This is a genomic window from Marilutibacter maris, assembly GCF_003233695.1.
GTDB classification, from domain to species: Bacteria; Pseudomonadota; Gammaproteobacteria; order Xanthomonadales; family Xanthomonadaceae; genus Marilutibacter; species Marilutibacter maris.
This window is the reverse complement of sequence record NZ_CP029843.1, coordinates 3,966,245-4,018,049: the sequence shown is the minus strand read 5'-3', so window position 1 is coordinate 4,018,049 and position 51,805 is coordinate 3,966,245. Positions and strand designations below refer to the sequence as shown.

General features: G+C 68.6%; 43 protein-coding genes and 2 pseudogenes (1 of these 45 only partly in view). 31 read left to right on the top strand and 14 right to left on the bottom strand.

Annotated features, from left to right (window positions below; all coding sequences use genetic code 11):
* Window positions 1-406 precede the first annotated feature (406 nt).
* The 3 genes from rpmH (at window position 407) to yidC (ending at window position 2,933) form a co-directional block, all read left to right on the top strand.
* Window positions 407-547, top strand: a complete 141-nt coding sequence (gene rpmH, locus C9I47_RS17330; protein ID WP_111267864.1) for a 50S ribosomal protein L34 — start codon at window positions 407-409, stop codon at window positions 545-547.
* 70 nt (window positions 548-617) lie between these two features.
* Window positions 618-1,085 carry a ribonuclease P protein component gene (gene rnpA / locus C9I47_RS17325; RefSeq protein WP_111267863.1) on the top strand — a complete coding sequence of 156 codons (468 nt, stop codon included), beginning with the start codon at window positions 618-620 and terminating at the stop codon, window positions 1,083-1,085.
* A 165-nt stretch (window positions 1,086-1,250) separates the two neighbouring features.
* Window positions 1,251-2,933 (top strand): membrane protein insertase YidC, encoded by a 1,683-nt coding sequence (yidC, locus tag C9I47_RS17320; protein ID WP_111267862.1) that lies wholly within the window; start codon window positions 1,251-1,253, stop codon window positions 2,931-2,933.
* Between the two features lie 105 nt (window positions 2,934-3,038).
* On the opposite strand, the gene C9I47_RS17315 is transcribed toward yidC, so the two are convergent.
* Complete coding sequence (locus C9I47_RS17315; RefSeq protein ID WP_111267861.1) at window positions 3,039-4,097, bottom strand: LysR family transcriptional regulator; 1,059 nt, start codon at window positions 4,095-4,097, stop codon at window positions 3,039-3,041.
* A gap of 154 nt (window positions 4,098-4,251) precedes the next feature.
* Here C9I47_RS17315 and C9I47_RS17310 point away from each other — a divergent pair, with 154 nt between their 5' ends.
* The 7 genes and pseudogenes from C9I47_RS17310 (at window position 4,252) to folE (ending at window position 14,408) form a co-directional block, all read left to right on the top strand.
* Window positions 4,252-4,482 (top strand): hypothetical protein, encoded by a 231-nt coding sequence (locus C9I47_RS17310; RefSeq protein ID WP_145985561.1) that lies wholly within the window; start codon window positions 4,252-4,254, stop codon window positions 4,480-4,482.
* Window positions 4,479-5,453, top strand: coding sequence for an SDR family NAD(P)-dependent oxidoreductase (locus C9I47_RS17305; protein WP_111267859.1), 975 nt, complete (start codon window positions 4,479-4,481; stop codon window positions 5,451-5,453). The genes C9I47_RS17310 and C9I47_RS17305 overlap by 4 nt, the downstream gene beginning before the upstream one ends.
* A gap of 38 nt (window positions 5,454-5,491) precedes the next feature.
* Window positions 5,492-6,640: pseudogene (locus C9I47_RS17300) on the top strand (efflux RND transporter periplasmic adaptor subunit); the annotation flags it as partial.
* Between the two features lie 344 nt (window positions 6,641-6,984).
* Window positions 6,985-10,167: an efflux RND transporter permease subunit gene (locus C9I47_RS17295; RefSeq protein ID WP_111267857.1), complete on the top strand. Its 3,183-nt coding sequence runs from the start codon at window positions 6,985-6,987 to the stop codon at window positions 10,165-10,167.
* The gene (locus C9I47_RS17290) at window positions 10,160-11,641 is read left to right on the top strand and encodes an efflux transporter outer membrane subunit (protein WP_111267856.1); all 1,482 of its coding nucleotides are present in this window, start codon (window positions 10,160-10,162) and stop codon (window positions 11,639-11,641) included. Before C9I47_RS17295 ends, C9I47_RS17290 begins: the two co-directional genes overlap by 8 nt.
* A 141-nt stretch (window positions 11,642-11,782) precedes the next feature.
* Complete coding sequence (locus C9I47_RS17285; protein ID WP_111267855.1) at window positions 11,783-13,495, top strand: sensor domain-containing diguanylate cyclase; 1,713 nt, start codon at window positions 11,783-11,785, stop codon at window positions 13,493-13,495.
* A 322-nt stretch (window positions 13,496-13,817) separates the two neighbouring features.
* Window positions 13,818-14,408: a GTP cyclohydrolase I FolE gene (gene folE, locus C9I47_RS17280; RefSeq protein WP_111267854.1), complete on the top strand. Its 591-nt coding sequence runs from the start codon at window positions 13,818-13,820 to the stop codon at window positions 14,406-14,408.
* Between the two features lie 369 nt (window positions 14,409-14,777).
* Here the strand turns inward: folE and C9I47_RS17275 are convergent, their stop codons facing one another.
* Window positions 14,778-15,947 (bottom strand): aminotransferase class V-fold PLP-dependent enzyme, encoded by a 1,170-nt coding sequence (locus C9I47_RS17275; RefSeq protein ID WP_111267853.1) that lies wholly within the window; start codon window positions 15,945-15,947, stop codon window positions 14,778-14,780.
* A gap of 119 nt (window positions 15,948-16,066) precedes the next feature.
* On the opposite strand from C9I47_RS17275, the gene egtB reads away from it, so the two are divergent.
* From egtB to C9I47_RS17260, 3 genes are read left to right on the top strand one after another with little or no spacing between them, the layout of a single operon-like run.
* Window positions 16,067-17,440 carry an ergothioneine biosynthesis protein EgtB gene (gene egtB, locus C9I47_RS17270; RefSeq protein WP_111267852.1) on the top strand — a complete coding sequence of 458 codons (1,374 nt, stop codon included), beginning with the start codon at window positions 16,067-16,069 and terminating at the stop codon, window positions 17,438-17,440.
* A gap of 14 nt (window positions 17,441-17,454) precedes the next feature.
* Complete coding sequence (gene egtD / locus C9I47_RS17265; RefSeq protein ID WP_407067489.1) at window positions 17,455-18,408, top strand: L-histidine N(alpha)-methyltransferase; 954 nt, start codon at window positions 17,455-17,457, stop codon at window positions 18,406-18,408.
* Window positions 18,409-18,439: 31 nt separating this feature from the next.
* Window positions 18,440-19,162: a flavodoxin family protein gene (locus C9I47_RS17260; protein WP_111267850.1), complete on the top strand. Its 723-nt coding sequence runs from the start codon at window positions 18,440-18,442 to the stop codon at window positions 19,160-19,162.
* Window positions 19,163-19,193: 31 nt separating this feature from the next.
* Here the strand turns inward: C9I47_RS17260 and C9I47_RS17255 are convergent, their stop codons facing one another.
* Both C9I47_RS17255 and gltB read right to left on the bottom strand, forming a co-directional pair.
* Window positions 19,194-20,702, bottom strand: coding sequence for an FAD-dependent oxidoreductase (locus C9I47_RS17255; RefSeq protein WP_111267849.1), 1,509 nt, complete (start codon window positions 20,700-20,702; stop codon window positions 19,194-19,196).
* On the bottom strand, window positions 20,702-25,201 hold the full coding sequence (gene gltB / locus C9I47_RS17250; RefSeq protein ID WP_223250206.1) for a glutamate synthase large subunit: 4,500 nt from the start codon (window positions 25,199-25,201) through the stop codon (window positions 20,702-20,704). The genes C9I47_RS17255 and gltB overlap by 1 nt, the downstream gene beginning before the upstream one ends.
* Before the next feature lie 713 nt (window positions 25,202-25,914).
* Here gltB and C9I47_RS17245 point away from each other — a divergent pair.
* Window positions 25,915-27,171, top strand: a pseudogene (locus tag C9I47_RS17245) (TCR/Tet family MFS transporter); the annotation flags it as partial.
* A 118-nt stretch (window positions 27,172-27,289) separates the two neighbouring features.
* On the opposite strand, the gene C9I47_RS18055 reads toward C9I47_RS17245, so the two are convergent.
* Entirely contained in the window at window positions 27,290-29,215 is a 1,926-nt protein-coding gene (locus tag C9I47_RS18055) for an N-acetylmuramoyl-L-alanine amidase (protein ID WP_223250205.1), read from the bottom strand.
* Window positions 29,216-29,490: 275 nt separating this feature from the next.
* On the opposite strand from C9I47_RS18055, the gene C9I47_RS17235 reads away from it, so the two are divergent.
* Window positions 29,491-29,745, top strand: coding sequence for a hypothetical protein (locus C9I47_RS17235; protein WP_141482752.1), 255 nt, complete (start codon window positions 29,491-29,493; stop codon window positions 29,743-29,745).
* A 12-nt stretch (window positions 29,746-29,757) separates the two neighbouring features.
* Here the strand turns inward: C9I47_RS17235 and C9I47_RS17230 are convergent, their stop codons facing one another.
* The 4 genes from C9I47_RS17230 to C9I47_RS17215 all read right to left on the bottom strand — a co-directional run bounded on the left by C9I47_RS17230 (window position 29,758) and on the right by C9I47_RS17215 (window position 34,274).
* Entirely contained in the window at window positions 29,758-30,180 is a 423-nt protein-coding gene (locus tag C9I47_RS17230) for an I78 family peptidase inhibitor (RefSeq protein WP_111267845.1), read from the bottom strand.
* On the bottom strand, window positions 30,177-30,467 hold the full coding sequence (locus C9I47_RS17225; RefSeq protein ID WP_111267844.1) for an I78 family peptidase inhibitor: 291 nt from the start codon (window positions 30,465-30,467) through the stop codon (window positions 30,177-30,179). Before C9I47_RS17225 ends, C9I47_RS17230 begins: the two co-directional genes overlap by 4 nt.
* A 33-nt stretch (window positions 30,468-30,500) precedes the next feature.
* Complete coding sequence (locus C9I47_RS17220) at window positions 30,501-31,403, bottom strand: ribonuclease H-like domain-containing protein (RefSeq protein WP_111267843.1); 903 nt, start codon at window positions 31,401-31,403, stop codon at window positions 30,501-30,503.
* 363 nt (window positions 31,404-31,766) lie between these two features.
* A complete protein-coding gene (locus tag C9I47_RS17215; protein ID WP_111267842.1) occupies window positions 31,767-34,274 on the bottom strand; it encodes a DEAD/DEAH box helicase in 2,508 nt (835 codons plus the stop codon).
* Window positions 34,275-34,430: 156 nt separating this feature from the next.
* Between C9I47_RS17215 and C9I47_RS17210 the strand changes: the two genes are divergently transcribed.
* Both C9I47_RS17210 and C9I47_RS17205 read left to right on the top strand, forming a co-directional pair.
* Window positions 34,431-35,105, top strand: a complete 675-nt coding sequence (locus C9I47_RS17210; protein ID WP_111267841.1) for a hypothetical protein — start codon at window positions 34,431-34,433, stop codon at window positions 35,103-35,105.
* 54 nt (window positions 35,106-35,159) lie between these two features.
* On the top strand, window positions 35,160-35,786 hold the full coding sequence (locus C9I47_RS17205) for a DUF938 domain-containing protein (protein ID WP_111267840.1): 627 nt from the start codon (window positions 35,160-35,162) through the stop codon (window positions 35,784-35,786).
* Between the two features lie 1,007 nt (window positions 35,787-36,793).
* On the opposite strand, the gene C9I47_RS17200 is transcribed toward C9I47_RS17205, so the two are convergent.
* On the bottom strand, window positions 36,794-40,516 hold the full coding sequence (locus C9I47_RS17200) for an indolepyruvate ferredoxin oxidoreductase family protein (RefSeq protein WP_111267839.1): 3,723 nt from the start codon (window positions 40,514-40,516) through the stop codon (window positions 36,794-36,796).
* Between the two features lie 318 nt (window positions 40,517-40,834).
* Between C9I47_RS17200 and C9I47_RS17195 the strand changes: the two genes are divergently transcribed.
* Together C9I47_RS17195 and C9I47_RS17190 are read left to right on the top strand one after the other, a co-directional pair.
* Window positions 40,835-42,004, top strand: coding sequence for a DUF262 domain-containing protein (locus tag C9I47_RS17195; RefSeq protein WP_223250204.1), 1,170 nt, complete (start codon window positions 40,835-40,837; stop codon window positions 42,002-42,004).
* Window positions 42,005-42,006: 2 nt separating this feature from the next.
* Window positions 42,007-42,633, top strand: coding sequence for an MAE_28990/MAE_18760 family HEPN-like nuclease (locus C9I47_RS17190; RefSeq protein ID WP_111267837.1), 627 nt, complete (start codon window positions 42,007-42,009; stop codon window positions 42,631-42,633).
* A gap of 285 nt (window positions 42,634-42,918) precedes the next feature.
* Here C9I47_RS17190 and C9I47_RS17185 read toward each other — a convergent pair whose 3' ends face one another.
* Together C9I47_RS17185 and C9I47_RS17180 are read right to left on the bottom strand one after the other, a co-directional pair.
* A complete protein-coding gene (locus tag C9I47_RS17185; RefSeq protein WP_262982925.1) occupies window positions 42,919-43,779 on the bottom strand; it encodes an IS3 family transposase in 861 nt (286 codons plus the stop codon).
* Window positions 43,761-44,081 (bottom strand): transposase, encoded by a 321-nt coding sequence (locus C9I47_RS17180; RefSeq protein WP_111264920.1) that lies wholly within the window; start codon window positions 44,079-44,081, stop codon window positions 43,761-43,763. The genes C9I47_RS17185 and C9I47_RS17180 overlap by 19 nt, the downstream gene beginning before the upstream one ends.
* Before the next feature lie 72 nt (window positions 44,082-44,153).
* On the opposite strand from C9I47_RS17180, the gene C9I47_RS17175 reads away from it, so the two are divergent.
* The 10 genes from C9I47_RS17175 (at window position 44,154) to C9I47_RS17130 (ending at window position 50,000) form a co-directional block, all read left to right on the top strand.
* Window positions 44,154-44,444, top strand: coding sequence for a hypothetical protein (locus tag C9I47_RS17175; RefSeq protein WP_111267836.1), 291 nt, complete (start codon window positions 44,154-44,156; stop codon window positions 44,442-44,444).
* A 58-nt stretch (window positions 44,445-44,502) separates the two neighbouring features.
* Window positions 44,503-44,841, top strand: coding sequence for a DUF6984 family protein (locus C9I47_RS17170; RefSeq protein WP_111267835.1), 339 nt, complete (start codon window positions 44,503-44,505; stop codon window positions 44,839-44,841).
* Complete coding sequence (locus C9I47_RS17165; protein ID WP_111267834.1) at window positions 44,838-45,140, top strand: hypothetical protein; 303 nt, start codon at window positions 44,838-44,840, stop codon at window positions 45,138-45,140. Before C9I47_RS17170 ends, C9I47_RS17165 begins: the two co-directional genes overlap by 4 nt.
* Window positions 45,141-45,546: 406 nt before the next feature.
* Window positions 45,547-46,682, top strand: a protein-coding gene (locus tag C9I47_RS17160; RefSeq protein ID WP_111265113.1) for an IS3 family transposase whose coding sequence is annotated in 2 segments (ribosomal slippage) — window positions 45,547-45,802 and window positions 45,802-46,682 — 1,137 coding nt in all. Because the reading frame shifts where the segments join, the coding sequence is not laid out codon by codon here.
* Between the two features lie 32 nt (window positions 46,683-46,714).
* Complete coding sequence (locus C9I47_RS17155; protein ID WP_145985560.1) at window positions 46,715-47,032, top strand: hypothetical protein; 318 nt, start codon at window positions 46,715-46,717, stop codon at window positions 47,030-47,032.
* Between the two features lie 105 nt (window positions 47,033-47,137).
* Window positions 47,138-47,530 (top strand): hypothetical protein, encoded by a 393-nt coding sequence (locus C9I47_RS17150; RefSeq protein ID WP_111267832.1) that lies wholly within the window; start codon window positions 47,138-47,140, stop codon window positions 47,528-47,530.
* Window positions 47,531-47,716: 186 nt separating this feature from the next.
* Complete coding sequence (locus C9I47_RS17145; protein WP_111267831.1) at window positions 47,717-48,070, top strand: hypothetical protein; 354 nt, start codon at window positions 47,717-47,719, stop codon at window positions 48,068-48,070.
* 186 nt (window positions 48,071-48,256) lie between these two features.
* On the top strand, window positions 48,257-48,961 hold the full coding sequence (locus C9I47_RS17140) for a tetratricopeptide repeat protein (RefSeq protein WP_190238551.1): 705 nt from the start codon (window positions 48,257-48,259) through the stop codon (window positions 48,959-48,961).
* A gap of 94 nt (window positions 48,962-49,055) precedes the next feature.
* On the top strand, window positions 49,056-49,478 hold the full coding sequence (locus C9I47_RS17135) for a hypothetical protein (protein ID WP_111267829.1): 423 nt from the start codon (window positions 49,056-49,058) through the stop codon (window positions 49,476-49,478).
* A gap of 60 nt (window positions 49,479-49,538) precedes the next feature.
* On the top strand, window positions 49,539-50,000 hold the full coding sequence (locus tag C9I47_RS17130; RefSeq protein ID WP_145985559.1) for a hypothetical protein: 462 nt from the start codon (window positions 49,539-49,541) through the stop codon (window positions 49,998-50,000).
* A gap of 134 nt (window positions 50,001-50,134) precedes the next feature.
* Here the strand turns inward: C9I47_RS17130 and C9I47_RS17125 are convergent, their stop codons facing one another.
* Window positions 50,135-50,701, bottom strand: coding sequence for a hypothetical protein (locus tag C9I47_RS17125; RefSeq protein ID WP_145985558.1), 567 nt, complete (start codon window positions 50,699-50,701; stop codon window positions 50,135-50,137).
* Window positions 50,702-50,916: 215 nt separating this feature from the next.
* Here C9I47_RS17125 and C9I47_RS17120 point away from each other — a divergent pair, with 215 nt between their 5' ends.
* Window positions 50,917-51,252 (top strand): hypothetical protein, encoded by a 336-nt coding sequence (locus C9I47_RS17120; protein WP_145985557.1) that lies wholly within the window; start codon window positions 50,917-50,919, stop codon window positions 51,250-51,252.
* A complete protein-coding gene (locus tag C9I47_RS17115; RefSeq protein WP_111267825.1) occupies window positions 51,239-51,769 on the top strand; it encodes a DUF1294 domain-containing protein in 531 nt (176 codons plus the stop codon). The genes C9I47_RS17120 and C9I47_RS17115 overlap by 14 nt, the downstream gene beginning before the upstream one ends.
* Here the strand turns inward: C9I47_RS17115 and C9I47_RS17110 are convergent.
* Window positions 51,700-51,805, bottom strand: partial view of a hypothetical protein gene (locus tag C9I47_RS17110; protein ID WP_111267824.1) — the 3' end only. It continues 170 nt past the right edge of the window; 106 of the gene's 276 nt are visible here — the last part of the coding sequence; the start codon falls outside the window, past its right edge — the gene reads right to left on this strand; it ends in the stop codon at window positions 51,700-51,702. The two genes, C9I47_RS17115 and C9I47_RS17110, sit on opposite strands and share 70 nt — an antisense overlap.

Here is a 51,805-nt window from a genome sequence, read left to right as displayed (position 1 = left end):
AGCGTCGATGGGTGTGTTCCGTTGTTGCGAAAAGCACCGGCACGCGAAGCCTGCGGCGTCGCGCGCACGGGGCGGTGGGGGTCGGCCAGACTATCACGTGGCGGGTGGCCGGCGGACGCGGGAAGCGCGTCCCGGACGGCAATCGCCGACGGGCGCGGGACGTAGGGCGCGGTGGCGAAGGCATGGCCGCAAACCGGTTCCGGAGCGGGTGTTCCCAGGCGGGTGCTTGTCGACGGATGCGTCCGGCGGAGCTGTGGCGAGCGCCGGCGCCGGGCGCTACCGGCGTCGCTTAGGCGCGGCCCCCGCGGTGGCGCCCGGGTGGCGCGTCCGGGTCTTACCTTGACCTGGCCCGGGACCCCGGCTAGACTTCGCGGTTCTCTATTTCCCGCATTCGCAGAGCCGACCCATGGCCACCAAGCGCACTTTCCAGCCCAGCAACCTCAAGCGCAAGCGCGACCACGGTTTCCGTGCGCGCATGGCGACCGCCGACGGCCGCAAGATTCTCGCCCGCCGCCGCGCCAAGGGCCGCAAGCGCCTCTGCGCCTGAGTCGGGACGTGGTTGCCGGGCCGGGATCCGCTGCTCGGATCAGCGCCCGTCCGGTACGCCGCGGCTTGCAATGACGTCCTACCGCTTCCCGCGCACCGCGCGGGTTCGCGCGCGTAAAGACTTCGATCGCACCTTCAAGCACGGCCGGCGCGTGGCGCTGCCCGTGCTTGCCCTGCATTATCGCCTCGACGATGCCGTCGGGCCGGCGCTGCCGGACGATCCGGGCGAGCCGCGCCTGGGCCTGGCGGTCTCGCGCAAGGTCGACCCGCGTGCGGTCGGACGCAACCGCATCAAGCGCGCGTTGCGCGAAACCTTCCGATCGCACCGCGAACGGCTGCCCGCCGGCGACTACGTCCTGGTCGCCCGCGTTGGCGCCGCGCGCCTGCCCGCCGAGGCCCTGCGCCAGGCCTTCGAACAGCTGCTGCAGCGCGCCGGTGCGTTGCCCCGCCCGCAGGCGGCCGGCACAATGCGCGCCAAGCCGTCCGGCGAAGCACCCTCATCTCCTCCCGGCAGCACTTCCGGTCATCCTGGCCGGTGAGCATGCCCGGGTGAGCTTGCCTGCGCCGATCCGGACCCAATACCTGTGGGGTTGGCCGCATGACGCTTCCCGCTCCATCGCCGGGCCCGATTGCCGGCGGCCGCTGCCAGCGCCGCCTTCCGGTTGCCCGTCTCCCATTGCCAAGTTTCCTGTGAGTCCGATCGCATGAACCAAACCCGCGTCTTCCTGATCCTCGCCTGGCTGATGACGGCGACCTTGTTGTGGATGGAGTGGAACAAGGAGCAGACGCCCGCGACACCCGCGGCGGCGACGGCGGTGCCGGCCGCCGATCCGGCGGTGCCCGGCAACACCGGTCCGGCATCGGCCGACGGCATTCCCAGCGCGACCAGCCAGGCGCCGGCCAACCCGGCCGTGGCGGCCAGCGCGACCGGTACCGACCCGGCGGTCAGCGTCACCACCGACCTGTTCCGGATCCAGCTCAGCGGCGGCGAACTGCGCCAGGTCGACCTGATCGGCTACGGCCAGACCGCCGAGGACGACAGCCCGCCGGTGCGGCTGTTCACCCAGGACCCGGTCCAGTACTTCGTCGCCCGCAGCGGCTGGAGCAGCGCCCAGGGCGCGCCCGGTCACGACGGCGGCTTCCGGCTCGAGGGCGCGGTCCGCGACTTCACCCTCGGCGAGGGCCAGGACCAGGTCGTCGTGCCCTATCTGTGGACCGGCGCCAACGGCGTGACCATCCGCCGCAGCTATGTGTTCAAGCGCGGCGACTACGCGATCGGCGTGCGCGACGAGGTGATCAACAACGGCAGCCAGCCGTGGCAGGGCTACATCTACCGCGAGCTCGACCGGGTGCCGGCGGTGGTCCACAAGACCGGACCGATGAGCGCGGAGAGCTACAGCTTCCAGGGCGCGGTCTGGTACGACGAGGCCGACGGCTACAACCGTCGCAAGTACGACGACTTCGTCGACGACGGTCCGCTCAATCGCACCGTCACCGGCGGCTGGGTGGCGATGCTGCAGCACCACTTCTTCGCCGCCTGGATCCCGCAGCAGGACCAGGCCTCGCTGTTCGTGCTCGAACAAGGCAACGGCCGTTACGGGATCGAATCGCGCGGGCCTTCGTTCAACGTCGCCGCCGGCGGCACCGCCGCCACCGACGCGCGCCTGTGGGTCGGCCCCAAGCTGGTCGAGGGCATCAAGGCGCAGGACGTGAAGGGCCTGGACCGCGCGGTCGACTACAGCCGCTTCGACGTCTTCGCCGCCCTGGCCAACGCGCTGTTCTGGCTGCTGGAGAAGATCCACAATCTGCTCGGCAACTGGGGCTGGTCGATCATCGGCCTGGTGGTGATCATCAAGGCGGTCATGTACCCGCTGTCGAAGGCGCAGTACAAGTCGATGGCGAAGATGCGCAAGTTCCAGCCGCGCATCGCCGCGCTGAAGGAGCGCTACGGCGACGACCGCCAGAAGTTCCAGCAGGCGATGATGGAGCTGTACAAGAAGGAGAAGATCAACCCGGTCGGCGGCTGTCTGCCGATGCTGGTGCAGATGCCGGTGTTCCTGGCGCTGTACTGGGTGCTGCTGGAGTCGGTCGAGCTGCGCCACGCGCCGTGGATGCTGTGGATCCAGGACCTGACCGCGCGCGATCCGTTCTTCGTCCTGCCGGTGATCAACATGGCGGTGATGTGGGCGACCCAGAAGCTGACCCCGATGAGCGGCATGGACCCGATGCAGCAGAAGATGATGCAGTTCATGCCGCTGGTGTTCGGCGTGATGTTCGCCTTCTTCCCGGCCGGCCTGGTCCTGTACTGGGTCACCAACGGCACCCTGGGCCTGCTGCAGCAGTGGTGGATGACCAAGAAGTACGCCGAGGCGCCGGTCAAGCCCTGACCCGGCCGTTTCCGGCGCTGGATGACGCGACGGCGGACCCGAGAGGGTCCGCCGTCCGCTTTTGTGCAAGGCCGCCGCGTGCGGCGGCGACGGGGAATCGGGCGATCAGACCGTCGTGGCCTCGTCCTCGGCCTCGTCTTCGCTGGTGCCAGTCGGCTTGCCCGCCGTGACCTTGGCCAGCTCGGCCTTGACCGCCGCGGCCTGCGCCTCCTTGCCGAGCTGGCAGCTGCGGCGCATGTCCGGACACATGTGCTGCATGTAGTCGACGTCGAGATTGACCCGCTCGACCAGGAAATCGACGAAGGCGCGCACCTTCGGCGACTGCACGTGACCGCGCGGGAACACCGCGTTGAAGTCGTATTCCGGACCGGTCCAGCCGGCCAGCACGCGCTTGAGATAGCCCTGCTCGACGTGGGTGCGGACCATCACGTCGGCGGCCATCATCATTGCCTCGCCGCACAACAGCGCACCGCGCAGCGCGGCCGGGTCGTTGGCGACCATGATCGGATCGACGGTGAAGTCCTGCAGCCCGTTGCCGTCGTCCAGCGCCCAGGCGTACTGACCGCCGCTGCGCCGCGACTTCGGGAAGGCGAGGGTGCGATGGTGCTGCAGGTCGCCGGGGTGCAGCGGTTCGCCGTGACGCTCGATGTAGTGCGGGCTGGCATAGACCTGGCTGCGCAGCACCGCCAGCCGGCGCGCGACCAGGTTGGAGTCGGGCAGGGTGCCGATGCGCAGGGCGACATCGATCTCCCGGCCGACCAGGTCGAGGGTGTCGTTGCTGAGCAGCATCTCGATCCGGACTTCCGGATGGCGGGCGTGGAACTCGCCCAGCAAGGGCGCGATCCGGTCGATGCCCATCGAGTAGGGCACGGTCACCCGCAGCCAGCCGCGCGGGCCGGCCTGCAGCTGGCCGACCGCGCTCTCGGCCTCGTCCAGCTCGCGGGCGATCCGCTGGCAGTGCTCGAAGTAGACGTTGCCGGCCTCGGTCAGGCCGAGCTTGCGGGTGGTCCGGTGCAGCAGCTGCGCGCCGAGGCGGGTTTCCAGCTCCTGCACCTTGCGGCTGACGGTGGTCTTGGGCAGGCGCAGGGTGCGGGCGGCGGCGATGAAGCTGCCGGCTTCCACCACCTTGACGAAGATCAGGGTGTCGTTGAGGTCGCGGGCCATGAGGGGGTTCCAGGTGGAGAGGGGAGGGATTGGACCGGTTACGGAACAATTATTCCCTCATTTGCCGGCTAATCAAGTGCCGGTCATCGGCGTAGTCTGGCCACCATTCCCTCCGAGCCCCGCCGCCATGTTGGCCCCCCGTACCCTCCGCCGCGTGTACCTGCCGCTGATGCTGATTGCCATGTCCGTACTGGCCTGGCCGGCATTCATCGTGCTTGGGGAAGGGCTGTCGGACGGTCCCGGCGAGGCCTGGATGGTGCTGTGGACCCTGGCCTTCGTGCTGCTGCTGCCGATCGCGCTGCTGCTGCTGCCGGCCCTGGCGGCCCTGGTCGACTTGGCCCGCCAGCGGGATAATGTCCCACTGACGGGAGTGAAAATCCCATGAACGGGATGGTGCTCCCGTCACCGCCCTCGTCGCTGCCGGTGGTCGTGCTCGGCGCCAGCGGCGGCATCGGCCGCGGCGTGGTCCGCGCCGCGCTGGACCGCGGTCGCCCGGTGATCGCGGTTGCCCGCGACGCCGACGCGCTCGAAAGCCTGCGGCCGCTGGCGCCGAAGTCGCTGCTGACGCTGCTGCCGGGCTCGGTCGCCGACGACGCCGGCGGCGAGCAGCTGGCCGAACGCCTGCGTCGGCTCGACCGCCCGCTGGCCGGGGTGATCGCCTGCGTCTGCGGGCACTCCCAGGCCGGGCGCCTGCTCGGCCAGCCGGCCGAACAACTTCGTCGACGGCTGGACGAGGATCTGCTGCCGCACCTGGCCGCGGCCCGCTACCTGCTGCCATTGCTGGCCGAGCGCGGCCGCAACAGCACCTATGTGCTGATCGGCGGCCCCGGCGGCGAGCATCCCTGGGCCGGCTACGGCCATCGTTCGATCGCCGCCGCGGCCCTGCGCATGCTGACCCGGGTGCTGCACGACGAGGCCCGGGCCCAGGGCGTGCGTGTGCAGCTGCTGACCGTCGACAGCCCGGTCAACACCGCCGCGCGGCGCAAGCAGAGCTGCTGCCCGCAGTGGCCCAGCGCGCTGGCGGTCGGCCAACAGGCGCTGGCCCTGGTCGATCGCGAGGGCCAGCCGCGGATTCCCTCGGCGATCGTCCGCTACGACGGCGACCGCAAGTCGCCGTCGGACCCGGCTGTCGAAACCGCGGCGGCCGGATCGTCGCTTCCCCAGGAGCGCGACGCCACCGGCACCGCATCCGTGCCGGAGCTGCTGCCAGAAGGCTGTCAGCAGTCCGCGCGCACGCTGTTGATGAACCTGCTGGCGCCCCGGCCGTTGTCGCGTGGCGTCGACGGTCAGGGCGCCGGCGCTCCGACACCTTCCGCATCCTCCTCCCCGCTTCAAGACAAGGAACGCCCTTCATGAATCCCCACGTCACCCCGATTTCCACGCCGTCCCGGCGCATGGCGCGTTCCGGTGCCGGCCTGCGGAGCGGTCTGCCGTCGCTGGCCCTGGTGCTGGCCCTGAGCGCGGCGATCTCCCTGGTCGTCGCCGGCTGCGGCAGCCAGGCCTCCACCCCCGATGCGATGCCGCCGGCCGAGGTCAGCGTCGCCCAGGTCCTGAACCAGGACGTGCGGCCCTGGGACGAATTCACCGGCCGGGTCAGCGCCATCGAGAGCGTCGAACTGCGCCCGCGGGTCAGCGGCTACGTCGAGCGCGTCGCCTTCGACGAAGGCCAGGAGGTCGCCAAGGGCGATCTGCTGTTCGTGATCGACCAGCGCCGCTACCGCGCCGAACTCGAACGCGCCCAGGCCGAACTGGCGCGCGCGCGCAGCGAGGCCCAGCTGGCGCGCACCCAGGACAGGCGCGCGCAGTCGCTGGTCGAGGCCAAGGCGATCTCGCGCGAGGAGTTCGAGTCCCGCCGCGCCGGCCGCTCGCAGGCCGAGGCCGCGGTGCGCGCCGCCGAGGCCGCGGTCGCCAACGCGCGCCTGGACCTGCAGTTCACCGAGGTCCGCGCACCGATCGCCGGCCGCGCCGGCCGCGCCCTGGTCACCGCCGGCAACCTCGCCCAGGCCGACGCCACCGTGCTGACCACCCTGGTCTCGCTGGATCCGGTCCACGTCTACTTCGAGGCCGACGAGCAGACCTGGCAGCGCTACAGCGCCCAGGCCGGCGGCAAGCGCGCGGTCGAGGACAACGCCGTGCGCGTCGGCCTGGCCGGCGAGGACGGCCACCCGCACGAAGGCCGGGTCGATTTCGTCGACAACCGCATCGACACCGGCACCGGCACCATCCGCGCCCGCGCGGTGCTGCCCAACCCCGACCGTCTGCTGACCCCCGGCCTGTTCGCGCGGGTGCAGCTGCAGGGTCGCGACAGCCACAGCGCGATGCTGATCGACGAGAAGGCGGTGCTGACCGACCAGGACCGCAAGTACGTCTACGTGCTGGGCGAGGGCAACACCGCCGTGCGCAAGGACGTGCAGCTGGGCCGCGATGTCGGCGACCTGCGCGAGGTCACCAGCGGACTGGAGGCCGGCGACAAGGTGGTCGTGCACGGGGTGCAGAAGATCTTCTTCCCGGGCATGCCGGTCGCGCCGACCACGGTCGAGATGGGCCAGGAGCCGCAAGACCAGACCGCAACGCCAGAGACGGCCGCCGGAAAGTCGTCCGCGGACGGTGCGCAGGTGGCCAGCGCGCAGGGCACGACCGAACAGGCTGGGCCCGCCGGGGGCATGCAGTAACGCCGTACTCGTCCGGCGCCTGATTCCCCCAGCGGTATAGCGGCGCCGGCCCTTTCGCGCATTCCCTCCCCCGGTGTGCGGAAGGGCCGGCAGACCCGCGTCCACCACACCCCCCGCCCAGGGGATCCACAGGGCAGGGGACAAACGAATCCACGAAGTTCCGCGTCGTCGACGCGGACCCGAACCGTTGCGGCCCAGCACCGCGAGGAACCCTCATGGACTTTTCCAAATTCTTCATCGACAGGCCGATCTTCGCGGCGGTGCTGTCGATCGTGATCTTCGCCGTCGGCCTGATCTCGATACCCAACCTGCCGATCAGCGAGTACCCCGAAGTGGTGCCGCCGTCGGTGGTCGTGCGCACCGTGTACCCGGGCGCCAATCCCAAGGTGATCGCCGAGACCGTGGCGACGCCGCTGGAGGAAGCCATCAACGGCGTCGAGGACATGATGTACATCAAGTCCGTCGCCGGCTCCGACGGCGTGCTGCAGATCACCGCCACCTTCCGTCCCGGCACCGACGCCGACGACGCGACCGTGCGCGTGCAGAACCGGGTCAGCCAGGCGCTGGCGCGACTGCCCGAGGACGTGCGCCGGCAGGGCGTGACCACCCAGAAGCAGTCGCCGACCTTCCTGATGGTCGTGCACCTGACCTCCGAGGACGGCCGCTACGACACCCTGTACCTGCGCAACTACGCGCGGCTGCACGTCAAGGACGCGCTGGCGCGGATCTCCGGCGTCGGCGACGCCCAGGTGTTCGGCGGCGGCGACTACGCGATGCGCGCATGGCTGGACCCGGACCGGATCGCCGCGCGCGGCCTGACCGCCGGCGACGTGCTGGCGGCGATGCGCGAACAGAACGTGCAGGTCTCCGCCGGCCAGATCGGCGCCGAGCCGATGCCCAGCAGCGATTTCCTGACCCTGATCAACGCCCAGGGCCGCCTGACCACCGAACAGGAGTTCGGCGACATCGTGCTCAAGAGCGGCAGCGACGGCGAGGTGGTGCGTCTGCGCGACGTCGCCCGACTGGAGCTGGGCGCCGGCGACTACACCCTGCGCTCGCAGCTGGACGGCAAGGAGGCGGTCGGCATCGGCATCTTCCAGGCGCCGGGCGCGAACGCGCTGCAGATCCAGGAGACCGTGATCGCGACGATGGAAGAGCTGTCGCAGCGCTTCCCCGAGGGTGTGGGCTACGAAGCGGTGTACGACACCACGATCTTCGTCCGCGATTCGATCAAGTCGGTGGTCAAGACCCTGCTGGAAGCGGTCCTGCTGGTGGTGCTGGTGGTGACCCTGTTCCTGCAGACCTGGCGCGCGTCGATCATTCCGCTGATCGCGGTGCCGGTGTCGGTGGTCGGCACCTTCGCCGCGCTGTACCTGCTGGGCTTCTCGATCAACACCCTGACCCTGTTCGGCCTGGTGCTGGCGATCGGCATCGTCGTCGACGATGCGATCGTGGTGGTGGAGAACGTCGAGCGCAACATCGAGGAAGGACTGACCCCGCTGGCGGCCGCGCACCAGGCGATGCGCGAGGTGTCCGGTCCGATCGTCGCGATCGGCCTGGTGCTGTGCGCGGTGTTCATCCCGATGGCGTTCCTGTCCGGCGTCACTGGCCAGTTCTACCGCCAGTTCGCGGTGACCATCGCGATCTCCACGGTGATCTCGACGATCAATTCGCTGACCCTGTCGCCGGCGCTGGCGGCGATGCTGCTCAAGCCGCACGACGCGCCCAAGGACCGGCTCACCCGTCTGATCGACCGTCTGTTCGGCTGGGTGTTCCGTCCGTTCAACCGCTTCTTCGGCTCCAGCTCGGAGAAGTACCAGAGCGCGGTGTCGCGTTCGCTGGGCAAGCGCGGCGCGGTGTTCGTGGTCTACCTGGGCCTGCTGCTGGCGACCGGGATGATGCTCAAGGTGGTGCCGCCGGGCTTCATTCCGGTGCAGGACAAGCTGTACCTGATGGCCGGCGTGAAGCTGCCCGAGGGCGCTTCGCTCGACCGCACCGACGCGATGCTGAAGAAGGTCGGCGAGATCGCGATGGAGACCGAGGGCGTCGCCCACACCATCGCGTTCCCGGGCCTGAACGCACTGCAGTTCACCAACACGCCCAACACCGGCGTGGTGTTCCTGCCGCTGAAGCCGTTCAGCGAGCGCAGCCGCAGCGCCGAGGAGATCAATGCCGAGATCAACCAGAAGATCGGGGCGTTGCAGGAAGGCTTCGCGTTCTCGTTCATGCCGCCGCCGATCCTCGGCCTGGGCAACGGTTCGGGCTACCAGATGTTCATCGAGGACCGTGCCGGCCTGGGTTACGGCGCGCTGCAGAACGCGGTCAACGGTTTCCAGGGCGCGATCTCGCAGAGTCCCGGCATGGGCTTCCCGATCACCAGCTACCAGGCCAACGTGCCGCAGCTGGACGCCTCGGTCGACCGGGTCAAGGCCAAGGCCCAGGGCGTGCCGCTGACCGGCGTGTTCGAGACCCTGCAGACCTACCTGGGCTCGGCCTACGTCAACGACTTCAACCAGTTCGGCCGCACCTGGCAGGTGATCGCCCAGGCCGACGCCCCGTTCCGCGACGGCGTCGACGACATCGCCAACCTGCGCACCCGCAACGACCACGGCGAGATGGTGCCGATCGGTTCGGTGGTCGACATCCGCGAGACCTTCGGCCCCGATCCGGTGCTGCGCTACAACGGCTATCCCGCCGCCGACCTGGCCGGCGAGTCCGACCCGCGGGTGCTGTCCTCGGCGCAGGCCATGGACACCCTGGACGCACTGGCCGGGCAGGTGCTGCCCAACGGCATGGAGATCGAGTGGACCGACCTGAGCTACCAGCAGGCGACCCAGGGCAATGCCGCGCTGGTGGTGTTCCCGCTGGCGGTGCTGCTGGTGTTCCTGGTGCTGGCGGCGCTGTACGAGAGCTGGACCCTGCCGCTGGCGGTGATCCTGATCGTGCCGATGTGCATGCTGTCGGCGTTGCTGGGCGTATGGTTCGCCGGCGGCGACAACAACATCTTCGTGCAGGTCGGCCTGGTGGTGCTGATCGGACTGGCGTGCAAGAACGCGATCCTGATCGTCGAGTTCGCCCGCGAGCTGGAAATGCAGGGCCGCGGCATCGTCGAGGCGGCGCTGGAAGCCTGCCGCCTGCGTCTGCGCCCGATCATCATGACCTCGATCACCTTCACCGCGGCGGTGGTGCCGCTGGTGCTGGGCAGCGGCGCCGGCTTCGAGGTGCGCCAGGCGCTGGGCGTGGCGGTGTTCGCCGGCATGCTCGGTGTGACCCTGTTCGGCCTGTTCCTGACCCCGGTGTTCTACGTCGCCCTGCGCAAGCTGGTCAGCCGGCGCGAGCGCGGACGCACGCCGGCCGACGATCGCGGCGACGCCGCGCTGGAGACGACCCATGTCTGATCTGCGAATCCGCAACCCGCTCCGCCGCGCGGCGGTCCCGCTGGCCGCGAGCGCGTTGACGCTCGCCCTGGCCGCCTGCGCGGTCGGTCCCGACCACGTGAGACCGGAGCTGCCGCATCCGCCGCAGTTCGGCCAGCGGGCCGCGGCCGCCGCCGGCGACATCAAGCCGACGCCGGACGCCAACGCCGCGTTCTGGGAGTCGCTCGGCGATCCGCAGTTGAACGGCCTGGTCGACGAGGCGCTGGTCGCCAACCACGACCTTCGCATCGCCCTGGCCCGCTACGACCGCGCCAATGCCCTGCTGCGCGGCGCGAAGTTCGACCACTTCCCGACCGTGACCGCCAACGCCCAGGGCGGCGAGTCGCGCAGCAGCGCCGACCAGATGCCCGGCGTCGCCCGCGGCGATCGCGACATCGAGTCCTACCAGGCCGGGATCAGCGCCAGCTGGGAGCTGGACCTGTTCGGTCGGGTGCGTCGCGAGGTCGAGTCGCAGCGCGCCGACACCGCCGCCTCGGCCGCCGACCTGGAAGCGTTGCAGGTGGCGATCGTCGGCGAGGTCGTCAGCGGCTATGTCGAACTGCGCGGACTGCAGGCACGCTTGCAGGTCGCGCGCGAGAATGCCGACAACCAGCGCGAGACCCTGCGCCTGGTCGACGCCCGCCTGGACGCCGGCCGCGGCACCGAGTTCGACACCGCCCGCGCCCGCGCCCAGCTGGAGAGCACCCTGGCACGGGTGCCGGCACTGGAGGCGGCCGAGGCCGTCACCATGCATCGGCTGGCGGTGCTGACCGGACGCACGCCCGACGCCCTGCTCGGCGAGCTGTCGTCGGTACGGCCGCTGCCGGCGCTGCCGGCGCGCTTCGACCCCGGCACGCCCGGCGAACTGCTGCGCCGCCGGCCCGACATCCGCGCCGCCGAGGAACGCCTGCATGCGGCGACCGCGCGCATCGGCGTCGCCACCGCCGACCTGTTTCCGCGCTTCACCCTCGGCGGCCTGATCGGCAGCCAGGCGATCGACAGCGATGCCCTGTTCGAGCGTGCCAGCGAGACCCGCCTGATCGCACTGGGCGTTGACTGGTCGTTCCTCGACATCGGCCGGGTGCGGGCGCGCATCGCCGCCGCCGATGCCGATGCCGAGGGCGAACTGGCGCGTTACCAGCAGACCGTGCTGCGGGCGCTGGAGGACACCGAGAACGCGCTGGTGCGCTACGCCCGCGCCCGCGACGAGGATGCCCACCTGACCCGCGCCGCGGCCGACAGTGCGCGCGCCGCCGAGCTGGCGCGGATCCGCTTCGAGGCCGGCGCCGCCGATCTGTTCGAGGTGCTCGACGCCGAGCGCAACCGCCTGCAGGCGCAGGACGCGCTGGCCGATGTGCGCACCCGCAGCGTCAACGGCGCGGTCGGCGTGTACCGCTCGCTGGCCGGCGGCTGGCCGTCGCGACAACCTCTGCGCGAGAGCCTGGCCGGACGCTGAGCCGGTTCCTCTCGCCTCCCGATCCGTCCGTCGGCGGCTTGCGGCGCGCTCCCTCTCGCGCCGCCGCCGGCGGACGGAACCATCGACATCGCGGTATCCGCCAATGGCGCTAGACTCGTGGCATTCACGAGGAGGCGACCGATGCGGACCCTGCTGGCCCTGCTGCTGGCGCTCGTCGGCGCGGCGCTGCCCGCGCTGGCGTCGGCGCAGGCGCTGGAAGTCGAGCTGCTCTACACCGAGCAGGAGCTGAGCAGTCCGCCGACGGTGGCACCGGTGCAGATGCGCGCGGTGGCCGAGCCCGGCGAGTATCTGAAGGTGCCGCTGCCGCGCCGCAGTTCCGGCTATTGGCTGCGCCTGACCACCCACGCGGCGGTGCCGCGCGATGGCCGCCAGGTACTGGTGCTGCGCGGCGCTCAGAGCCTGGGACCGGTCGTGTTCCATCCGCCGGCCTCGGCGCCGCGGGTGATCGCACAGGGCATCGACGGGCCCAGCACCCTGCTGCGGCGCGGCTGGCAGTTGCCGCTGCCCAACGGCTGGCCGCCGGCCACGGTCGCCTACCTGCACGTGTCCGGCGATACCGGACAGGCGCTGCGGCTGGGGCTGATCGACGGCGATCGCCTGGTCCTGCGCGAACGCGCCGGCGCGCGCCTGGCCAGCGCCACCTTCACCGCCCTGGTGCTGGTCGCGATCTTCATGTTCGGGCTGTGGATCGCGCTGCGCGACCTGCTCTATCTCAGCTATGCGGCCTACCTGGCCTGCGTGGCGATCTACTCGATGCTGCTGACCGGCGATGCCGCCGAGATGCTGACGCTGTCGTGGATGGCGCCGGACAACCTGCTGGCGCGAATGGCGTTCGGCACCCTTGCGGTGATCCTGCAGCTGATCTTCACCGCGCGCTTCCTCGAACTGGCCCGGCTGATGCCGCGCGCGGCGCGGCTGGTGTCGGCGATGGTGTGGGCGCTGTTCGGCCTGTTGGCGGTGCTGCTGGTCGGCCAGGATCGCGTGGTGCGCTGGTATCCGGTGATGATCCACATGCTGCTGCTGGGCTTCATGCCGATCAGCGTCGCGGTCGCGATCCAGGCCTGGCGCAAGGGCGCCTCCTATGCCGGCCATTTCATCGCCGGCTGGACCCCGCTGTTGGCGATGGCGACGTTGATGGCCGGCCACCAGCTCGGCCTGATCGACGTGCCCTGGATCGAACGGGTGCTGCCGCTGGGCGCGGTGTTGCAGTCGGGCGTGCTGGCGCTGGCATTGAGCCAGCACGCCGCCAACCGGCACCGGATCGCGCTGCTGGCGCGGCAGTCGGCCGAACGCGACACCCTGACCGGTGCGCTCAACCGCGCCGCGATCGAGCAGATGCTCGCCGCCTGGAGCCAGATGGGCCACCTCGGCGCGAGCCGCTACGCGGTGCTGATGGTCGACCTGGACGACTTCGCCGAGATCAACGCGCGCCACGGCTACGTGGTCGGCGACACCGTGATGCAGCACGCCTATACCCGCATCCGCGGGCTGGTACGGCCCGACGACACCGTTGCGCGGATGGAGTCGGACCTGTTCGCGGTGGTCAGCGAATGCCGCCTGGAGGACGCCGAACTGCTCGCCCATCGTGTCGTCGACGGGTTCCAGCAGCGGCCGTTCAACGTCGATGGCCACGACATCACGGTGACGGTCAGCATCGGCCTGGCGATGTCGCGTCGCGGCGAGGAGGCCGATGCGCTGCTGCGGCGCGCCACCGAGGCGCTGGCCGGGGTGCGGATCGCCGGACACAGCAGCATCGGCGTGGCCGCGGATGCGCGCGCCGGCGAAGGCCGTCGCCAGCGTGTCGGCGCGACCGGTCGCGACGAAGCCGGATGAGCGTGCGCCACCGTATCCACACGCGCATCCACGATGGCGGATCGCAACCGCGCCTGAATGCCGATGCGCGAACGTGCGCGCTGTCGTTGCGGCAGGGTGCGCCGGCGGCGTAGCTTCTGCCGCAGCACGCCGCCGAATGCGTGCGCCGACAACACACTGCGACGCATTGGCGGAGCCGCGCGCGGCTCCGTTCTTGTGTCCGCCCGCGACCGGCGCGGCCGCGGGCGTCCGTCGCGGAAGTGTTTGCCGACCCTGTCGGGCCTGTACCGTGGGCCCCGTGCCTGGAGTAGGATGCCGGTCCTTCCCACGCATCCGACGAGCCATGGCCGATTCCGACAAGCCAACCCGTGAGGACGCCGAAGCCGCCGTCCGTACCCTGCTGCGCTGGGCCGGCGACGACCCGGCCCGCGAAGGCCTGCTCGACACGCCCAAGCGCGTGGTCAAGGCCTACCGCGACTGGTTCAGCGGCTACGCCGAGGATCCGGCCGACTACCTCAAGCGCACCTTCGAGGAAGTCGAGGGCTACGACGAGATGATCGTGCTGCGCGACATCGAGTTCGAGAGCCATTGCGAACACCACATGGCGCCGATCATCGGCAAGGCCCACGTCGGCTACCTGCCCAACGGCAAGGTCGTCGGCATCAGCAAGCTCGCCCGCGTGGTCGAGACCTACGCGCGCCGGCTGCAGGTGCAGGAGAAGATGACCGCGCAGATCGCCCAGGTGATCCAGGACGTGCTGCAGCCGCGCGGCGTCGGCGTGGTGGTGATCGGCGCGCACGAATGCATGACCACCCGCGGCGTGCACAAGCGCGGGGTCAGCATGGTGACCTCGACCATGCTCGGCAGTTTCCGCGAGGACGCCCGCACCCGCGCCGAGTTCCTGCGCTTCATCGAGACCAGCACCGGCCGCTGACCGCCGTCGTTGGGGTTTCGTAGGAGCGGCAGGCCTCGTAGGAGCGGCGTAAGCCGCGATTCCCTGACGATCCCATGAAATCCGATCGCGGCTCACGCCGCTCCTACGGCATGGTCGCGTGTGACCGTGTGGCCCAGCCCCCCTGAGTGAGGGGGAACGATATCCGGCTGCGCGCGGATATCTCCCAAAGTGTGCTTCGCAAACCATGGGCCCCGCCGTTGCGCCTCCACACCCCCATTCGCGCTGCGCGCGAATCGCCCCCTGACTCAGGGGGCTGGGTCAACTGTCCCTGTCCTGTAGGAGCGGCGTAAGCCGCGATCGGGCCTTCAAGGGAAATCTTCATCGTGGTTTACACCGCTCCTACAGGTCCTATTGGGCCGCGGCCACCACGCGCTCGGCGAGCATCCGCATCTGTGCGGGGGTGACCTGCAGGTGCGGGGCGATTCGCAACACTCCGTGACGTTGGGTAAACACGGCGCCCGCGTCGGCAAGTGCGCGCGCCACCGCGTCCAGCCGCTGCGCGGCCGGTCGCAGTCCGAACAGGTGCGGCGCATGGCCGGGCGTGCCCCAGTCCTCGAGGCCGTGTTCGCGCAACACCGCGTCGAACGCGGCGGTGCGCGCGCCCAGTGCCTGCGACAGTGCGGCGATGCTCCAGTCCTGCAACTGCGACAGCGCGGCGGCGGCCATCGCCAGCTTCTGCGCATGGGCGACGCCACCGGCATCGAAGCGGCGCGCGCCGGCGCGGTACGGCGGCGGCTGCGACGGCGATGCCATCGCCGCGGCATGTTCGCGGGCGAACCAGTTCTGTTCCAGCGGCTGTCCGTGAGCGCGCCAGTGCGGCGCGGCCCACAGATAGGCCAGACCGTGGCTGCCCAGCAGCCACTTGTGTCCGACCGCGGCCACGAACTGCGGTCGCCAGCGGGCGATGTCGGCCGGCAATGCGCCCAGGCTCTGGCTCAGGTCCAGCACCAGCGCCGCGTCGCGCGCCTGTGCCCGTGCCGAGATCCGGTCCAGATCGAGCAGGGCGCCGTCGTGCCAGTGCGCGTGCGGCAGTGCCAGGATCCGGATCGCCGGATCGGTGTCGAGCGCGGCGAGCACCGCCGCGGTCCAGTCCTGGCCGGGCGCGCGCCGCACCGCGACCAGGCCGGCGCCGGTCTGCGCGCAACGTTGCTGCCACGGCAGCAGGTTGGACGGGAACTGTCCTTCCAGCACCAGCACCGTGTCGTCGGCATCCAGTGCGAGATTGTTCGCGGCCAGCGACATCGCGTAGCCGACCGACGGCACCAGCGCGACGCCGTCGCCATCGCCGCGGAAGCCGTCGCCTTCGAAGATCATCGCCGCCAGCGTGCGCACCCGTTCGATCGACGCGTACCAGTCGTCCATGTCGATCCGCCACGGCGCGACGCCGTCGGCGAGCGCGGCTTCGGCGGCGCTGTGCACGCTGCACAGGCGCGGACCGTGCGCGGCGCTGTCCAGATACAGCGTGCCTGGCGGCGTCGCGAACAGGTCGGTGAGAGCGTCGTGGTCGGAAAGCGGCATCGGTACGGGGTTCTACGGCATTTACGCGGGATCGCGTCGCGACATCCTGCCACCGTTGCGGCAGCAGCGTGACGGGCTATGCACGGCCCGTCATCGCGGGTGGAGTAAGCTCGGGGCCGATGACAGCGTCCATCGCCCCGTCCGCGCAAGCGGTACCGCTACATCCGCAGGCCGCCGCTGTGGCGGACACCACCGCAACCGACGAGCCCGCAACCGACGCCCTGCCGGCTTGCCAGGCGCGGACCGGCGACGCACTGGCCGCACGCTACCGCCACGTGCGTGCGCGCAGCCTCGCGCTGGCCGCGCCGCTGTCGCCCGAGGACGCGATGGTGCAGAGCATGGCCGACGCCAGTCCCGCCAAGTGGCACCTGGCCCACACGACCTGGTTCTTCGAACTGTTCGTGCTCGGCCGCGATCCCGACTACCGGCCCTACCGCCCCGACTGGCATTACCTGTTCAACAGCTACTACCAGAGCGCCGGGCCGATGCACGCGCGACCGGCGCGCGGCCTGTTGTCGCGGCCGTCGCTGGCCGAGGTGCTGGCCTACCGCGAGGCGGTCGATGACGCGATCGATGAGGCGTTCGCGCGCGATGCGCTCGACCCGGTCGCGCGCCAGGTGCTGCTGCTGGGCACCCACCACGAGCAACAGCACCAGGAGTTGTTGCTGACCGACATCAAGCACGCGCTGTGGTGCAACCCGCTGCGACCGGCCTATCGCGACGATCTGGCGACCGCGGCGGCATCGTCGTCGTCGCCATCGGCATGGATCGGATTCGACGAGGCGGTGGTCGAGATCGGAGCGCCGGCGTGGCCGCGGGCGACGGAGTTCGCCTACGACAACGAGTCGCCGCCGCACCGGGTGCTGGTGCCGGCGCACGCGCTGGCTTCGCGGCCGGTGAACAACGCCGAGTACCGCGCCTTCATCGACGCCGGCGGCTACCGCGAGCCGGCGCTGTGGATGAGCGAGGGTTGGGCGCGGGTCCAGGCCGAGGGCTGGACCGCGCCGCTGTACTGGGACGAGGACGGCGAACGCGCGTTCACCCTCGGCGGCATGCGCGTCATCGATCCGCACGCGCCGGTCTGCCACCTGAGCTATTTCGAGGCCGACGCCTTCGCGCGCTGGGCCGGTGCGCGGCTGCCGACCGAGGCCGAATGGGAGCAGGCCGCGCGTCCGCTCGCGGTCATCGGCCACTTCGCCGACGACGACCGCCTGCAGCCGTGCGCGCCGGCGGCGACCGGTCGCGGACTGGCGCAGATGTTCGGCGATGTCTGGGAGTGGACCGCCAGCGCCTATGGCGCCTATCCGGGCTTCCGTACCCTTCCCGGCTCGCTGGCCGAATACAACGGCAAGTTCATGTGCGGGCAGTGGGTCCTGCGCGGCGGCAGTTGCGCCAGCCCGCGCGACCACCTGCGCGCCAGCTACCGCAATTTCTTCTATCCGCCGGACCGTTGGCAGTTCTCCGGTCTGCGCCTGGCCAGGGACGAGCAATGACGAATGCCGCGACGATGCCACCGTTGACCGATCTTCATCCCACCCCCGACGACATCCTCGGCGACACCCTCGAGGGTCTGTCGTCGACGCCGAAGCGGCTGTCGTCGAAGTACTTCTACGATGCCCGCGGCTCGCATCTGTTCGAGCAGATCACCCGCCAGCCCGAGTACTACCTGACCCGGGTCGAACTGGCCCTGCTGGAGGCCTCGATGCCGGCGATCGCCGCGGCGGTCAACGACTGCCCGCACGTGGTCGAGTACGGCAGCGGCAGTGGCCGCAAGACCCGTCTGCTGCTGGCCGGCCTGACCGATCCGGTCGCCTACACCCCGATCGAGATATCGCGCAGCGCGCTGCTGGCCAGTGTCGAGCGCCTGGCCGAGGCGTTTCCCGGGATCGAGATGCTGCCGGTCTGCGCCGACTTCACCCAGCCGGTGCCGGTGCCGCGACCCGAGCGCGAGGCCGGCCACACCCTGGTGTTCTTCCCCGGTTCGACCCTGGGCAACTTCACCGCCGATGCCGCCGAGTCGCTGCTGTGTTCGATGCGCAAGACCATGGGTGCGCGCGGCCAGGCCCTGGTCGGCATCGACCTGGTCAAGGACGCGGCCACCATCGAGGCCGCCTACAACGACGCCGCCGGGGTCACCGCCGCGTTCACCCTGAATCTGCTGACCCGGCTCAACCGCGACGTCGGCACCAACTTCCAGCCCGACGGCTTCCGCCACCAGGCCCGCTACGTGTCCGAACGCGAGCGCATCGAGACCTGCCTGGTCAGCACCCGCGACCAGGAGGTGCAGGTGGACGGGCGCCGCTTCCACTTCCAGGACGGCGAGGCGATGCAGGTCGAGTACAGCCACAAGTACACCGATGCCAGTTTCCAGGCACTGATTGCCCGCGCGGGCCTGAAGGTGGTCGAGCGCTGGAACGCCCCCGGCGACGCCTTCGGCCTGCGTCTGCTGCAACCGGCCTGAGGCGCGCGCCGCCAACTCCGAGGACACCGCGATGACCGAGGCACCGAAATCGCCGGCACGCTACGACGACCTGCGCGCACTGTTCCTCAACTGCACGCTCAAGCCCAGCGGCGTGGCCTCGCACACCGAACGCCTGATCGACGTCGCCGCGGCGGTGATGCGGAGCAACGGGGTCGAGGTGGAGTCGGTCCGTCCGGTCGACCTGGACCTGGCCCCGGGCGTGCAGCCGGACATGACCGCGCACGGTTTCGCCCGCGACGACTGGCCGGCATTGAGCCGGAAAGTGATGGCCGCCGACATCCTGGTGCTGTGCACGCCGATCTGGCTGGGCGAGGAGAGCTCGGTGTGCCGGCGGGTGATCGAGCGGCTGTACTCGGAGTCCGGCAATCTCAACGACCGCGGCCAGTACGCCTATTACGGCCGCGTCGGCGGCTGCCTGGTGACCGGCAACGAGGATGGCATCAAGCACTGCGCGATGACCGTGTTGTACGCGCTGCAGCACCTGGGCTACACGATTCCGCCGCAGGCCGACGCCGGCTGGATCGGCGAGGCCGGCCCGGGGCCGTCCTATGGCGACGAGGGCGCCGGTTACGACAACGACTTCACCCAGCGCAACACCACCTTCATGGCCTGGAACCTGATGCACCTGGCGCGATTGCTGCGCGACGCCGGCGGCATCCCCGCGCACGGCAACCAGCGCGACCGCTGGGATGCCGGTTGCCGCTTCGATCATCCCAACCCCGAGTACCGCTGAGCCTGCACCGCTGAGCCGCGCGGCCCGTGACTCAGGCGGCGGCGATGTCCGCTTCGGGCACCGGCAGCCGCCGTCCGCCGCCGTTGCGCAGCAGCCGGGCGATCCCGCCGGCGGCCTCGCGGCCCTCGAACGCGGCGGTGACCACCAGATCGGCGCCGCGCACCGCGTCGCCGCCGGCGAACACGCGCGGATGCGCGGTCTGGTAGGGATGCGCGCCGCGTTCGCCTGAGGTGCGGATACGGCCGTCGTCCTCCAGTTCGATGCCGTGCGCGGCCAACCAGTCCGGCGCGTCGGGGCGGAAGCCGAAGGCGATGATCACCACGTCGGCGGCGAGGGTGGATTCGCTGCCCTCGACCGGCTCGGCGCGCTGGCGGCCGTTGGCGTCGGGCGCGCCCATGCGGGTCTCGACCACGCGCACGCCGTTGACCCGGCCGTCGCGGCCGACCAGTTCCAGCGGCTGGCGGTTGAACAGGAAGCGCACGCCTTCCTCGCGGGCGTTGCCGACCTCGCGCGCGGAGCCGGGCATGTTGGCCTCGTCGCGGCGGTAGGCGCAGGTGACCTCGGCCGCGCCGAGCCGGATCGCGCTGCGCACGCAATCCATGCCGGTGTCGCCGCCGCCGAGCACGACCACCCGCCGGCCCTTCAGGTCGGGCAGCTCGATGCGGTCTTCCCAGCCGGCGATCGGCCGTCCCTGCGGCTGCACGCCGCCGACCACCCGACCGTTCTGGACCAGGAACGGCAGCGCCGGCAGCACCCCGGCCAGGTCCTGGCCGGGCAGGCCGCCATCGGTGTAGCGGTAGCTGCCCAGGCCGAGGAACACCGCGTCGTACTCGTCCAGCAGTGCGTCGAGGCTGAGGTCGCGGCCGACCTCGACGCCGAGGCGGAAGCGCACGCCCATGCCCTCGAGGATCTCGCGGCGGGTCTGCACCACCGACTTGTCGAGCTTGAAGCTGGGGATGCCGAACTGCAGCAGGCCGCCGATCTGCTCGTAGCGGTCGTGGACCACCGCCTCGATGCCGGCGCGGGCGAGACGGTCGGCGCAGGACAGCCCGGCCGGGCCGGCGCCGATCACCGCCACCCGCTGCCCGGTCGCGACCACCCGCGACAGGTCCGGGCGCCAGCCGTCGGCGACCGCGCGATCGACGATGTACTTCTCGACCGCGCCGATGGTGACCGCGCCGAAGCCGTCGTCGAGCGTGCAGCTGCCCTCGCACAGGCGGTCCTGCGGGCAGACCCGGCCGCAGATCTCCGGCAGCGGATTGGTCTCGTGGCACAGCGTCGCCGCCTCGTGCACGCGGTCCTCGCGGGCGAGTTCGAGCCAGTTGGGGATGTAGTTGTGCAGCGGGCACTTCCACGAGCAGTACGGATTGCCGCAGTCCAGGCAGCGTCCGGCCTGGTGGCGCGCGGCCTCGTCGTTGAAGCGTCCGTACAGCTCGCCCCAGTCGCCGTCGCGGCGCAGCGCCAGCGGAATCCGCCGCGGCATCTCGCGCGGCAGCTCGAGGAACTCGAACACGTTCTTCTTCGGTGCAGGCTTCGCCATCACGCCGCCCTCTTCAGATTTTCGGCCAGCGACGCCAGGCTTGCCGCCTTCGGCTTCACCAGCCAGAACTTGCCGATGTAGTCGCGCATCTCGTCGAGGATGCGTCGCGCCCGCTCGCTGCCGGTGTGGCGCGCGTGCGCCTCCAGCAGGTCGCGCAGGTGCGAGCGGTGGTGCTCGAAGCCGTCGCCGGCGATGCGCACGATGTCGATCAGCTCGTGGTTGTAGCGGTCGACGAAATCGCGGTCCATGTCGAGCACGTAGGCCATGCCGCCGGTGAAGCCGGCGCCGAAGTTCAGCCCGGTGCGGCCGAGCACCGCGACCGCGCCGCCGGTCATGTACTCGCAGCAGTGATCGCCGGCGCCCTCGATCACCGCGGTCGCGCCGGAGTTGCGCACCCCGAAGCGCTCGCCGGCGCGGCCGCTGGCGTACAACTCGCCGCCGGTGGCGCCGTACAGGCAGGTGTTGCCGATGATCGCGGTCTCGTGGGCGATCCAGCGCGCGTCCTCGGGCGGGCGCACCACGATGCGGCCGCCGGTCATGCCCTTGCCGACGTAGTCGTTGGCCTCGCCGACCAGCTCGTGGTGCAGGCCGCCGGCATTGAAGGCGCCGAAGCTCTGCCCGGCGCTGCCGTCGAAGCGCAGCGCGATCGGCGCGTCGGCCATGCCATGGTCGCCATGCCGGCGCGCGACCGCACCGGACAGGCGCGCGCCGATGCTGCGGTCGGTGTTGCGGATGTCGAAGCGGTAGGCGCCGCCGCGCTTGCCGGCGATCGCCCCGGCCAGTGCGGCGTCGAGTTCGGCGGCCAGTCCGGTCGGCGCCGGCGCCGGTTGCGGCACGCCGCAGTGGCCGCCGTCGGCGAGGCCCTCGGCGGCCAGCAGCGGGGCCAGGTCGACCCGGCGTCCGTGCGCGCCCTCGCGGTCGATCTGTTCGAGCAGATCGACCCGGCCGACGATCTCGCCCAGGCTGCGCGCGCCCAGCTGCGCCAGATAGCCGCGGACCTCCTCCGACAGTAGCCGGAAGAAGTTCTCGACCTTCTCCGGCAGGCCGGTGAAGTGCGCGCTGCGCAGGCGCTCGTCCTGGGTGGCGACGCCGGTCGCGCAGTTGTTGAGGTGGCAGATGCGCAGGTACTTGCAGCCCAGCGCGATCATCGGCGCGGTGCCGAAGCCGAAGCTCTCCGCGCCCAGCAGGGCCGCCTTGACCACGTCCAGTCCGGTCTTGAGGCCGCCGTCGGTCTGCAGGATCACCCGGTCGCGCAGCTTGTTGGCGACCAGCGCCTGGCGCGCCTCCGACAGACCGATCTCCCACGGCGTGCCGGCGTAGCGGATCGACGACAGCGGACTGGCGCCGGTGCCGCCGTCGTGGCCGGAGATGGTGATCAGGTCGGCGCCGGCCTTGGCGACGCCGGCGGCGATCGTGCCGACCCCGGCATGGCTGACCAGCTTGACCGAGACCAGCGCGTCGGGATTGACCTGCTTGAGGTCGAAGATCAGCTGGGCCAGGTCCTCGATCGAATAGATGTCGTGGTGCGGCGGCGGCGAGATCAGGCCGATGCCGGGGGTCGCATGGCGCAGCCGCGCGATCAGTTCGTTGACCTTGTGGCCGGGCAGCTGGCCGCCCTCGCCGGGCTTGGCGCCCTGGGCGACCTTGATCTGCAGCACCTCGGCATTGACCAGGTACTGCGGGGTCACCCCGAAGCGGCCGGAGGCGATCTGCTTGATCTTCGAGGCCTTGTCGGTGCCGTAGCGGACCGGGTCCTCGCCGCCCTCGCCGGAGTTGCTGCGCCCGCCGAGCCGGTTCATCGCGATCGCCAGCGCCTCGTGCGCCTCCGGCGACAGCGCGCCGAGGCTGATCGCGGCGGTGTCGAAGCGGCGCACCAGCGAGGCGACCGGTTCGACCTGGTCCAGCGGCAGCGGCTCGGCGCCCTGCGGGCGCAGCGCCAGCAGGTCGCGCAGGGCCGCGCTCGGACGCCGGTTGACGGTATCGGCGTAGCGCTGCCAGTCGGCGCGGTCGCCGCTGTTGACCGCGCGCTGCAGGTCCATCACCACGTCGGGGTTGTACTGGTGGTACTCGCCGCCGGGCCTGAACTTGAGCAGGCCGCCGATCTGCGGCAGCGCGCTGTCGTCCCAGGCGTGCGCGGCCAGCTGCGCGGCATCGGCCTGCAGGCTGGCGAAGCCGGCGCCGCCGATCCGCGCCGGCGCGCCGTCGAAGCACAGCGCCACGACCTCGCGGTCGAGGCCGATGATCTCGAACAACTGCGCGCCGCGGTAGCTGCCGATGGTGCTGATGCCCATCTTGGAGATGATCTTCAGCAGGCCCTTCTTGATCCCGCGGCGGTAGCTGCGGCCGACCTGGGCGATCTCGCCGTCGGGGGTCTTGAGGATCCCGCGTTCGGCCAGGTCGTGCAGGGTCTGGTAGGCGAGGTAGGGGTAGACCGCGGTCGCGCCGAAGCCGATCAGGCAGGCGAAGTGGTGCGGGTCGCGCGCGGTGCCGGTCTCGACGATCAGGTTGACCTCGCAGCGCAGCCCGCTGCGGACCAGGTGCTGGTGGACCGCGCCGGTGGCCAGCAGCGCGTGCGCCATCAATCGTCCCTGCTCGGGGTAGCGGTCGCTGAGGATCAGCATCGTGCGGCCGGCGCGGGCGGCGGCCTCGGACTCGGCGCAGATCCGCCGCAGCGCCGCCTCCAGCCCCTCGTCGGGGTCGTAGTCCAGGCGCACATGGCGGTGCGCGGTGTCGTAGGGCGCCATCGACACCAGCTGGCGGATCTTGCGCTGCGACATCACCGGCGAGTTCAGCAGCACGTGGGCGACGTTGTCCGGGCCGTCGACGAAGATGTTGCCCTCGCGCCCGAGCTGGGTCGCCAGCGACATCACGCAGTCCTCGCGCAACGGGTCGATCGGCGGATTGGTGACCTGGGCGAAGGCCTGGCGGAAGCCGTCGTACAGCGGCCGCACCTGCTGGCTGATCGCCGCCACCGGCACGTCGTCGCCCATCGAGCCGGTCGCCTCCTGCTCGGTCTCGGCCAGCGGCCGCAGCACCTGCTCGCGCTCCTCGCGGCTGAGCTGGAACAGCTTCTGGAAACGGGCCAGGGTCGCGGCGTCGAACGGCTCGGCGGCGGTGCTGGGATCGATCAACTCGTTCTGCAGGTAGGTCATGCCCTGCTTGAGCCAGCGCTTGTACGGCGCGCGGCCGCGGTTGATGCGGTCGATCGCCTCGGTGTCCAGCAGCTCGCCGGCATGCAGGTCGGCGGCGATCATCTCGCCGGGGCCGAGCTTGCCCTTGGCCTCGACATCGGCCGCGGCCAGGTCCCAGACCCCGGCCTCGGAGGCGATCATGAAGTGGCGGTCGCGGCTCAGCGCCCAGCGCGCCGGGCGCAGGCCGTTGCGGTCCAGGCTGCAGGCGGCGTAGCGCGCGTCGCAGGTGACGATGCCGGCGGGGCCGTCCCAGGGCTCGGTGTTGAGCGCGTAGTACTCGTAGAACGCGGCCAGGTCGGCGTCCTTGTACTCCAGCGACTGGGTCGCCGGCGGCACCAGGATGCGCATCGCCTTGAGCAGGTCCATGCCGCCGGCTTCCAGCAGCTCGAGCATCTCGTCCAGGCTCTGCGAATCCGAGCCGCGCATGTTGATCACCGGATCGAACTCGCGCGGGTCCAGGGTCGGCGTGCGCCACACGTGGGCGCGTGCCTGCGCCCAGGCGCGATTGCCGGCGATGGTGTTGATCTCGCCGTTGTGGGCGAGCATCCGGAACGGCTGCGCCAGCGGCCAGCGCGGGGTGGTGTTGGTGGAGAAGCGCTGGTGGAACACGACCGCGCTGCTGGCCAGCTCTGGACGTTGCAGGTCCGGATAGAAGGTCGCCAGATGCTCGGGCATGACCATGCCCTTGTAGCCGATCGTGCTGGCGGACAGGGTCACCGGATAGACATCGTCGAAGGCCGCGCCGAGCGCGCGCAGGCGCTGCTCGCAGCGGCGCCGCGCCAGGTACAGCGCGTGCAGGAACGCCGACGGGTCCGGACGCTCGCCGTCGATGTCGACCGCGGGCACCACGAACAACTGCTCGATCCGCGGCAGCGACCGCTTCGCCAGTTCGCCGCAGACCGAGGTGTCGACCGGCACCGTGCGCCAGCCGGCGACCGCCAGCTTCACCTCGCGCAGTGCGGTGGCGAAGGCCTCGCGCGCGGTCGCGGCGGCGGCGTCGTCATGCGGCAGGAACACCAGACCGGCGGCGTAGCGCTGGCCCAGCGCGATCCCGGCCTCGCCGGCCAGCGCGCGCAGGAAGGCGTCGGGCTGGCGCAGCAGCAGGCCGCAGCCGTCGCCGGACAGACCGTCGGCGGCGATGCCGCCGCGGTGGGTCATCCGCGACAACGCCTCCAGCGCGCGCTGCACCAGCGCGTTGCTGGGGCGGTCGTCGAGCTGGGCGATCAGGCCGAAGCCGCAGGCGTCGCGCTCGTCGCTGGGGTCGTAGAGCCCGGGCGAGGTTCGTTCCGCCGGAGTTGCTGCCGGCAAGGACGGAGTGTGCGCACCGCGGTTCGGGCGCGGGTCGACGGGGACGGCGGGGTGTTGCGCAGACGCCATGCAGGACTCCGTTGTGACAGTGCCGGAGGGCCCGGAAGGCGGGGACGGAACAGCGCGGTTCGCTTGCGCGATCCGGCCTGCCGGGAACCCAGGGTCTCCCGACTTAAGCACAATTTGTGCGCTGCGGCAAATGGTCTGCTTTTCAAGTAAATGGTTGAAAATGAAACTATTTTTACGGCCGTGACTGTCGGCCTCACCGAAATGTCGTAGCAGCGGCGTGTGGCCCAGCCCCCTGACTTAGAGGGCTGGGGGCGAATGCCCTCCTGCTCTTCGTAGGAGCGGCGTAAGCCGCGACGAAGCCTTCCCATGAGAGTCCGATCGCGGCTCACGCCGCTCCTACGAACCCCGGACCGGGTGTCGCGTGATCGTTCCGTCCATGCCTACCGGATCCGCCGCTGCCTCGATGAGCCCGCGCGGACGACCCGGTAGGAGCGGCGTAAGCCGCGACGAAGCCTTCCCATGAGAGCCCGATCGCGGCTTACGCCGCTCCTGCGAAACCCTTCGGCATGGGAGTTGCGTGGATGGAGGCGTCGTGGCGCCCCCTTCCATGCCCGATTGCCCCCGCGCGGCGGGGACCAATGGCCCTCCGGGCCTGCGCGGCGAACCGGTAGACTTGCCGCTCCCCCCGCCGTCCGCCGGCCCCCATGACCGAGTCCGCACCCGCCGCCACTGGCGCGAAACGCCGCGCCGCGCTGGCCTTCATCTTCTTCGTCGTGCTGATCGACGTGCTGGCGTTCGGGCTGATCATCCCGGTGCTGCCGCACCTGATCGAGCAGTTCTCCGGCGGCGACACCGCGCATGCGGCCTACTGGGTCGGTGCGTTCGGCACCATCTTCGCGGCGATCCAGTTCGTGACCTCGCCGATCCAGGGCGCGCTGTCGGACCGCTTCGGCCGCCGCCCGGTGATCCTGTTGTCGTGCCTGGGCCTGGGTCTGGACTTCGTGTTCATGGCGCTGGCGCCGACCCTGGCCTGGCTGCTGGTCGGGCGGATCATCTCCGGCATCACCTCGGCCAGCTTCACCACCGCCAATGCCTATGTCGCCGACGTGGTGCCGCCGGAGCAGCGCGCCAAGAGCTACGGCATGATCGGCGCCGCGTTCGGCATCGGCTTCACGGTGGCGCCGGCGATCGGCGGCTGGCTCGGCGAGATCGATCTGCGCCTGCCGTTCTGGTTCGCCGCCGGGCTGGCCCTGCTGAACTTCGCCTATGGGCTGTTCGTGCTGCCCGAATCGCTGCCCAAGGAGAAGCGCAGCCCGCGCTTCGACTGGTCGCACGCCAACCCGGTCGGTTCGATCGGCCTGCTGCGGCAGTACCCGATGGTGTTCGGCCTGGCCGCGGTGGTGTTCCTGGCCAACCTCGCCCATTACGTCTACCCCAGCGTCTTCGTGCTGTTCGCCGGCTACCGCTTCGACTGGGGTCCGCAGCAGGTGGGCTGGGTGCTGTTCCTGGTCGGGGTGTGCAGCATCATCGTCAACGCGGTCCTGGTGGGGCGCATCGTGCAGCGCCTGGGCGAGCGCCGCACCCTGTTGCTGGGCCTGAGCTGCGGGGTGATCGGTTTCACCGTCTACGGCCTGACCGGCAACGGTTGGCTGTGGCTGCTCGGCATCCCGGTCAGCGCCTTGTGGGCGCTGGCGGCGCCGGCGACCCAGGCCCTGATCACCCGCGAGGTCGGCCCGCAGGTGCAGGGCCGCATCCAGGGCGCGCTGATGAGTCTGGTGTCGATGGCCGGGATCGTCGGGCCGGCCCTGTTCGCCGGCAGCTTCGGCTATTTCATCGACGATGCCGCGCCGGTCCACCTGCCCGGCGCGCCGTGGCTGATCGCCGGCGTGCTGCTGGCCTGCGCGGTGCTGATCGCCTGGTGGAAGGCGCCGCGCGCGGCGACCGCGCCGGTGCACGAGGCGGAACCGCAACAGGTCGCGGACACGGCACCGGAGCAGGCGCCGCCGCGCAGCGACACGGTCGCGGAGACGCCATGACGGGACCGGGCATCGCGCCCGGCCCCGCCGCGTCGGGCATGCCTCAGTTCTTGACCGTCACGTTGTCGATGTAGACGTTGACGTCGTAGCTGGTCTGCGCGCGATACAGCCAGATCGCATCCAGGGTCACGCTGCCGGCGGTGATCGCGCCGTTGCCGCCGACCCAGGCGTTCCAGTGGCCGCTGTTGGTCAGGTCCCATTCGACCCAGGTCCAGGTGTTGGCGGCCAGCGAACGCGAGGTCGAACGCTCGGTGCCGTCGCTGTCGTCGATGCCGACCGCCACGCTCATGCCGCTGCCGGCCGAGTACACCCAGAAGCCGACCCGGCCGTTGCTGCGGCTGAGCGAGGTGTTGTTCGACGGGCTGCCGCTGCCGGACAGCAGGCGCACCGCCCAGCTCGACGAGCTGGAGGTGTTGTCCTTCAGCAATACCCGCAACGAGCAGCTGCCGTTGTGGCGGATGCTGCAGTTGCGCTCGGCCAGCGAGGCGCTGGAGATGCCGGTGGTGCTGCCCGAATAGGCCGGGCTGGTGTTGAAGTGGCCGACGCTGCTCTCGAAGCTGTCGAGCACCTTGGTGGTGCCGCCGCTGCCGGGGTTGAGCAGGTTGTAGTAGCTGCCCCAGTTCCAGTTGATGCCCGGGTCGGTGTGGGTCTGGCCGCTGTAGTGCTGGTGGCCCTTGATCTTGACGCTGGTCGGCAGCACGTTGATGCCGCTGCTGGCCGGCCCGCTGTAGGCGCTGGCGCAGCTGATCGCCGAGTACTTGGAGCAGAACGAGCGCACCAGCGCCGCCGAGCTGTTGTACATCGCGCTGGTGTACCAGGAGCTGTTGTTGACGTAGCCCTCGTGCTCGATGCCGAGGGTGTAGCTGTTGTGGCTGCGCACGTGCCAGGCGGTGTGGTGATTGCGCACCATCTGGGTGACCTGGCCGTCGGAACTGCGGATCACGTAGTGGGCGCTGACGTTGGCGGAGGAGTTCTTGAACCAGGAGATCGTGCCGGAATAGCTGCCCTGCGCGGTGTGGATGGTGACCGCGCTGACCGAGGCGCTGCGCGAGGCGGTGTAGTTGGACGAGTGCGCCGGGTTCCAGATCGCCGGACCGTAGTCGGTGCTCATGATGCCGACGTCGGCATTGGCCTGGACCTTGTCGCCGCCGGCCGGCGCGGTCCGCATCAGGGTCTCGCTGACCGGATCGATCGCGTACTGGTCGGTGATCACCCGGTCGGCCTCGACGTCCAGGCGCACGAACGGCGCCTTCTGCTGGATCAGCTGGGCCGGGGTGAACGCGTGCTCCCAGCGCACCGCGCGCTCGGGCACGACGATGCCGCGATCGTTGACGCCGCGGTCCTGGGCGAGCAGCACGTCGTAGGCGAAGCTGGTGTGGGCGAAGTCCATCACCGCGCTGCGGGCGACCGGGGCATCGCCGGAGGAAAAGCCCGCATAGGCGGCCAGCGCGGCGGCGATGTCGTCGTTGGCCGGGCGCGCGAGGGGGCTGCTGGCGCGGATCTCGCGGTCGAGCAGGGCGGCGGCGGCGAGGATGTTGGTGCGCGGGTCGGCGATCACCCGCGCGGCCGGGACGCCGAGCAGGCGCGCGCCCTCGCCGACCTGGTCGGCGAAACCCTCACCGTGGTACAGGCCCATCACGCCGTAGGCGCGCGGCATGTGCTGATGGCTGCCGCCCTCGCTGGCCGGCTCCGGGCTCAGGTGCATCCAGCGGCTCTGCACGTAGGCGATCGCCTCCAGGGTGCCGGCCGGGATCGCCGGGTAGCGTGCGTAGGCCTGGCGGAAATGGCCGGCGAATGCCGCCCGTTGCGGGCGCAGGCGCGCTTCTTCCTGTTGCAGGCGCTGGTTCAGGGCCGCGTCTTCCGCGGCGGCGGGCGCTGCCTGGGGCGGCGCCGCCAGCGCGGTGCTTGCGAGCAGGCTGGCGAGGGTGGCGGACAGCAATCCTGCCGCCGGGGTCTTGATCGTCTTCATCGTCCGTGGTCCTTGACTGGTCGGTTGGGTCGTCTTGCCGGTGCTGCCTGGCCCCTTCTACCTTTCGCAAGTTTCAATAACCGACGAATGGATCAAGAAATAAAATATTCCATTGCGGTGACGATCGGTAACGCCGACGAACGGCGGTAGGCCAATCGGCTAAACATGTGATGAACATCACGCAATGTCGTGACCATCCACCCAGATACCCGCCTGCGACGACGGCCGCATACTGGCCGCCGGATCCGCAGGACATGCCGATGAGGTCGGTCGCGATGAAAGCAGTCAATGCAACGGGCCTGGTGGCCCTGTCCCTGTCCCTGGCGCTTGCGGGTTGCGCCAGCAGGCCGAGTTACTACGACACCAATGCCGCGGTCGACGCACGGCCGGAGTGCACCGGCATGGGCAACGAGAAGACCGGCGAGCCGGTGCCGGCCTGGTGCGAGCGCGAACAGGGCGCGACCTGGTCGACCGACGACGACGACAAGATGGAAGTGGATTTCAGCGGCAAGAACGACGACGACCGCTGAGCGCCGCCGCGCTCAGCCGCAGCGCAGGCCGGTGATGACGTTGTCGACGTCGACGTCGATGTTGAGCCGGCTCTCGACGAACTCCATCGTCACCATCATCCCGGGCCGGATCACCCGCACCGATTCGGCGCCGCTGGCGACGCGCGCGCGCTCGACATTGGCCTCGGTGGCCGGCTGACCGACCATCTCGGTGCGCGCCTTGTCGGCGTCACAGGTCATCGCGGTGGCCGGCAGCGGATCGGACATCGGCGGCGCACGCCGCGGCGCCTGGGCCTGCTGCGCCGGCGCGTCCGCTGCCGCGTCCGCCTGGGTGTCGGCGTCGTAGCGGCCATCGGCGTCGCCGGTGGAGGGCGTGGTCGCCGAACACGCGGCCATCGCGATCGTCATCAGCATCGCCGCCATCGTGGTCACCGGCACCTTGCATCGGGTCTTCATCCGCAGCGGATGCCGTTGATCGCGCCGCGTTCGTTGACGTCGACGTTGACCCGGTCCTGGCGGTAATCCATCGTCGCCGGGGTGCCCGGGTGCAGCACCCGCACGTCGCGGCTGCCGGTGTCGCGGGTGATCCGCTCGATCACTTCCGGATCCGGCGCCAGGCCGATCGCCCAGCGCGCGCCCTCGGCATTGCATTGCGCCATCGGCGGCGGAGGAGGCGGCATCGGCGCGCAGGCGGACACGGCGGTCAGCACCGACGCGGCGACGGCAAAGGGGAGCAGGCGCATGGCGGCGTTCCTCTCAGGAAAGATGGCCGCAGCCTACACCCCGGCCGTGCGCGCGGCATGAAGGCCGGGCAACGCGATCGCGACGTCGTCCGCGCTGGCCGCCAGCGACAACAACAGCCGCGCCAGGGTGATCACGTCCTGGCGGTTGTGCGCGCAGACCCGTCGCAGTCGCGACGCGCTGCCGCCGCGCAGGTAGGACAGCCACGCCGCCGGTGCCTGCGCACCGGGCAGGTCGTCCTCGCGGACGATGCCCAGCAGCTCGCGTTCGACCGTCGCCAACCGGCAGTCGGCCCAGCGGCCCTTGTGGAAGCGGCGGGTCGGGAACAGCAGGTCCAGGTGATCCAGCGCGGCGATCGGATCGCGCATCCGCGCCAGCCGGTAGCGCGCCTTCAGCAGTGGGGCGTCGTAGCAGCGGCCGTTGTAGCTGCACAGCAGGGTGTCCGCGCGCAGCCAGGTGGCGAAGGTATCCAGCATCGCCCGCTCGGCGGCCATCGTCGTCATCAGCAATTGGCGCACCCGCAGCCCCGGACCGTGCAGCGGGTCGTGGTGCCAGTCGGCGGCGCCGATCTGGAACGCGCGGGTACCGGTGCCGCCGGCCAGGCCGGTGGTCTCGGTATCGAAGAACAGCAATCGCGACGGTGCCACCGATTCATCGCGGCGGGCGAAGGCCAGCGGCAGCGGTTGGCCCGGCGGCGCGAACGGCAGGTGCTCGACGATCAAGCGCAGGCCCGGCGCGATCTCCTCGCCGGGCAGGGCGCGGTCGGCGGCGTCGCTGGCGACCGTCACCCGGCTGCGGGTACGCACGCCGAGCAGGCGCCGCAGCGCCGCCGCATCGTCGCCGGCGGACGCGCGCGCGATCGCCACGGCCGTCGTAACCGCCGCCGGTTGTCCGGCCTGGCGTTGCAATACCCGCAGACGCTCGATCGCCGCGCTCATCGCAGACGCTTCCGAGAGGATTCCATAGGAGCGGCGTGAGCCGCGATCGGGTTCGACGCGAAAGTCCCATCGCGGCCTACGCCGCTCCTACAGGCGGCAGATGCGCGCGGTGTTCGTGCGAGCGGGTGGATGTATGCCTCGGCACGGCGCAAGCGGAGATGATGGGACAGGCGAATGCCGTTCTGCTCTTCGTAGGAGCGGCGTAAGCCGCGATGAAGCCTTCCCATGAAAGCCCGATCGCGGCTTGCGCCGCTCCTACGAAAGACGGGGCAGAGGCGGGTCGCGGTCGTCCCGTTCGCCACGGACGGCCATGCCGAAGCGTCGCCGTGAGCGGTTGCAGGACATCCCGCAGGCGCGGCGTCGCTAGCGCGCATCGTCGGTGTCCTGCAGCAGGCCGAGCACGCGCCGGGCCAGGGCCTTGGGGGTGGTCGTGGCGGTGTCGGTGTCGCCGACGGACTCGTCGGCGGCGAGGATCGGGCCGACGCAGGCCGGGCAGCCGGCGTGGCAGTCGCAGCGTTCGACCAGCTCGCACGCGCGCTGGACCAGCTCCGCCTGCCGTTGCCACAGCGGTTCGCTGAGACCGACACCACCGGGAAAGTTGTCGTACAGGTAGACGGTCGGGGTGAAGCGGGCCTCGTCGTCGAGGTTGCGCTCGGCGCCGTCGGCGCCGCGCAGACGGCCGCGGCCATCGGCGTCGGCGGTCGCGAACCAGCTGCCGTCGCCGTTGCCGACCGATTTCTGCAGATCGCGCGCATCGGCCATCACCGCGACGCTGGCGACCAGGTGCAGGGCGTGGGCGGCGCCGAGGAACCCGTCCAGCGCCTCCTGTCGCGAGCCGAACCAGGCCAGCAGCGCGGCCTGCGGCAGCTGCCACCACGCCGCGGTGGTGTGCAGCTCCTGGTCGGGCAGATTGACCGGGCCGTAGCCGATGTTCTCGTGGGTGTAGTAGCGGATCTTCTTGTAGCCCGACACCCGCCGCACCACGTGGACCTCGCCGTGGCCGGACTCGCCGGCGCCGGCGCGCCCGCCCTGGAAGCGCTCGAGCAGCTTCAGCCGGGTGTAGTCGATGGCGTCGGTGTAGTAGTCGACGTGGGTGCGGGTGACGTAGGCCTTGCGGCCGTCCCAGTCCAGCCGCTCGACCTGGTAGGGCGTGCTCTGGATCATGTGGATCGCGCCCTCGTACAGGGTCAGCGCGGCGGCCGAGTAGTCGACCTCGGCGATGATGGTCTGGCGGCCGTCGCTGCGGTCGACGACGACGAAGTTGCCGTCGGCGACCGCGCGCAGCGACACCGCGTTGGCCGGGTAGCTGTCGGCGATCCATTCCCAGCGCTCGCCCTCGCGGTGCACGACCTCGCTCTCGGCCAGCACCTCCAGGTAGGGCGTGGGCTCGATCGGGCCGTAGCGCTCGCCGGCCTCGAACGGCAGCTCGAACGCCGCGCAGCGGATGTGGTCGAACAGGATCAGCGGCTGGTCCGGGGCGGTGCGCGCGTGCTCGGGCGGGGCCTCGGCGAAGAACTCCGGATGCCGCACCACGTACTGGTCCAGCGGCTGCGAGCTGGCCACCATCACCCCCAGCGCCGGCTGGCTGCGGCGGCCGGCGCGGCCGAAGCGCTGCCAGGTCGCGGCGACGCTGCCGGGATAACCGTTGAGCACGACCACGTCGAGCGCGCCGATGTCCACGCCCAGCTCCAGCGCCGAGGTGCTGACGATGCCGTCGACGCCGCCGGCGCGCATCTCGCGCTCGGCCGCGCGCCGCTCGCCGGGCAGATAGCCGCCACGGTAGGCGCGGATCCGCGGCGGCTTGCGCGGGTCGTGGTCGAACACGTCCTTGAGGTACTTGGTCAGCACCTCGACCATGGTCCGCGACTGCGCGAAGACCAGGGTCTTGAGCCCGGCCTTGATCGCGATCCGTGCGATCCGGTTGCTCTGCGAGCGCGCCGAGGCGCGCAGGCCGAGGTCGGGATTGACCACCGGCGGGTTCCACAACAGCACGTGGCGGTCGCCGCTGGGGGCGCCGGACTGCTCGATCGCGGTCACCGGCGCCTCGATCAGCGCCTGCGCGTGCTCGCGCGGGTTGCCGATCGTCGCCGAGCACAGGATGAAGCGCGGCGACGCGCCGTAGAACGCGCAGATCCGCTTGAGCCGCCGCAGCACATTGGTCACGTGGCTGCCGAACACGCCGCGGTAGCTGTGGATCTCGTCGATCACCACGTACCGCAGGTTCTCGAAGAACTGCGCCCACTTGGTGTGATGCGGCAGGATCGCCTGATGCAGCATGTCCGGGTTGGAGACCACGATGTCGCCGTGCAGGCGGATCGCCTGGCGCGCATCGCCGGGGGTGTCGCCGTCGAAGGTGAAGGCCTTCAGGCCCAGATCGCCGGCGCGGCTGAGTTCCAGCAGTTCGGCGACCTGGTCCTGCGCCAGCGCCTTGGTCGGAAACAGGAACAACGCCTTCGACCCCGGCGCCTTCGAGCCCGCCGCCTTCGAGCCGGCGGCGGCGGCGCGGCCCTGCATTGCCGCGGCCACCACCGGCAGGGTGTAGCACAGCGACTTGCCCGAGGCGGTCGGGGTGACCACGGCGACGTGCTCGCCGCGCCGGCTCGCCGCCCAGGCCTCGGCCTGGTGCGAATACAGCCGCTCGATGCCGCGCGCGCGCAATGCCGCCGCCAGTGCCGGCGGCAGGTCGGCCGGCAGCTCGGCGTAGCGGCCCTCGCGGCCGGGCAGGGTGAAGTGGCCGGTGATGCGGTCGCGGTAACGCCGCGCCAACCGCGAGGTCAGGGTGCCGCCGTCGCCGCGGACCGGGACCGGCGGGGTCGCGGTCCCGAACGCCAGTGTCTCGCCATCGTCGTACCGCGCCAGTGCCCGTGCCATCGCCGTCTCGCCCGTCCAGAGGCGGCCAGTGGGCCAGAGCCCCGTCTCAGCCGGTGAGACGGGCGCCGGTTCACGCTGCGCCCGCGGCGGCGTTGGAGTCGGTGACAGGGCCGGCCGTCTGCCGGTCCGTCATCGACGACGACCAGGAGGTGATGGATGGACCGGATCGAGACATGGCGCGGGCGGGGCATGGCGATGGCGGCGATGGCGCTGCTGGCATCGATGCTGGCGGGTTGGAGTGCGCCGGCGCGCGCCGACTGTCCCGACGGCGACCCCTGCGAGACCGTGCACGTATACCGTCTGCAGTCGCGGCTGCCGATCGACGAGGACGCCCAGGGGCGCCCGTTCCAGTCGCTGCAGGAGGCCAATGCGACCGATGCGGTGGCCTTCCGCTCGATCCTCGCGGTGGCGGCCCAGGCCAACGCCTACGCGATCCGCTACCAGGTCACCCGCATCGCCAGCGCCCCCAACGACTACTGCGAATGCAATCTCGAGTACGACAATCGCGGTTGCCCGTCGTCGCTGCCGCGCGAAGAACTGCAGCAGTGCGCGCGGGTCTGCCGCTACAACGATGGCGCCTGCCAGGTCACCGGTTTCAACCGCAAGCACGACGGCGGCCTCTGGTACGCGTTCCCGGCCGCGACCCAGTGCGGCGGGCCGCGCAACACCTGGCGCAAGCGCACCTTCGGCAGGACCAATCCGGCCTGGTGCGACTGGCGCGAGGACGCGAGGACGGTCAAGGACGCCGCCTGCATGGCGCGCGCGCTGGGCGAGCGCCCCGAGGCCACCCTGGGCGAGCTGTTCGACGACGAGGATCTGTGCCTGCCGTAGCGGTCGCGCGGGCGCCGGCTCGCCGTGGCCGGCGCCAGCCTTCATGCTGTGGGCATGGACCACGACCCCAAACCGTTCTCGCCGGCCTGCGAGCGCAATCGCGAACCGATCCTCGATGTGCTGCGACGCCGCTTCGTCGATGCGCGCCAGGTGCTGGAAATCGGCAGCGGCAGCGGCCAGCACGCGGTGCACTTCGCCGCGGCGATGCCGTGGCTGCGCTGGCAGTGCAGCGACGTCGCTGCGCATCTGCCCGGCATCCGCGCCTGGCTGGACGAGGCCGCGCTGGCCAACACGCCGCCGCCGCTGGAGCTGGCCGCGACTGTCGAGCCGGTGCCCGGGCTGGCGCCGCCGCTGCCGCACGACGCGCCCGCCTTCGACGCGGTGTTCAGCGCCAATACCCTGCACATCATGGGCTGGCCGCAGGTGCAGGCGCTGTTCGCCGGCCTGTCGACGGTGCTGGCCGAGACCGCGACCGTCGTCGTCTACGGTCCCTTCAACTACGACGGCGACTACACCAGCGCCAGCAACCGCGAGTTCGACGCCTGGCTGAAGGCGCGCGACCCGGCCTCGGGCATCCGCGACTTCGAGGCGGTGAATACGCTGGCCCGCGGTATCGGCCTGACGCTGATCGAGGACGTGGCGATGCCGGCCAACAACCGCTGCCTGGTCTGGCGACGCTGAGGGTTGGGTGCCCCTTTTGGGGATTCCCGGGCGCTGCCCGGGGATCGCGGCTCACGCCGCTCCTGCGAAAGGCGGGGTAAAGGCGAGTCGGAGGCTGTCCCGTCTGCGGCAGGCGGTCATGCCGACGCGTTGCCGTGAGCGACTGCCGGACATCCCGTAGGAGCGGCGTAAGCCGCGATCGGGCTTTCATGGAACGGTCTGGCCCAGCCCCCCTGAGTGAGGGGGGCGATTCGCGCGCAGCGCGAATGGGGGTGTGGCAGCGCACCGGCGGGGCCCAAGGTTTGCGCAGCAAACTTTGGGGATTCCCGGGCGCAGCCCGGGGATCGCGGCTCACGCCGCTCCTACGAAAGGCGGGGTAAAGGCTAGTCACAGGTTGTCCCGTCTGCTGCAGGCGGTCATGCCGACGCGTTGCCGTGAGCGACTGCCCAGACATCCTGTAGGAGCGGCGTAAGCCGCGATCGGGCTTTCATGGGAAGGCTTCATCGCGGCTTACGCCGCTCCTACGAAGAGCAGATGGACATTCGCCTGTCCCATGAGCCCATCCCCCTGAGTGAGGGGGGCGATTCGCGCGCAGCGCGAATGGGGGTGTGGCAGCGCACCGGCGGGGCCCAAGGTTTGCGCAGCAAACTTTGGGGATTCCGGGGCGCCGCCCGGGGATCGCGGCTCACGCCGCTCCTGCGAAAGGCGGGGTAAAGGCGAGTCGGAGGCTGCCCTGTTTGCTGCAGGCGATCATGCCGACGCGTGGCCGTGAGCGATTGCCCAGACATCCTGTAGGAGCGGCGTAAGCCGCGATCAGGCTTTCATGGGAAGGCTTCATCGCGGCTCACGCCGCTCCTGCGAAAGGCGGACCAGTCCTCGTCTGGGACACACCCTGTCCGGCGGGTGCCAGCGCTGGCCGACATCGCGATCCAGTGCCGGCACCCGCGCCGCTCCTACGAGAAACAAAAAAGGCCCCGCTCGCGCGGGGCCTTCCGGGACTGCCTGCTGCTTCGGTGACGGCCGGGCGCCTACGCGACCTGGACCACCCGCAGCGGGTTGTTCCATTCCGCCAGCAATTCGGCCTCGCGGGCCTTGGCCTTGTGCAGGTGCGCTTCCTTGACGTGGCCGTAGCCGCGCACGTGCTCGGGGATCGAGGCGATCTCGGCGGCCAGGGCGACGTTGCCGGCGTCCAGCTTCGGCAGCAGCGATTCGATCGTGGCGAAGTACTCCTCGATCATCCGCCGCTCCATCCGCCGCTCCTCGGTGTAGCCGAACACGTCGAAGGTGCCGCCGCGCAGCTTGCGCAGCTTCGCCAGCCACTTGAACGCGGTGAGCACCCACGGGCCGTACTCGGACTTGACCAGCTCACCCTTGTCGTTCTTCTTCGCCAGCAGCGGCGGCGCCAGGTGGAATTTGAGTTTGTAGTCGCCGTCGAACTGCTGCTCCAGCCGGCGCAGGAACTCGCCGCTGGTGTACAGGCGGGCGACCTCGTACTCGTCCTTGTAGGCCATCAGCTTGAACGCGTAGCGGGCGACCGCCTCGGTCAGGTCGGTGCTGCCCGGCGCCTTGCCCTGCTCGGCGTCACGCACGCGGGTGACGAAGCTGCTGTAGCGCGCGGCGTAGGCGGCGTCCTGGTACTCGGTCAGGAAGCTGATCCGGCGCGCGATCAGTTCGTCCAGCGAGCGCGACAGGCGCTCGTCGTCCAGCGGCAGGAAGGCGACGCTGTCGGCATCGGACTTGGCATTGCCCAGCGCGTTGGGCAGATGGCGCAGCTCGTCCTCGTCGCGGGTCGCGCGAGGCGCCGAGGTCGAACCCCACTCGGTGCTCTCCCATGCGCCCGGCTCCAGCATCGGCAGTACGTTCGGATGCGCGGCGGCGGCCGGCGCGCTGGGCACGATGCCGGCCGCGGCCAGCACCGCCGGCAGGTCGATCGCGGCCAGCCGGCCCCAGGCGAACGCGGTCTTGTTCATCTCGATCGCGGCGCCGTTGAGCTCGACCGCGCGCATCAGCGCGTCGAACGACACCGGCACCAGGCCCTGCTGCCAGGCATAGCCGAGCAGGAACAGGTTGCTGCCGATCGCGTTGCCCAGCAGTGCGGTCGCGACCTGGGTCGCGTCGACCACGTGCGGCTGGCCGCCTTCGCCCATCGCGGTGCTGATCGCCTGGATGATGTCGTTGGCCGGGAACTCCATGTCCGGGCGGGTGGTGAAGGTGCCCGGCATCGCCTCGTAGCTGTTGAGCACGACCTGGCTGCGACCCTCGCGGATCTTCGACAGCGCCCAGTAGTCGTTGACCACCACCATGTCGCAGCCCAGCACCAGGTCGGCCTCGCCGGCGGCGATGCGCACCGCGTGCAGGTCCGCCGGCGTCCGCGCGATGCGGATGTGGGTGGTGACCGCGCCGCCCTTCTGCGCCAGGCCGGTCTGGTCGAGCACGGTCGCGCCCTTGCCCTCCAGGTGCCCGGCCATGCCCAGCAGCGCGCCGATGGTGACCACGCCGGTGCCGCCGACGCCGGTGATCAGGATGTTCCAGGGCTGCTCCAGCGCCGGCAGCTGCGGCATCGGCAGGTCGCCCAGGCGCTCCTTGGCGTTGGACGCGGCCCCGCTCTTGCCGGACACGCCCTTTTTCAGATCGCCGCCCTCGACGGTGACGAAGCTCGGACAGAAGCCGTTGACGCAGCTGAAGTCCTTGTTGCAGTTGCTCTGGTCGATCTCGCGCTTGCGCCCGAACTCGGTCTCCTTCGGCAGCACCGACACGCAGAACGACTTCTTGCCGCAGTCGCCGCAGCCCTCGCAGACCAGCGAGTTGATCATCACCCGCTTGGCCGGGTCGACCATCTTGCCGCGCTTGCGGCGGCGGCGCTTCTCGGTCGCGCAGACCTGGTCGTAGATCAGCACCGACACGCCCTTGACCTCGCGCAGGCGCTTCTGCACCGCGTCCAGCTCGCGGCGGTCGAAGAACTCCACATCGGACGGGAACAGCTCGCGCTTCGACCACTTGGACACGTCGTCGGACACCACCACGATCGTGTACACGCCCTCGCTGCGGACCTGGTGGGCGATCTGCGGCACGCTCAGGGTGCCGTCGACCGGCTGGCCGCCGGTCATCGCGACCGCGTCGTTGTAGAGGATCTTGTAGGTGATGTTGACCCCGGCGGCGATCGACTGGCGGATCGCCAGCGAGCCGGAGTGGAAGTAGGTGCCGTCGCCGAGGTTCTGGAACACGTGCGGGGTGTCGGTGAACGCGGCCTGGCCGGCCCAGGTCACGCCTTCGCCGCCCATGTGGGTGAAGGTGTCGGTGCTGCGGTCCATCCAGGTGACCATGTAGTGGCAGCCGATGCCGCCCAGCGCCCGCGAGCCCTCCGGCACCACCGTCGAGGTGTTGTGCGGGCAGCCCGAGCAGTAGTGCGGCACGCGCGGGAACTGCGCGCGCGGCAGCGCCAGCGCCGACTCCTTCTGCTCCATCCAGCGCAGCACCTCGCGCATCTGCTCGCTGTCGTGGAACTTCTGGATGCGGCGCGCGATCACGCCGGCGATCCGCGCCGGGGTCAGTTCCGAGGTCGACGGCAGGATCCACTCGCCGGACTCGTCGTACTTGCCGACGATCGACGGCCGTTGCCCGTCGAAGTTGTAGAACAGCTCCTTCATCTGGCTCTCGATGAAGGAATGCTTCTCCTCCACCACCACGATGTCCTGCAGCCCGCGCGCGAACGCGCGGATGCCGATCGGCTCCAGCGGCCAGGTCATGCCGACCTTGTAGACGCGGATGCCCAGATCGGCGCAGGCGCGCTCGTCCAGGCCCAGGTATTCCAGCGCCTGCAGCACGTCCAGGTAGCTCTTGCCGGTGGTGACGATGCCCAGCCGCGGATTCGGCGAGTCGATCACCATCCGGTCGATGCGGTTGGCGCGCGCGAACGCCTGCGCCGCCTTCACCGCGTACTGGTGCAGGCGCATTTCCTGTTCCATCGGCGGGTCCGGCCAGCGGATGTTGAGCCCGCCCGGCGGCAGCTCGAAGTCCTCCGGCATCGCGATCTGCAACGCCAGCGGATTGACGTCGACCGAGGCCGAGGACTCCACCGTCTCGGCGATCGTCTTGAAGCCGACCCAGCGCCCGGTGTAGCGGCTCATCGCCCAGCCGATCAGGCCCATGTCGAGGATGTCCTGCACCCCGGCCGGGTTCAGCACCGGCATCATCGCGCTGACGAACTCGTGCTCGGAACCGTGCGGCAGGGTCGAGCTGCGGCAGGCGTGGTCGTCGGCGGCCAGCGCCAGCACGCCGCCGCGCGGCGAGGTGCCGGCGGCGTTGGCGTGCTTGAACACGTCGCCGCAGCGGTCCACGCCCGGGCCCTTGCCGTACCACATGCCGAACACGCCATCGTGCTTCGCGCCCGGGAACAGATTGGTCTGCTGGGTGCCCCAGACCATGGTCGCGCCCAGGTCCTCGTTCAGGCCCGGAGTGAACTTCACCCCGGCCTTCTCCAGGTGCTTGCGCGCGCGCCACAGCTCCAGATCGAAACCGCCCAGCGGCGAGCCGCGATAGCCGGACACGAAGCCGGCGGTATCCAGCCCCGCGGCCTGGTCGCGCAGCCGCTGCATCAGCGGCAGCCGCACCAGCGCCTGCACGCCCGACAGATAGATGCGACCGGCCTCGCGGGTGTACTTGTGGTCCAGCGAGTAGTCCGGGTCCATCACGCTGTTGGTCAGCGAAGTGTTGGCCGAGGACGGGTCGGAAAGTTCGGACGTACTGGTCATACGTGGCTCCGGGCGGGGGATCGCCTGTGGCTGCGGGAGAACGCCCGGCGCCATGCCCCAGGTCCGCGGCAACGCCGGCGGGCACGGGTCAGGGTCCGAGCAAAGACTCGAAATTATAGCAATGCGGCCTTGGTCGACCGTGAGGGGTGACGGCCGGGAGCGGGGTTAGCGGTTGGGGCCGAGGCGTACGGTGGGGTATGGGGAAGTAGAAATGGGATAGTTCTAGGGGCGGTTCAATGAAAGTAGGGTGCAGCTCGCTGTGCGATTCGTAGTAAATTCAGAACATTGCCGCCTCGGACCTGAGGAGATATCGGAACGTTGAAGCATACTCAAACGTTAGACCCTTCTGTCGTAGGCGGAGGGCGGCCCGATCGCTATTTGACGCGCTGTCGTCCGAAGCAAAACTATATATTGAGGTTTGATGCAATGGCGGAAAATGATCTGTTGGAACGTGAAATTCGTACTACGGCCGTAGATTTCTCATTCGGCGAGCTTCTCAATCTCCATAATGATAAGGAAATTATCATTCGCCCTGAATATCAGCGGCTTTTTCGATGGAGTCTTGAGCAGCGCTCAAGGCTGATTGAGTCGATCGTCCTCGGGCTGCCTATCCCTCCAATTTTTCTTGTCGAAGGGCCGTCCGGGGTTCTGGAGCTGATTGACGGGTTACAAAGAACAAGCTCCGTGCTGCAGTTTCTGGACCATGATGCCATCGGGGAGTCGGAGCTCAAGCTAATAGGCTGCGATATTCTTGATGAACTGAACGGCAAGACTTTCGCTAGTCTTCCTTTGGCTGTGCGCTTGAAGATTAAAAGGTCGCCTATACGTGCAACAATTATAAACAAGTCGGGGGATGCTTTCGTAAAGTATGAGATGTTTAAACGGTTGAATACTGGTGGGTCATTGCTGTCGGCCCAAGAAATACGAAATTGTAGCTCGCGTATGGTTGAGGGTGGTGACATTTTCTACGATGCGATTCAGGAGATGGCGAAGTATCCTGCCTTTGCCAAGGCAACTAGCCGGCTTCCCGAAACTTTCAAAGAGCGCCGCGCTGATGAAGAGCTCGTGCTTCGTTTCTTCGCGGTGACATTGTTTCGCGATCAATATCACGGAAACATCGAAGAGTGGCTCGACTCCATCATGGAGTCGATTCTCTTCGGAAGAGTCGAGTTTGACCTTGAGCAGCAGAAAGAAAACTTCGAGAGGGCGTTCGATTTAGTCGCTGAAAAGTTGGGAGACGCGGCATTCACGCGATTCACGGACGAGGGTGAGCCGACCGGACGATTGGCGCCTGCGTACTATGAGGCGACAGCACATGCTTTTTCGAGTTGCTTTGATTTTATAGCCACACTCGACAATGACGAGGTTCGAAAAAGGCTGGTCACGGCTTATGGTGATCAGCGGTTCTTGGACTCAACCGGACCTGGCGCGAATACAATTCCAAAGCTAGAGGAAAGAATTAAAGTTGTTGCTGAGCATTTTCAGTAAGTATGAGTGTTCTGGATTCTATAACAAGAGATCTTGACTGGCGCGAGACGGAAATCGCGTCTATGAGGCTCCTGTTGTTGTCGAAGTCAGTAACTTCTTCTCAGAGTGCTGTCCTGCTGCGTGCTGCATGGGCTTTGCTCTACGCCCACTACGAGGGTTTCTGTAAGAATGCCCTTAATATATTCTTTGATGCTGCGCAGGGCTCAGGTATTAAGTGCGCCGATCTTCCAAATCCCATGAAGGTTCTCGCGCTAAATGATGCATTTGTGAAGCTTAGGAATTTGCCGATCTCAGTTTTTCTTGGGGAGATTGAGTCATTCTCAACTTCCTATCTCGATCAAATCCCTGAGTTTCCGGAGGTCGATACGAGGTCAAATCTTTGGCCAAGTGTTCTGATTGAGCTCATGAAGTCTGCGGACTTATCCCCTGCAAAGGTGGAGGAGCACCAAGCAAAGCTGTCTACACTGGTGGCTCGAAGGAACGGGATAGCGCATGGTGAGAACAACATTATTCCCGAGTTTAAGTACTACAAATCATACGAAGATGTGGTTTACGAAGTTATTTATGATCTGGCATTTCAGATTGAAGAAAAGCTGCAGGGCGTTCCTTTCGGAGCGGGCATCGAATGAGGGATGAAGAACAGGGGTCAGCAAAAGGAGCCGGGTTCATTCCAGAACCGGGGTCGGAGTCGACTTTCACGCATGAAGGCGGTCGACTCCGGTACCACGTCCTACCAGGACAACAGCGCAAGCCGCCCCTGCTATTGAGCTCCATGGCCCATATGCCCATGTTCAAGATCAAGCTCGTCATGCTCGTGGCTTCCCTGACCGTGCATTCCACATGCCTGGCCCAGGACGCGCTCCAGAACGGAAAAAGGGTCAGGTTGGACTGCCCCGGCTTTCACAGACAGGTGGTCAGGATACAAGCCTGACCGATAGATAGTTCCTCTCCGCCTGCACGGGTGATTGGTAGCCCAGTGCCGAGTGCATGCGGATGCGGTTGTAGAAGAGTTCGACATACTCGAACACTGCCATGCGTGCGGCTTCGCGGCTTTCAAAGGGTCTGTCGTCACCAATCTCGTGCTTGAGGGTGGCGAAGAAACTCTCGGCCATGGCGTTGTCGTAGGGCAACCCCGGCCTGCTCATGCTCAGACGGATTTTCGCTGCCTCCGCTTTGGCCCGGTAACGGGCGCCGGTGTACTGGCTACCGCGGTCATGGTGAAGGATCAGACCCGGCTTGGGGCGACGCTGCTGCAAGGCCATATCGAGGGCGCGCTCGGTGAGATCGAGCCGCTGGTGGTTGTCCATCGCCCAGCCAACAACGCGTCGGCTGCAGGCGTCGATCAGGGCCGCGAAGTGGAGCGGCCCTTCGCGCGTGGGCAACTGCGTGATGTCGCCGACCCACAGCCGGTCCGGCGTCGGTGCGGCAAACGGCCACGAGCATAGCCGTGGTGCCGCTGGCGTGCGCTGATAGGCGGCGCGAGCACGCAAGAAGCGGCGTCGGCGGCGCGTCCACAGGCCGAACTCTCGACGAAGGCGATCCATTCGATGGCGTCCGCAGTCGATGCCACGCCGACGCAACTCACGCCACAGACGACGGCTTCCATAGCTCTCTCGAAGTTCCCGGTGCGTGGCTGCGATAACTGCCGCCAGCTTCACGTCTTCCGTTGCCCTGGTGCTTGGTGGACGCCGCTTCCAGGCGTGATAGCCGCTGAGCGACACCTTCAGCGCCCGGCACAGGTCTGTCAGAGGAAACGTCATCCGTTGTCCGTCGATCCAGGCGTACCGCGCTTGGATGCGCTCGCGAAGTACGCCGTCGCTTTTTTTAAGATCGTGTTTTCCTGCTCTAGCCGAGCGACCTGCCGGCGCAGTTGGGCTAGCTCCTGCTGCTGTGGCGAACGCCGGCCAGAGCCACGGAACGCCTGATCCCCATCAGTGGCAATCGCATCGCGCCATTTGTAGAGCCGGTTACGCGGTACGCCCAACTCCAGCGCCAGCTGGGTAGCCGGCTTGTCGCCGCGCTCCAGCAACCGCACCGCCTCGCGCTTGAACTCTGCGGTGAACTTCTGCCTTACCATCAAACACCTCCGGGGTTGTCCCCATTTTCAGGTGTCTGTGAAAGGCGGGCCAGTCCAGGTTCATTTGTTTCCATGAATGAGCGTCCGCTGTTCGAAATTGCAGAGCATTCGGTGGCCATCGATGGCCTGGACCCGCAGGATTGGCTTCCCGCCGGCGCCGCGCCTCGGCCGCCACATCGTCATTCCGCGCAGCTGCGTCTCGTGATCCATGCCCTGTCCGAAGGCTTCCTGCTGGTGAGCCAGTCCAGTGGCCATCCGCACCTCGATGGCGATACCTGGCATCCGACACTGGAGGAGGCGTTCGCGCAGGCCGCTCAGCAGTTCGGAACGTCGGCAGGCCAGTGGCAGCGTATTAGGGATTGACCAACTTCATTACCTGGGCCGTTCCGTGGCGAAGCGCAAGGCATGGTGACGAACGCTCATGAGAAGATTGCTGGATTGCGAACGTCCCCTAGCCGGCTACCTGTTCGAGCTGGCGGGGCTACCGGTAGACCTGGACGCACTGCGCGTGGAGCCAATGGAAGACGGCGGCATGGGCGGCCTGGCCATACAGTCACCAGGGGGGCGTTATGGTTCATCCGCTGCCGAGTGTCACTTCCACGATTCGGATGGGGAGCTGGTCTCGGTCGTGCTCAATCTCGACGAGGTCGGCGCTCCATTTGAAATCGATGTCTTCAAGGTGGATTTCAGCCCGCTGCTGACGTGGCCCGCCCGCGCGGACCTGCGTGCCGGCCCACCCTGCGGCATGCCTGAGTCATGAAGATGCAGGGTGAGTCAGACAGGAGCACGATGGATAGAGCGCAATTCAGGCAGACGATCATATGCACCGCGGCCGTGGGTGCCGTGCTGGGCCTTGTGCCCGCACTGGGCTCCATCGCGATTCGCTCGGAGCGTGTTGCGGGTCCGGAGGGGTTCCTGGACTGGCTCCTCTATGCGATGAACCTGGCAGGGGTCCTGGTTGGCTCGGTGATCTTCTGCGTTCTTGTCTTTGGCATGCTTCCAATGCTGTTGCAGGCCGGTTTCGTCAAGCTGGCACGGTTATGGACTGGACGCGCGTGATCGTTCGACAAGATTGATGTTGTTGCGTCATGTAGCCGCGACTTCTGACCGCTACCAGGGGAGAGATGGCAACTCGTGAAGACATGAAGGACTGGGTTGGATAAAAGGGGTCAGGTTCATTTTGCTGGAGCCTCCCGCTAAGACGTAGGAGATAGGCGTGGGAACTGAAATCGACTTGCCATGCTCCTGATCCCCGCACGCCACATCCAAAGGTTGATGCCCATGAGGACCATCGCAGCTGCCGCCGTATCCATCCTTGTCGCCGCGGGGTGTTCGGGTCAGGCGCCCCAGCCGGTCAGTGTCGACCGCGTGTCCGAGTCGACGGCAACGTTCTTCGTGGTGACCTGCCCCCACTGAGCCATACCAGTCGAATCTGGGTAAAGTCCGTCAACCCGAGAGGACGGACATGCGCAAGAGTCGATTCACCACCGAGCAGATCATTGGGTTCCTGAAGCAGGTCGAGGCCGGCATGGCGGTCGCCGAGCTGGCCCGCCAGCACGGCTTCAGCCCGGCCAGCTTCTACCAGTGGCGGGCCAAGTACGGCGGGATGGAAGCCGAAGACGCCAAGCGACTGAAGGAGCTGGAGGCTGAGAACAACCGGCTGAAGCGGTTGCTGGCCGAGGCCCACCTGGACATCGAGGCGCTGAAGGTCGGCTTCGGGGTAAAACGCTAGCCCCGCAACGCAAGCGCGAGGTGGTCCGGCGCATGCTTGAACACACGAAATTGAGCGAGCGCCGGGCCTGCCGCCTTGCGGGGCTATCCCGCGATGCCTTCCGCAACGAGCCGGTCCCAACACCTGCTACACAGACGCTGTCGGCCCGGATCATCGAACTGGCTCAGCTGCGCCGGCGCTTCGGCTATCGCCGCCTGCACGACTTGCTGCGCCCGGAGTTCCCGAACGTGAACCACAAGAAGGTCTATCGCCTGTACCGCGAGGCGAACTTGGCCGTGTGTCGTCGCCGGAAGGCCAAGCGGCCGGTTGTAGAACGCCAGCCCTTGTTGCAGGCGAACCAGCCTAACGCGGTCTGGAGCATGGATTTCGTGAGCGACGCCCTGGCCAATGGCCGCCGGTTGAAGTGCCTGACCGTCGCCGACGACTTCAGCCACGAGTGCGTCGACATCGTGGTCGACCATGGCATCAGCGGCGCCTACGTCGTGCGCATGTTGGATCAGGCGGCCTGCTTCCGCGGCCATCCCCGTGCCGTGCGCACTGACAACGGCCCGGAGTTCACCAGCCGCGCCTTCATCGCCTGGACGCAGCAGCACGGCATCGAACACCTGCTGATCGAACCCGGCCGGCCGATGCAGAACGGCTACATCGAGAGCTTCAACGGAAAGTTCCGCGACGAATGCCTGAACGAGCATTGGTTCACGTCACTCGCCCAAGCCCGTGACGTCATCGCCGACTGGAGACGTGATTACAACGAGGTTCGACCGCACAGCAGCTGCGGCCGCATCCCGCCATCGCAGTTCGCTGCCAACCACCGAGCACAACAAGCCAACAACGCAGTAACCTTCAATCCCGGACTTTGTCAGGAATGACTGGTACGGCTATCGGGGGCAGGTCAGTGGGGGTGGATGCCTCCAGGCTGCCCGAGCCCGCGCGATCCGCGGTGCTGGCGGCGGAGAAGGACATCGACCTGGTGCTTGGCGGTCATCCCCCCGCCTGCAAGGACGCCCCTGACAGTGGCGAGTCGGATGGCGGTACGACGCACTATGAGTGCGAGTACTACGACCTCACCGTCATGCAGAGCATGTATCGGGTCGGCGATGTGAACGGATACATCTATGGGCCCATCATCACCTTCCCGGGCGACTACCCGATCTCCCATGTCCGCTTCTACAGCGGTGAGGAGCTCAGCGCCCTGTTCAAGCAGGCGCACGCGCGCTGACGGGGGAAAGGGTCGGATTCATTGGCAGGCTCGAAGTGCGAGTTGCATTGTCATCACGCCTTGTCCCTCGGAGACTGTGCTTGCTCTTGATCTACGATGGCTGGCATGACGATCGACAACGCGCCCGGTCTGGATATCCACCTCGACGATCTGTCGCTTGACCGTCTCATCATGCATGTCGCTCGGGCATCCCGTTTTTCCGACGCATGGGCCGGCTTCGCCACCACGGAGCCGCATGAGCTGTTTTGCGACCGCTTCTCCAGGCGTGTGGCGGACACGTACCTGGCCCGGGTCTTGTCCTACGACGATGCCGACAGGGCCATGAACGGGTTGTACGCCTACTGCCATCACCTCGACACGGACAGGGGGATGCCGGACTACGCCTGGGCGGTGTTCACCGCGTTTGAGGCGGGGGAGTATGTGCATGAAGGCGACGGTCCGGACACCCACGCCGACGAGAAGTACGTGCGCCCATTGTTGCTGAAGTTGCAAGCCTGACGGCTCAAGGAGTGGGAGTCGCAGTCGACTTCCCCTCCCGAACATGCTCAACTCCTCCGGATGCGTGGCGGATGCCGCGCCGTGCGCAGGCGCACCCCGACCCGGATCAGACACGTACATGGAGGTAGTCTTGAAAGCAGGCGATGTCATCGTTTCCCGACGCGACAACGGCGAGTGGGCGATTGCATGGAAGTGAAAATCGCACTTGTAGTCGCGGAAGTGACGCTGTATTACGCGATCCTGGCTTGGTTGGGGACAAAACTTGCTGCCGTTGTGGCCAGACGTGAGATCCATCGCCGGACGGGCATGGGAGATCCCGCGACCTGGCGTGGTGCCGTGGCTATCACTTTGATGGTCTCGGGTCTCCTGATCGCGATGCAACTGGGGCTGCTGATTGTCGAGCTGCAGATTCCTGAACCCATACCGGTCCTGATTCATCTGTATTGGTGCGTGGCGATGGTTGCGTCGTTCGTTCCGTCCATGAAGACGAAAGCCCGTATGCTCGAAGAGGCGGGGATCGATCCCATGGGCTCCGTATAGGAAGTGGGTCGAACAAAAGAACAGCGGCCAGGGTCTATTCTCGCGCAGGAAGACAGCCGACTCGACAGCAAGGCGCAAAGTCGACTTCCCCACCCGAACATGCTCAACTCCTCCGGATGCGTGGCGGATGCCGCGCCGTGCGCAGGCGCACCCCGACCCGGATCAGACACGTACATGGAGGTAGTCTTGAAAGCAGGCGATGTCATCGTTTCCCGACGCGACAACGGCGAGTGGGCGACGACCCGGATCCTGGCCGTGGATGCGTGGCCGGACGGGAGCAGGACCTTCCATTGCCTTTGCTACGCGCCCACGGCCACCCGGCCGTCCGCGGAGGGGCTCGATGCCCTGACCGTGCTGGCCCGGCATGTCCCGATCGATTCGCTCGGCTTCAAGCGCGACGGCGAGGTGCTGTGCTCGCGCCCGGTCGCCGATGAGGAGCTCGACGGATTCCACGAGTACCTCAAGCACACCGACTTTCCGCGCTATATCGAGGCCACCGGGCAGGACCTGGAGCTGGTCGTGTCGCAGGCGAACGCCCACTACATGACCGCGAACGCCCTGAGCGACGGCGACCGCGGCGCCGAGGCGATCGAGGAGTACACGCGGGCGGTGGAGTTGTTCCCGATGTTCCACGAGGCGATCGACAACCGCGGCTTCACCCACATGGACCTGGGCGAGTACGACAAGGCCCGGGCGGACTTCGAAGCCTCGCTGCGGGTCAATCCCAACGGTCACACCGCGTTCTTCTCCCGCGGCGAGTGCCTGCTGAAGCTCGGCGAGTTCGACGAGGCCGAGAAGGCCTTCCAGGAAGGCGCGGACCGCTTCAGCGAGCACCGCGACACCTACCTGCGCTACGTCGAGGCGACCCGGATCCACCGGGATATGGCCTAGGTCCGAGAAGATGCCCGGGTAAGCGCCTTGACGCAGGGGTGGCTGGAGGTGGATCCGGCAATTTCGGTTCGACCTGTCCAAGGACCTGCTGCCAATGCCAAGACTCTGCGCATATCTGCTTTCGCTCCTGCTGGCCGCGCCGGCGTTCGGTCAGACCGTCGTCCCACCGGAGGTCGTGAGCGTTGTGTCCGGCGGCCACTGGGAGGCCAACGGATGCACCGGGACCTATCGGGTCGTTGTGGTCAACGACGGCTTTGAGCATGTGGTGTCCCATGCCCTCGTGCAGTGGGTGGCCGCGCCTTCATCGCCTGACGAATCGCCTTCGGTGGTCGCCTCCGTGGAACCACCGCTCCCGTTCGGGCAGGGTGTGGCCAGCCTCATCGCAACCCTGAAGCCTATGGGCAGCGGCCAGGTTGGGATCAGGCTGTCCGGTTCCGCTCCGGCGGCACCCAATCAAGAGGTCGGTACACTGCTGATCGCCAGGGAACCTGGAGTCGTTGCCGTCCAGGGCGACTGACGGGTGGACTGGACCGAGGCCGGTCGTTGCGAGCCCGGGAGAGGGCGTACGGATGGTTTGTTGGCTGCATTCTCGTCGCGGGCGGCGCAAGGTACCCTGACCGGGCATCCCTCCGATGCCGATGCGTTGTCGGCTCCAGCCGAGGTTCCAGCTCATATGTTCAAGTTGATAGCGGTCCTGGTCCATGCGGGCGGCATCGCCGCGATGATGGTTGCTGGCGCCCTGGTGCCGGCCGTTCTGGCGCTCTATCCGCCGACACATCTCGGCTCGTTCGGGCCGATCATCCCGGCCATCTCGCAGACGCATGCCAATTGGTTGCCGCTTGTGCAGCCCGTTGCATGGGCGATTGCCGTCGTATCCGCTGCGATCGGAATTCTTGTCTGGCGCTCCCGCAAGACTGTCGAGGTCAAGGTCAATGCCGCTCTCACGATAGGCGCCCTCAACTTCTCACTGGCACTGTTCTTCACCACCAGCCTGCTGGTGGCATATTTCTATCTTCCGAAGATCGCGAACGCAGCCTGACGGTTCGACCGGACCGACACCGCGCCGCATCGCGGGCTGAGGTCCGTCCGGGTCTGCAACCGGATGGACGTCGCGGGTCGGCGCGATCGGTCCTTGCGGATCGACGTCCCGCGAGGCGGAGCGCACAGGCCGGCCTACTTCTCCGTGGCGACCGGGCGCGGACCGGTCGGGATCATGATGTGCGCGTACGGGGTGTTCTTGTACATCACGTACGGGCCGCCCGCGTTGGGGTCGTTGGTCATGTCCTTGAGCGAGGACTCGGGGTCCGGGACGATCACCATGATGTGCGGGCCCTCGGTCACCCAGGGTTCGCCCGGGTCCTGGGTGGTGTCGAACGGGTCGTCGTTGTTGGTCGCGATGTCGCCGCCGAACATGTAGGAGATGCCCACACTGACCGGGTCCGGCGCCTGCCTGTGCGCGAACGCCTGCATGAAGGCCATCCAGGTCGCGTCGTTGCACATCGGCACGTCCATGCCCGGGCCCATGCTCGGCATGCAGGTCCAGCCATTGGAGCCTTCCCGCAGCACCTTGCCGTCGTGGTCCATGATCTTCGCCTGCGCGGCGATCTGCATCGGTCCCGCGCTCATCGCCCGCGCGATCAGCGCCGCGTCGGTCGCGTCCTTGTCGTCGGCCAACACGGCGGGCGAAGCCACCAGCGCCGCGCCCGAAAGCACGATTGTCCAAAGCGATACTCTGTTCATGATACCTCTCCGAAAAAGGGGGCATCACGATCAACGCAGTCGCCGCGGAATTCAGGCCCTGCTTCCGCGAGGCATGGGCAGGCAGTGAGAATGAGGGGGCATGTCATGACGGAATGCGAGGCCCGGTGGATGCGGCTGATACGCTCGGGACGGTCATTGCGGTTGGCGACTTCCATCGTCGACAGGCTTTTGCGCATCGCCAGAGGTGTTAACGCATGGTAAGAATCCTGTTCCCGCTGGTCAGCGCGCTGTGCTGGGCCAATGCCCTGATCGTTGCCGGCGATGGCGTCCGGGCCGGGCCCGGCAAGGTGCTGGCGATCAGTCTGGTGGTCGCCTCGATCTACGCGCTGCTGGGGTCGATCGGCTTCTTCGTCGGGCGTCATATGACGCGGTTGTCGGCGGCGATATCGGGCGACAGCCCGGCGGCCGCTGCCCTGCGCGGCCTGCGCGTGTGGCTGACGATCGGCGCGGCGGGCCTGGGGCTGGTGATGGTCCTGTCGCTGACCGCGCTGGCCCAGCGTCTGGGAGAGGGATCGCATGTCTTCGGGTAAAGCAAACAGAGGCAGGCGCAAGGCCGGCAGGGACGGCGCGGATCGTCGGGGGCTGCCGCGGACCGCGATCGGTGTGATCGTCCTGCTGGTCCTGGCCGCCGCGGCGCTGGTCGGGGTGGTCCCGCGCGCCGTCGCGATCGCCTACTTCGTCGCCAGCGGCATGTCACTGCTCCTGTACGGTTGGGACAAGGCCGCCGCCGGCCGGGGAGCGCGGCGTACGCCGGAGAAGACCCTGCATCTGTTCGACCTGCTGGGCGGATGGCCCGGCGCCCTGATCGCCCAGCAGCAGTTCCGCCACAAGACCGCGAAGACTTCGTTTCAGGCGATGTTCTGGGTCACCGTCGTGGTCAATGTCGCGGTGGCGGGGTGGTTGCTGTCGGCGGGCGGCGTGCCGGCCCCGAAGGATGCGACCGGGAGCGCTTGCCCGGCCGGGCCCGGGTGCCTGTTTCAGGCGACGAACAGCAGCACGGCGTGGAATGCGAACAGGCACCCGATCATGTTGCGGCGCTCGGCCTGATTGGCGCCGCCCTCGTAGGCGCCGTTGAAGAGCGGG

Bases quoted from the DNA above. Each gene is read 5' to 3' on its own strand.
- rpmH (WP_111267864.1), top strand. From the start codon at position 407: ATGGCCACCAAGCGCACTTTCCAGCCCAGCAACCTCAAGCGCAAGCGC.
- rnpA (WP_111267863.1), top strand. From the start codon at position 618: ATGACGTCCTACCGCTTCCCGCGCACCGCGCGGGTTCGCGCGCGTAAA.
- yidC (WP_111267862.1), top strand. From the start codon at position 1,251: ATGAACCAAACCCGCGTCTTCCTGATCCTCGCCTGGCTGATGACGGCG.
- C9I47_RS17315 (WP_111267861.1), bottom strand. From the start codon at position 4,097: ATGGCCCGCGACCTCAACGACACCCTGATCTTCGTCAAGGTGGTGGAA.
- C9I47_RS17305 (WP_111267859.1), top strand. From the start codon at position 4,479: ATGAACGGGATGGTGCTCCCGTCACCGCCCTCGTCGCTGCCGGTGGTC.
- C9I47_RS17295 (WP_111267857.1), top strand. From the start codon at position 6,985: ATGGACTTTTCCAAATTCTTCATCGACAGGCCGATCTTCGCGGCGGTG.
- C9I47_RS17290 (WP_111267856.1), top strand. From the start codon at position 10,160: ATGTCTGATCTGCGAATCCGCAACCCGCTCCGCCGCGCGGCGGTCCCG.
- C9I47_RS17285 (WP_111267855.1), top strand. From the start codon at position 11,783: ATGCGGACCCTGCTGGCCCTGCTGCTGGCGCTCGTCGGCGCGGCGCTG.
- folE (WP_111267854.1), top strand. From the start codon at position 13,818: ATGGCCGATTCCGACAAGCCAACCCGTGAGGACGCCGAAGCCGCCGTC.
- C9I47_RS17275 (WP_111267853.1), bottom strand. From the start codon at position 15,947: ATGCCGCTTTCCGACCACGACGCTCTCACCGACCTGTTCGCGACGCCG.
- egtB (WP_111267852.1), top strand. From the start codon at position 16,067: ATGACAGCGTCCATCGCCCCGTCCGCGCAAGCGGTACCGCTACATCCG.
- egtD (WP_407067489.1), top strand. From the start codon at position 17,455: ATGCCACCGTTGACCGATCTTCATCCCACCCCCGACGACATCCTCGGC.
- C9I47_RS17260 (WP_111267850.1), top strand. From the start codon at position 18,440: ATGACCGAGGCACCGAAATCGCCGGCACGCTACGACGACCTGCGCGCA.
- C9I47_RS17255 (WP_111267849.1), bottom strand. From the start codon at position 20,702: ATGGCGAAGCCTGCACCGAAGAAGAACGTGTTCGAGTTCCTCGAGCTG.
- C9I47_RS18055 (WP_223250205.1), bottom strand. From the start codon at position 29,215: ATGAAGACGATCAAGACCCCGGCGGCAGGATTGCTGTCCGCCACCCTC.
- C9I47_RS17235 (WP_141482752.1), top strand. From the start codon at position 29,491: ATGAAAGCAGTCAATGCAACGGGCCTGGTGGCCCTGTCCCTGTCCCTG.
- C9I47_RS17230 (WP_111267845.1), bottom strand. From the start codon at position 30,180: ATGAAGACCCGATGCAAGGTGCCGGTGACCACGATGGCGGCGATGCTG.
- C9I47_RS17225 (WP_111267844.1), bottom strand. From the start codon at position 30,467: ATGCGCCTGCTCCCCTTTGCCGTCGCCGCGTCGGTGCTGACCGCCGTG.
- C9I47_RS17220 (WP_111267843.1), bottom strand. From the start codon at position 31,403: ATGAGCGCGGCGATCGAGCGTCTGCGGGTATTGCAACGCCAGGCCGGA.
- C9I47_RS17215 (WP_111267842.1), bottom strand. From the start codon at position 34,274: ATGGCACGGGCACTGGCGCGGTACGACGATGGCGAGACACTGGCGTTC.
- C9I47_RS17210 (WP_111267841.1), top strand. From the start codon at position 34,431: ATGGACCGGATCGAGACATGGCGCGGGCGGGGCATGGCGATGGCGGCG.
- C9I47_RS17205 (WP_111267840.1), top strand. From the start codon at position 35,160: ATGGACCACGACCCCAAACCGTTCTCGCCGGCCTGCGAGCGCAATCGC.
- C9I47_RS17200 (WP_111267839.1), bottom strand. From the start codon at position 40,516: ATGACCAGTACGTCCGAACTTTCCGACCCGTCCTCGGCCAACACTTCG.
- C9I47_RS17190 (WP_111267837.1), top strand. From the start codon at position 42,007: ATGAGTGTTCTGGATTCTATAACAAGAGATCTTGACTGGCGCGAGACG.
- C9I47_RS17180 (WP_111264920.1), bottom strand. From the start codon at position 44,081: ATGGTAAGGCAGAAGTTCACCGCAGAGTTCAAGCGCGAGGCGGTGCGG.
- C9I47_RS17175 (WP_111267836.1), top strand. From the start codon at position 44,154: ATGAATGAGCGTCCGCTGTTCGAAATTGCAGAGCATTCGGTGGCCATC.
- C9I47_RS17170 (WP_111267835.1), top strand. From the start codon at position 44,503: ATGAGAAGATTGCTGGATTGCGAACGTCCCCTAGCCGGCTACCTGTTC.
- C9I47_RS17165 (WP_111267834.1), top strand. From the start codon at position 44,838: ATGAAGATGCAGGGTGAGTCAGACAGGAGCACGATGGATAGAGCGCAA.
- C9I47_RS17150 (WP_111267832.1), top strand. From the start codon at position 47,138: ATGACGATCGACAACGCGCCCGGTCTGGATATCCACCTCGACGATCTG.
- C9I47_RS17145 (WP_111267831.1), top strand. From the start codon at position 47,717: ATGGAAGTGAAAATCGCACTTGTAGTCGCGGAAGTGACGCTGTATTAC.
- C9I47_RS17135 (WP_111267829.1), top strand. From the start codon at position 49,056: ATGCCAAGACTCTGCGCATATCTGCTTTCGCTCCTGCTGGCCGCGCCG.
- C9I47_RS17125 (WP_145985558.1), bottom strand. From the start codon at position 50,701: ATGAACAGAGTATCGCTTTGGACAATCGTGCTTTCGGGCGCGGCGCTG.
- C9I47_RS17120 (WP_145985557.1), top strand. From the start codon at position 50,917: ATGGTAAGAATCCTGTTCCCGCTGGTCAGCGCGCTGTGCTGGGCCAAT.
- C9I47_RS17115 (WP_111267825.1), top strand. From the start codon at position 51,239: ATGTCTTCGGGTAAAGCAAACAGAGGCAGGCGCAAGGCCGGCAGGGAC.